The sequence below is a fragment of the Acerihabitans arboris genome, from assembly GCF_010131535.1.
Taxonomy (GTDB): Bacteria; Pseudomonadota; Gammaproteobacteria; order Enterobacterales; family Enterobacteriaceae; genus Acerihabitans; species Acerihabitans arboris.
The window spans coordinates 112,879-169,518 of the sequence record NZ_WUBS01000015.1 but is presented as its reverse complement, the minus strand read 5'-3'; the positions used below and the strand labels follow the sequence as shown (position 1 = coordinate 169,518).

The 56,640-nt window shown below is 58.3% G+C and carries 53 protein-coding genes and 1 other RNA gene (2 of these 54 cut by a window edge); 23 read left to right on the top strand and 31 right to left on the bottom strand.

Annotated elements, in window-relative coordinates; translation table 11 throughout:
• The 3 genes from GRH90_RS20185 to ybbA form a co-directional block, all read right to left on the bottom strand.
• Positions 1 to 245 carry the 5' portion of an NADP-dependent isocitrate dehydrogenase gene (locus tag GRH90_RS20185; protein ID WP_162367757.1) on the bottom strand. It extends 1,987 nt beyond the left edge of the window, so 245 of the gene's 2,232 nt are visible here — the first part of the coding sequence; it begins with the start codon at positions 243 to 245; the stop codon falls past the left edge of the window.
• 286 nt (positions 246 to 531) lie between these two features.
• Entirely contained in the window at positions 532 to 2,964 is a 2,433-nt protein-coding gene (gene ybbP / locus GRH90_RS20180) for a putative ABC transporter permease subunit YbbP (RefSeq protein WP_162367756.1), read from the bottom strand.
• Positions 2,961 to 3,647, bottom strand: a complete 687-nt coding sequence (gene ybbA / locus GRH90_RS20175; protein ID WP_162367755.1) for a putative ABC transporter ATP-binding protein YbbA — start codon at positions 3,645 to 3,647, stop codon at positions 2,961 to 2,963. The genes ybbP and ybbA overlap by 4 nt, the downstream gene beginning before the upstream one ends.
• On the opposite strand from ybbA, the gene tesA reads away from it, so the two are divergent.
• From tesA to GRH90_RS20150, 5 genes are all read left to right on the top strand, one after another.
• Positions 3,615 to 4,277 carry a multifunctional acyl-CoA thioesterase I/protease I/lysophospholipase L1 gene (tesA, locus tag GRH90_RS20170; protein ID WP_162367754.1) on the top strand — a complete coding sequence of 221 codons (663 nt, stop codon included), beginning with the start codon at positions 3,615 to 3,617 and terminating at the stop codon, positions 4,275 to 4,277. The two genes, ybbA and tesA, sit on opposite strands and share 33 nt — an antisense overlap.
• Before the next feature lie 4 nt (positions 4,278 to 4,281).
• Positions 4,282 to 5,058 carry an SDR family oxidoreductase gene (locus GRH90_RS20165; RefSeq protein ID WP_162367753.1) on the top strand — a complete coding sequence of 259 codons (777 nt, stop codon included), beginning with the start codon at positions 4,282 to 4,284 and terminating at the stop codon, positions 5,056 to 5,058.
• 51 nt (positions 5,059 to 5,109) lie between these two features.
• Positions 5,110 to 5,967 carry a thioredoxin family protein gene (locus GRH90_RS20160; RefSeq protein WP_162367752.1) on the top strand — a complete coding sequence of 286 codons (858 nt, stop codon included), beginning with the start codon at positions 5,110 to 5,112 and terminating at the stop codon, positions 5,965 to 5,967.
• Positions 5,968 to 6,255: 288 nt separating this feature from the next.
• A complete protein-coding gene (locus GRH90_RS20155; protein WP_162367776.1) occupies positions 6,256 to 7,170 on the top strand; it encodes an SPFH domain-containing protein in 915 nt (304 codons plus the stop codon).
• Positions 7,171 to 7,172: 2 nt separating this feature from the next.
• A complete protein-coding gene (locus GRH90_RS20150) occupies positions 7,173 to 7,631 on the top strand; it encodes an NfeD family protein (protein ID WP_162367751.1) in 459 nt (152 codons plus the stop codon).
• Between the two features lie 122 nt (positions 7,632 to 7,753).
• Here the strand turns inward: GRH90_RS20150 and cueR are convergent, their stop codons facing one another.
• Positions 7,754 to 8,167: a Cu(I)-responsive transcriptional regulator gene (cueR, locus tag GRH90_RS20145; protein ID WP_162367750.1), complete on the bottom strand. Its 414-nt coding sequence runs from the start codon at positions 8,165 to 8,167 to the stop codon at positions 7,754 to 7,756.
• A 132-nt stretch (positions 8,168 to 8,299) separates the two neighbouring features.
• Between cueR and copA the strand changes: the two genes are divergently transcribed.
• The 5 genes from copA (at position 8,300) to ybaL (ending at position 15,372) form a co-directional block, all read left to right on the top strand.
• Complete coding sequence (gene copA / locus GRH90_RS20140) at positions 8,300 to 10,810, top strand: copper-exporting P-type ATPase CopA (protein WP_162367749.1); 2,511 nt, start codon at positions 8,300 to 8,302, stop codon at positions 10,808 to 10,810.
• Between the two features lie 59 nt (positions 10,811 to 10,869).
• Entirely contained in the window at positions 10,870 to 11,670 is an 801-nt protein-coding gene (locus GRH90_RS20135) for a TraB/GumN family protein (RefSeq protein WP_162367748.1), read from the top strand.
• Positions 11,671 to 11,770: 100 nt separating this feature from the next.
• On the top strand, positions 11,771 to 12,277 hold the full coding sequence (ybaK, locus tag GRH90_RS20130; protein WP_162367747.1) for a Cys-tRNA(Pro)/Cys-tRNA(Cys) deacylase YbaK: 507 nt from the start codon (positions 11,771 to 11,773) through the stop codon (positions 12,275 to 12,277).
• A complete protein-coding gene (locus tag GRH90_RS20125) occupies positions 12,274 to 13,476 on the top strand; it encodes an MFS transporter (protein WP_162367746.1) in 1,203 nt (400 codons plus the stop codon). The genes ybaK and GRH90_RS20125 overlap by 4 nt, the downstream gene beginning before the upstream one ends.
• A 225-nt stretch (positions 13,477 to 13,701) precedes the next feature.
• Positions 13,702 to 15,372, top strand: a complete 1,671-nt coding sequence (gene ybaL, locus GRH90_RS20120) for a YbaL family putative K(+) efflux transporter (protein WP_162367745.1) — start codon at positions 13,702 to 13,704, stop codon at positions 15,370 to 15,372.
• Between the two features lie 93 nt (positions 15,373 to 15,465).
• Here ybaL and hemH read toward each other — a convergent pair whose 3' ends face one another.
• The 7 genes from hemH to apt form a co-directional block, all read right to left on the bottom strand.
• Positions 15,466 to 16,431: a ferrochelatase gene (hemH, locus tag GRH90_RS20115; protein ID WP_162367744.1), complete on the bottom strand. Its 966-nt coding sequence runs from the start codon at positions 16,429 to 16,431 to the stop codon at positions 15,466 to 15,468.
• A gap of 352 nt (positions 16,432 to 16,783) precedes the next feature.
• Positions 16,784 to 17,428, bottom strand: a complete 645-nt coding sequence (gene adk, locus GRH90_RS20110; RefSeq protein ID WP_162367743.1) for an adenylate kinase — start codon at positions 17,426 to 17,428, stop codon at positions 16,784 to 16,786.
• A 359-nt stretch (positions 17,429 to 17,787) separates the two neighbouring features.
• Entirely contained in the window at positions 17,788 to 19,713 is a 1,926-nt protein-coding gene (gene htpG, locus GRH90_RS20105) for a molecular chaperone HtpG (protein WP_162367742.1), read from the bottom strand.
• Between the two features lie 145 nt (positions 19,714 to 19,858).
• On the bottom strand, positions 19,859 to 20,464 hold the full coding sequence (gene recR / locus GRH90_RS20100; protein ID WP_162367741.1) for a recombination mediator RecR: 606 nt from the start codon (positions 20,462 to 20,464) through the stop codon (positions 19,859 to 19,861).
• Positions 20,464 to 20,793 (bottom strand): YbaB/EbfC family nucleoid-associated protein, encoded by a 330-nt coding sequence (locus tag GRH90_RS20095; protein ID WP_162367740.1) that lies wholly within the window; start codon positions 20,791 to 20,793, stop codon positions 20,464 to 20,466. Before GRH90_RS20095 ends, recR begins: the two co-directional genes overlap by 1 nt.
• A 60-nt stretch (positions 20,794 to 20,853) precedes the next feature.
• Positions 20,854 to 23,169, bottom strand: coding sequence for a DNA polymerase III subunit gamma/tau (gene dnaX, locus GRH90_RS20090; RefSeq protein WP_162367739.1), 2,316 nt, complete (start codon positions 23,167 to 23,169; stop codon positions 20,854 to 20,856).
• Between the two features lie 74 nt (positions 23,170 to 23,243).
• A complete protein-coding gene (gene apt, locus GRH90_RS20085) occupies positions 23,244 to 23,795 on the bottom strand; it encodes an adenine phosphoribosyltransferase (RefSeq protein ID WP_162367738.1) in 552 nt (183 codons plus the stop codon).
• Between the two features lie 480 nt (positions 23,796 to 24,275).
• Between apt and priC the strand changes: the two genes are divergently transcribed.
• Positions 24,276 to 24,821, top strand: coding sequence for a primosomal replication protein PriC (gene priC / locus GRH90_RS20080; RefSeq protein WP_162367737.1), 546 nt, complete (start codon positions 24,276 to 24,278; stop codon positions 24,819 to 24,821).
• A 123-nt stretch (positions 24,822 to 24,944) separates the two neighbouring features.
• The gene (locus GRH90_RS20075; protein WP_162367736.1) at positions 24,945 to 25,097 is read left to right on the top strand and encodes a DUF2496 domain-containing protein; all 153 of its coding nucleotides are present in this window, start codon (positions 24,945 to 24,947) and stop codon (positions 25,095 to 25,097) included.
• Between the two features lie 16 nt (positions 25,098 to 25,113).
• On the opposite strand, the gene acrR is transcribed toward GRH90_RS20075, so the two are convergent.
• Complete coding sequence (gene acrR, locus GRH90_RS20070; protein WP_162367735.1) at positions 25,114 to 25,770, bottom strand: multidrug efflux transporter transcriptional repressor AcrR; 657 nt, start codon at positions 25,768 to 25,770, stop codon at positions 25,114 to 25,116.
• Between the two features lie 144 nt (positions 25,771 to 25,914).
• Between acrR and GRH90_RS20065 the strand changes: the two genes are divergently transcribed.
• The 4 genes from GRH90_RS20065 (at position 25,915) to ykgO (ending at position 30,929) form a co-directional block, all read left to right on the top strand.
• Complete coding sequence (locus tag GRH90_RS20065) at positions 25,915 to 27,111, top strand: efflux RND transporter periplasmic adaptor subunit (protein WP_162367734.1); 1,197 nt, start codon at positions 25,915 to 25,917, stop codon at positions 27,109 to 27,111.
• Between the two features lie 18 nt (positions 27,112 to 27,129).
• Positions 27,130 to 30,300: an efflux RND transporter permease subunit gene (locus tag GRH90_RS20060; protein WP_162367733.1), complete on the top strand. Its 3,171-nt coding sequence runs from the start codon at positions 27,130 to 27,132 to the stop codon at positions 30,298 to 30,300.
• Positions 30,301 to 30,512: 212 nt separating this feature from the next.
• Positions 30,513 to 30,764: a type B 50S ribosomal protein L31 gene (locus tag GRH90_RS20055; RefSeq protein WP_162367732.1), complete on the top strand. Its 252-nt coding sequence runs from the start codon at positions 30,513 to 30,515 to the stop codon at positions 30,762 to 30,764.
• 24 nt (positions 30,765 to 30,788) lie between these two features.
• Positions 30,789 to 30,929: a type B 50S ribosomal protein L36 gene (gene ykgO / locus GRH90_RS20050; protein WP_162367731.1), complete on the top strand. Its 141-nt coding sequence runs from the start codon at positions 30,789 to 30,791 to the stop codon at positions 30,927 to 30,929.
• Positions 30,930 to 31,069: 140 nt separating this feature from the next.
• Here ykgO and GRH90_RS20045 read toward each other — a convergent pair whose 3' ends face one another.
• The 3 genes from GRH90_RS20045 to GRH90_RS20035 are packed head-to-tail and all read right to left on the bottom strand — an operon-like array spanning position 31,070 to position 33,542.
• Positions 31,070 to 31,948, bottom strand: coding sequence for a metal ABC transporter substrate-binding protein (locus tag GRH90_RS20045; RefSeq protein WP_162367730.1), 879 nt, complete (start codon positions 31,946 to 31,948; stop codon positions 31,070 to 31,072).
• Entirely contained in the window at positions 31,945 to 32,829 is an 885-nt protein-coding gene (locus GRH90_RS20040) for a metal ABC transporter permease (protein WP_162367729.1), read from the bottom strand. Before GRH90_RS20040 ends, GRH90_RS20045 begins: the two co-directional genes overlap by 4 nt.
• On the bottom strand, positions 32,826 to 33,542 hold the full coding sequence (locus GRH90_RS20035) for a metal ABC transporter ATP-binding protein (protein WP_162367728.1): 717 nt from the start codon (positions 33,540 to 33,542) through the stop codon (positions 32,826 to 32,828). Before GRH90_RS20035 ends, GRH90_RS20040 begins: the two co-directional genes overlap by 4 nt.
• A 21-nt stretch (positions 33,543 to 33,563) precedes the next feature.
• Here GRH90_RS20035 and GRH90_RS20030 point away from each other — a divergent pair, with 21 nt between their 5' ends.
• The 3 genes from GRH90_RS20030 to GRH90_RS20020 all read left to right on the top strand — a co-directional run bounded on the left by GRH90_RS20030 (position 33,564) and on the right by GRH90_RS20020 (position 34,775).
• Positions 33,564 to 33,854 carry a hypothetical protein gene (locus GRH90_RS20030; protein WP_162367727.1) on the top strand — a complete coding sequence of 97 codons (291 nt, stop codon included), beginning with the start codon at positions 33,564 to 33,566 and terminating at the stop codon, positions 33,852 to 33,854.
• Between the two features lie 311 nt (positions 33,855 to 34,165).
• Positions 34,166 to 34,525, top strand: coding sequence for an Hha toxicity modulator TomB (gene tomB, locus GRH90_RS20025; protein WP_162367726.1), 360 nt, complete (start codon positions 34,166 to 34,168; stop codon positions 34,523 to 34,525).
• Positions 34,526 to 34,571: 46 nt separating this feature from the next.
• Positions 34,572 to 34,775 (top strand): HHA domain-containing protein, encoded by a 204-nt coding sequence (locus GRH90_RS20020; RefSeq protein ID WP_162367725.1) that lies wholly within the window; start codon positions 34,572 to 34,574, stop codon positions 34,773 to 34,775.
• Positions 34,776 to 35,235: 460 nt separating this feature from the next.
• Here the strand turns inward: GRH90_RS20020 and ffs are convergent.
• Positions 35,236 to 35,332: signal recognition particle sRNA small type (ffs, locus tag GRH90_RS20015), an RNA gene on the bottom strand.
• A gap of 204 nt (positions 35,333 to 35,536) precedes the next feature.
• Between ffs and GRH90_RS20010 the strand changes: the two genes are divergently transcribed.
• On the top strand, positions 35,537 to 35,851 hold the full coding sequence (locus tag GRH90_RS20010) for an MGMT family protein (protein ID WP_162367724.1): 315 nt from the start codon (positions 35,537 to 35,539) through the stop codon (positions 35,849 to 35,851).
• A gap of 87 nt (positions 35,852 to 35,938) precedes the next feature.
• On the opposite strand, the gene GRH90_RS20005 is transcribed toward GRH90_RS20010, so the two are convergent.
• Positions 35,939 to 36,499: a YbaY family lipoprotein gene (locus tag GRH90_RS20005; protein ID WP_162367723.1), complete on the bottom strand. Its 561-nt coding sequence runs from the start codon at positions 36,497 to 36,499 to the stop codon at positions 35,939 to 35,941.
• Between the two features lie 266 nt (positions 36,500 to 36,765).
• Here GRH90_RS20005 and tesB point away from each other — a divergent pair, with 266 nt between their 5' ends.
• A complete protein-coding gene (tesB, locus tag GRH90_RS20000) occupies positions 36,766 to 37,632 on the top strand; it encodes an acyl-CoA thioesterase II (protein WP_162367722.1) in 867 nt (288 codons plus the stop codon).
• Between the two features lie 130 nt (positions 37,633 to 37,762).
• On the opposite strand, the gene amtB is transcribed toward tesB, so the two are convergent.
• The 5 genes from amtB to GRH90_RS19975 all read right to left on the bottom strand — a co-directional run bounded on the left by amtB (position 37,763) and on the right by GRH90_RS19975 (position 43,784).
• Entirely contained in the window at positions 37,763 to 39,049 is a 1,287-nt protein-coding gene (gene amtB, locus GRH90_RS19995) for an ammonium transporter AmtB (protein ID WP_162367721.1), read from the bottom strand.
• A gap of 45 nt (positions 39,050 to 39,094) precedes the next feature.
• Complete coding sequence (gene glnK, locus GRH90_RS19990) at positions 39,095 to 39,433, bottom strand: P-II family nitrogen regulator (protein ID WP_009639071.1); 339 nt, start codon at positions 39,431 to 39,433, stop codon at positions 39,095 to 39,097.
• A gap of 312 nt (positions 39,434 to 39,745) precedes the next feature.
• A complete protein-coding gene (locus GRH90_RS19985) occupies positions 39,746 to 41,515 on the bottom strand; it encodes a SmdB family multidrug efflux ABC transporter permease/ATP-binding protein (protein WP_162367720.1) in 1,770 nt (589 codons plus the stop codon).
• Complete coding sequence (locus GRH90_RS19980; protein ID WP_162367719.1) at positions 41,508 to 43,277, bottom strand: SmdA family multidrug ABC transporter permease/ATP-binding protein; 1,770 nt, start codon at positions 43,275 to 43,277, stop codon at positions 41,508 to 41,510. Before GRH90_RS19980 ends, GRH90_RS19985 begins: the two co-directional genes overlap by 8 nt.
• A 51-nt stretch (positions 43,278 to 43,328) precedes the next feature.
• Positions 43,329 to 43,784, bottom strand: a complete 456-nt coding sequence (locus GRH90_RS19975) for an Lrp/AsnC family transcriptional regulator (RefSeq protein ID WP_162367718.1) — start codon at positions 43,782 to 43,784, stop codon at positions 43,329 to 43,331.
• A 114-nt stretch (positions 43,785 to 43,898) separates the two neighbouring features.
• On the opposite strand from GRH90_RS19975, the gene GRH90_RS19970 reads away from it, so the two are divergent.
• Both GRH90_RS19970 and queC read left to right on the top strand, forming a co-directional pair.
• Positions 43,899 to 44,939, top strand: coding sequence for a PLP-dependent cysteine synthase family protein (locus tag GRH90_RS19970; RefSeq protein ID WP_162367717.1), 1,041 nt, complete (start codon positions 43,899 to 43,901; stop codon positions 44,937 to 44,939).
• Positions 44,940 to 45,010: 71 nt separating this feature from the next.
• A complete protein-coding gene (queC, locus tag GRH90_RS19965; RefSeq protein ID WP_162367716.1) occupies positions 45,011 to 45,706 on the top strand; it encodes a 7-cyano-7-deazaguanine synthase QueC in 696 nt (231 codons plus the stop codon).
• Between the two features lie 186 nt (positions 45,707 to 45,892).
• On the opposite strand, the gene GRH90_RS19960 is transcribed toward queC, so the two are convergent.
• The 9 genes from GRH90_RS19960 to bolA all read right to left on the bottom strand — a co-directional run.
• Positions 45,893 to 46,222 (bottom strand): Arc family DNA-binding protein, encoded by a 330-nt coding sequence (locus tag GRH90_RS19960; RefSeq protein ID WP_162367715.1) that lies wholly within the window; start codon positions 46,220 to 46,222, stop codon positions 45,893 to 45,895.
• A gap of 168 nt (positions 46,223 to 46,390) precedes the next feature.
• On the bottom strand, positions 46,391 to 46,921 hold the full coding sequence (locus GRH90_RS26620) for a ComEA family DNA-binding protein (protein ID WP_312857205.1): 531 nt from the start codon (positions 46,919 to 46,921) through the stop codon (positions 46,391 to 46,393).
• Positions 46,922 to 47,156: 235 nt separating this feature from the next.
• Positions 47,157 to 49,037, bottom strand: coding sequence for a peptidylprolyl isomerase (gene ppiD, locus GRH90_RS19950; protein ID WP_162367714.1), 1,881 nt, complete (start codon positions 49,035 to 49,037; stop codon positions 47,157 to 47,159).
• 241 nt (positions 49,038 to 49,278) lie between these two features.
• A complete protein-coding gene (gene hupB, locus GRH90_RS19945; RefSeq protein WP_162367713.1) occupies positions 49,279 to 49,551 on the bottom strand; it encodes a nucleoid-associated protein HU-beta in 273 nt (90 codons plus the stop codon).
• Positions 49,552 to 49,763: 212 nt separating this feature from the next.
• Positions 49,764 to 52,124, bottom strand: a complete 2,361-nt coding sequence (gene lon / locus GRH90_RS19940) for an endopeptidase La (protein ID WP_178113259.1) — start codon at positions 52,122 to 52,124, stop codon at positions 49,764 to 49,766.
• A 199-nt stretch (positions 52,125 to 52,323) separates the two neighbouring features.
• On the bottom strand, positions 52,324 to 53,598 hold the full coding sequence (gene clpX, locus GRH90_RS19935) for an ATP-dependent protease ATP-binding subunit ClpX (protein WP_162367712.1): 1,275 nt from the start codon (positions 53,596 to 53,598) through the stop codon (positions 52,324 to 52,326).
• A 150-nt stretch (positions 53,599 to 53,748) separates the two neighbouring features.
• Positions 53,749 to 54,372 (bottom strand): ATP-dependent Clp endopeptidase proteolytic subunit ClpP, encoded by a 624-nt coding sequence (gene clpP, locus GRH90_RS19930; protein ID WP_162367711.1) that lies wholly within the window; start codon positions 54,370 to 54,372, stop codon positions 53,749 to 53,751.
• A gap of 417 nt (positions 54,373 to 54,789) precedes the next feature.
• Positions 54,790 to 56,094 carry a trigger factor gene (tig, locus tag GRH90_RS19925; RefSeq protein WP_162367710.1) on the bottom strand — a complete coding sequence of 435 codons (1,305 nt, stop codon included), beginning with the start codon at positions 56,092 to 56,094 and terminating at the stop codon, positions 54,790 to 54,792.
• Positions 56,095 to 56,421: 327 nt separating this feature from the next.
• Positions 56,422 to 56,640: the 3' portion of a transcriptional regulator BolA gene (bolA, locus tag GRH90_RS19920; protein ID WP_162367709.1), read on the bottom strand. It continues 96 nt past the right edge of the window; only the last 219 of its 315 coding nucleotides appear in the window; its start codon lies beyond the right edge, outside the window — the gene reads right to left on this strand; it ends in the stop codon at positions 56,422 to 56,424.

Sequence of the window (56,640 nt, the reverse complement as noted above, 5' to 3'; positions counted from 1 at the left end):
ATAATATTGGCTTCGGGAGTGACGGCCAGTTGACCCAGTTCGGCCAGGTGATCGGCTATTTTCTGTTTTTCGTTAAGGTATTCGGGGAAGTTGGCGATGATACGGCCGGCCAGCGAGATATCGCGGGTTTCCACGGCGATACCCAGGGATTGGGTAAACGCCCTGATAATCGGCAGCAGGGAATAGGTGGCCAGGGCCGGTGCTTCATCAGTAAGCGTATAGACGATCTTCGACGTTGTGGACATTTATTACGTTAACTCCTCTATGTCATAGCGATTGCAACTATCTTGAAGAGGCGGGACCGTTGCGTTCACCGTCGGCACCATCCGGGAGCATAAGCGGAAAAGGGCAATTTCCGGGAAACACTTCCAGGTGCTTCAGTTGGGCAGAGTGGGTCTGCGAAATGATGGTGTACCAGGCCGTTACTGTGCAGTAGACGGCCGGTAACTGTCAACCGGGTTGTCACTTCGCTGAACGCTAATTGTTGCATTAATGTTCGTTTTTTGTAAAATGCCGTTTTTTTATAAAAGATCAGCCCTGGTATTGCCGGTGCGCGCCTTTTTTCCCCAGCAGCCGCCGTCCGAGCATCGTGCCGCAGGCGGATAGCAGCAGCGCGCCGCACACCGGCACCATCCACCACAAACGGTAATCCGGTTCCCAGGGAAAATCGAATACTTTGCGTTGCAACAAGCCAAGGGCGACTTCCGCGCCCGCCGCCGCCGCCACGCCCGACACCAGTCCCAGCAGCGCAAACTCATACCACAACGTAGCGCGCAGCAGCCTTTTGCTGGCGCCCAGCGTACGGTATACCACCAGTTCCTGCTGGCGCTGGCGCATGCCGACCTGTACCTGGGCCAGCAGCAGCAGCCCGCCGCACATCAACACCAGTATGACCATGATTTCCAGCGCCCGGCTGACCTGCCGCAGGACCTGGCCGATTTGCCCCAGTATCGCGCCGATATCCAGCAGGCTGAGCGTCGGGAACTGGCGATTGAGCTGCGCCGGAAATGTCGCGTCCCCCCGGTAGCGGAAGCTGGTCAGCCAGGTCTGGGGTTGGCCGTCCAGCGCGCCCGGCGGGAAAATAAAGAAAAAATTCGGCCGCAGGCTCTCCCAATCCACTTTGCGCAGGCTGGTGATCCTGGCGCCGAAGGCTTGGGTATCGCCGGTAAAGGTCAGCGTATCGCCGAGTTTGAGCTTCAACTGCTCGGCCACCTGTTGCTCCATCGAAACCTCGCCCGCCTTTGGCGGCCAGTAGCCTGACACCAGCAGGTTGTGATCGGGCTTTTGATCCAGCCAGGTCAGGTTAAGCTCGCGGTTAACCGTTCGGCCGCCCGCGTCGTCCTCATGGATCAGATCGGTGGCCTTTTGCTGGTTAATTTCCGTCAGCCGGGCGCGGATAATCGGATAAAACGTCCCCGGGGCCACCCCGTTGCGCCGCAGGAAATCCCTGACCTGCGGCACCTGGTCGCCGGTCATGTTCAGCAGAAAGTAATTCGGGCTTTCGGGCGGCAACTGTTGCTGCCAGCGGTCGAGCAGATCCCCGCGCATCACCAGCAGCAGCGCCAGCAGCATAAACGACAGCGAGAAGGCCGCCAGCTGGGTCAGGGTTATCCAGGGCTGGCGCAGCAGGCGGTTCAGCGCCAGGCGCAGGGCCAGACGGCGGATTACCAGGCGGCGCAGCAGCCAAAGCGCGCCCCAGCCCACCGCCGCCAGCAGCAGGGACAATACGCCCATACCGCCGGCCAGCGACCAAAACAAGCCGTTGGCGCCGACGATCGGCATCAGCAGCGCCAGCACAATGATCAGCATGACCGGCAGATAGACGCGCAACGGCCAGACGGTTTGGGCATTGTCGCGCCTGAGCACCCGCAGCGGGCGGGTTGCCAGCAGCTGGCGGTAGGGGCGCAGCCCCACCAGCAGCGAAATCGCCACCAGCGCGCCGAGGGACCATACCCACGGCCACACGCCCGCGGGCGGCAGTTCGGCGGGCAGGACCGGCGCCAGCATGCGCATCAGGATTGCCTCGAACAGCAGGCCGATTGCGCTACCGCAAACGCCGGCGAACACCAGTAGCGACAGCCATTGGCCGACGATCAGCTTCATCAGCGCGCGCCTGCCGGCGCCCAGCGTCTTCAGCACCGCCACCAGGTCGCCGCGGCTGCGGCAGTAATGCCCCATGGCCACCGCCACCGCCGCTACCGACAGCAACAGCGTCAGCAGCGCCGACAGCGCCAGGAAGGAGCGCGACCGTTCCATGGAGGAGTTCAGCGCGCCGCTGGAATCATCCATGCCGTACCAACGCTGGGAGGCGTCGAGCTGCGGGGTCAGGTAGCGCTCGAAGCGCTCGAGCGCAGCCGGGTCGCCGGCAAACAGATAGCGCCAGGTTACCCTGCCGCCGGGCTGCACCGCACCGGTGGCGGCCACATCGGCCAGGTTGATCACGATGCCCGGCGCGGTCTGGAATGGATTAAAGCCGCTATCCGGCTGCTGGATCAGTTCGCCGGCGATACGAAGCCGCGCGTCGCCCACATCGAGCGGGTCGCCGATTTTCAGGCCCAGCAACGCCAGCAGCCGTGGCGCCACCAGTACGGTGCCGGGCTGGGAACGCAGGCCGGCCGGCCGGGTCACCAGCGTGCCGTACATCGGATAACGATCGTCGGTGGCCTTCACGTCCGCCAGTTGCGCATTGTCGCCGGCGAAGGTCATGGTCATAAAACGGATTTGCCGGCTCAGGGTCAGGCCGTCGGCCGCGGCCTGCCGCAGCCAGCCGTCATCCACCGGACGCGCCGCGCGCAATACCCGATCTGCGGCCAGGAACTCGCGGCTTTGCTCGCCCAACCCCTTTTGCATCCGATCGCTGATATTCCCGAGGGCCAGCACGCAGGCGACGGATAACGTCAGGGCCAGCCAGACAATCAGCAATGACGGTGAACGCCATTCACGCCAGAACCATCGACCGATCATGCCACCTCCAGCAGTTGACCGTCCTGCAGGCGCAGGCGCCGTTCACAGCGCGCCGCCAGCTGCGTGTCGTGGGTGACCAGGATAAGCGTGGTGGCGTAATCCCGGTTGAGCGAAAACAGCAGATCGGCGATACGATCGCCGGTTTTACGATCCAGGTTACCGGTGGGCTCGTCGGCAAACAGGACCTGCGGCCGGCCGCTGAAGGCGCGGGCCAGCGCCACGCGCTGCTGCTCGCCGCCGGAAAGCTGGGCGGGCAGATGCCCCAGCCGCCGCGCCAGCCCGATTTTATCCAGCAGCTCCAGCGCCTGATCCCGGCTCTCGCGTTCGCTTTCACCGCGCAGCAGGGCGGGCAGTTGCACATTTTCCAGCGCGGTCAGGGTCGGCACCAGCATAAACGACTGGAACACAAAACCAATGCTTTTGGCGCGCAGCCGGGCGCGCGCTTCTTCGTTCAGTGAAGCCAACGAGTGTCCCAATAAACGGACTTCCCCTTCGCTGCCGTCGTCCAGCCCGGCGAGGATGCCAAGCAGCGTGGATTTGCCGGAGCCCGACTCGCCGATCAGGGCAATCGTCTGCGCGGGTTTGACAAGCAGCTCAACTCCGGTAAGGATGGAGATATGGTTTTCTCCCTGACCGACGTGTTTATTAAGATGATGAACTTCAAGAACGTTTTCCGCGGGCATTTTCTCTTCCTTTTGCTGTTGGCAGTATTCAGTGTACGTGCGTTCGCCGCGGACACCTTACTGATTTTGGGCGATAGTCTTAGCGCCGGTTACCGGATGCCGGCGGCGCAGGCCTGGCCGTCCCTGCTTAACGACCGCTGGCGCCGGGAGTCGGACCCTATCAACGTCGTCAACGGCAGCATCAGCGGCGATACCGCCACGCAGGGGCTGGCGCGCCTGCCGGGCCTGCTGCAGTTGCATAAGCCGCGCTGGGTGGTGATTGAGCTGGGCGGTAACGACGGTCTGCGCGGCTTCCCGCCGCCGTCCATCGCCGGCGATCTCGCCAAGGCCATATCACAGGTTAAATCGACAGGCGCGCAGCCCCTGCTGATGCAAATCCGGCTGCCGTCCAACTACGGCCGGCGCTATACCGAGTCGTTCAGCGCCATCTACCCGGCGCTGGCGCAGCAATATGGCGTGCCGTTATTGCCGTTTTTTATGGAACAGGTGTACCTGAAGCCGCAGTGGATGCAGGATGACGCCATCCACCCCAACGCGGATGCGCAGCCTTTTATCGCCGAATGGATGTCCACCAGGCTGCTGCCCTTACTTAAACATGATTCCGCCTCCGGCGGGGCGGCCAATGGGTAAAGTTATGCAAAAAACGGTCGTAATCACCGGCTGTTCCAGCGGCATCGGGTGGGTGGCGGCGCAGGATCTGCGCCGACGCGGCTATCGTGTGCTGGCGACCTGCCGTAAACCGGCGGACGTGGCCCGCCTGGCCGCCGCCGGTTTTGAAACGCTGGCGCTGGATCTGGACGATGAACACAGCGTCGACACGGCCGCGGCAAAAATTATCACCCTGACCGGCAACCGGCTGTACGGTTTATTCAACAATGCCGGCTTCGGCGTATACGGCCCGCTGTCCACCCTTTCCCGCCGGCAATTGGAACAACAGTTCGCCAGCAACCTGTTCGGCACCCACCAGTTGACGCGGCTGTTGCTGCCCGCCATGCTGCCCCACGGCGAGGGGCGCATTATCCAGACCAGTTCCATTATGGGGCTGGTGTGCACGCCGGGACGGGGCGCCTACGCCGCGAGTAAATATGCGCTGGAAGCCTGGTCGGATACGCTGCGCATGGAACTGCACGGCACCGGCCTGCGCGTCAGCCTGATTGAACCGGGGCCGATCGGCACCGCCTTTGCCAGCAACGTGACCCAGTCGCGGGCGGATAAACCGGTGACCAATCCCGGCATCGCCTCACGATTTACATTGCCTCCGGAAGCTATACTACCCAAACTACGCCATGCTTTAGAGCATCCACGACCCCGATTACGTTATCCGGTTACCCTGGTCGCCAGCCTTTTATCCCTGCTGCGCCGTTGGTTGCCGGACCGTTGCCTGGATATGATTTTACGCGGCAGCCATTGAGGCGGGGAAAGATGCCCCAATATATTGCTAAAACGAATGAGAGAGAATTTCATGTTAGCTCAAGCCACCATTATTGATATAAACGAAGCAAACCTGCAGCAAACGCTCGAACTTTCCATGTCGCAGCCGGTGCTGTTCTATTTCTGGTCGGAGCACAGTCCGCATTGCCAGCAGATGACGCCGGTTATCGATAAACTGGCGCAGGAGTTCGCCGGCCAGTTCGCGCTGGCTAAAGTGGATTGCGATGCCCAGCAGGCCCTGGCCGCCCAGTTTGGCCTGCGCGCCATCCCCACCCTCTATTTATTCAAGGACGGGCAGCCGCTGGACGGTTTCCAGGGTCCGCAGCCCGAAGCAGCGATTCGGGAGCTGCTGCTGCGCGCCCTGCCCGATCCGGCGCAGCTGAAAATGATCGAAGCCGGCGATTTGATGCAGCAGGGACAGTATGCCGAAGCGTTACCCCTGCTCAAGGAGGCCTGGCAACCGAGTGAAAAATCCAGCGAGGCGGGTTTGCTGCTGGCGGAAACCTATATCCAGCTCAAGCGCACCGAAGATGCCGAAGCGGTGCTGGCGGTCTTTCCGCTGCAGGATAAGGATACCCGCTACCAGGGATTGATGGCGCAAATCGAGCTGCTGAAGCAGGCCGCGAATACGCCGGAAATGCAGCTGTTGCAGCAGCAGGTGCAAAACGCCCCCGCGGATGCGGGACTGGCGATACAGCTGGCGCTGCAATTGCACCAGGTCGGCCGTAATGAAGAAGCGCTGAAATTGCTGATCGGCCATTTGCGTAAAGATCTCGGCGCCGCCAACGGCGACGTGCGCAAGACCCTGCTGGATATCCTGTCCGCGCTCGGCACCGGCGACGCGCTGGCCGCGAAATATCGCCGTCAGCTTTATTCCCTGCTCTACTGACGATACCGGGCCGATGCTGCCCGGCGTGCGCCGCAGGCCGCACTCCGCCCTGCCGATTGAGGGTACGGGCGGGCATTTATCCTGCCCGACGCGCATTAAATACGTGTCTGCGTCACTGATTCCCCTCGACTTGCGCGTCATTGCCCCGGCAAAAGCGTACTATTAAGTTAGCGTTGAAAATGTTATGTCATGCTATATGCGATGTGAATATGATTTCGCACCGGCCGCGGTAATTTGTGTTAATGCTTTCTTTCATGAAATGGAGATTTCACCATGGAGATTTCACCAATGATGACGGTTATTCCCATTATTATTGTCCTGGCCCTGATCATTGTCTGGGCGGGGATAAAAATCGTCCCCCAGGGTTACCAATGGACGGTCGAGCGTTTCGGCCGCTATACCCTCACGCTAAAGCCGGGGCTAAACCTGGTGGTGCCGTTTATGGACCGGGTGGGCCGCAAAATCAACATGATGGAGCAGGTGCTGGATATCCCCTCCCAGGAGATCATTTCCAAGGATAACGCCAACGTGACCATCGACGCCGTGTGTTTTATCCAGGTAGTCGACCCGGCGCGCGCGGCCTATGAGGTGAGCAACCTGCAGCAGGCCATACTTAACCTGACCATGACCAACATCCGTACGGTGCTCGGATCCATGGAGCTGGACGAAATGCTGTCGCAGCGCGACGGCATCAATACCCGCCTGCTGCATATTGTCGACGAGGCCACCAGCCCCTGGGGCATCAAGGTTACCCGTATCGAAATCCGCGACGTGCGTCCTCCCGTCGAGATGATTGCCGCGATGAACGCGCAGATGAGGGCCGAACGAACCAAACGCGCCAATATCCTGGAAGCGGAAGGCGTGCGCCAGGCGGCCATTTTACGCGCCGAAGGCGAAAAACAGTCCCAGATCCTTAACGCCGAAGGCGAACGGCAGGCGGCATTCCTGCAGGCGGAAGCCCGCGAGCGCGCCGCCGAGGCGGAAGCCAGGGCCACCAAGATGGTGTCCGAGGCCATTGCGGCGGGCAATATACAGGCTATTAACTACTTCGTGGCGCAAAAATATACCGATGCCCTGAAGCATATCGGCTCCGCCAACAACAGTAAGGTCATCATGATGCCGCTGGAAGCCAGCAACCTGATGGGCGCCATCGGCGGCATCGCCGAGCTGCTCGGTGAAAGTAAAACCGGCCGGGGTAAATAAACATGCTGGCCGCGCTGCTGTATAATCCGCACTGGTTTTGGATTTCGCTTGGCGGCCTGCTGTTGGCGGCGGAAATGCTGGGCGCCAGCGGATATATGCTATGGAGCGGCATTGCCGCGGTGCTGGTCGGGCTGGCGGTCTGGGTGGTGCCGTTGGACTGGGAATGGCAGGGCGCGATGTTTGCGCTGCTGACCATCTGCGCGGCGCTGGGCTGGTGGTACTGGCTGCGCACGCGCAGCAAGACTTATCCGGCGTCGCTGCTGAACCGGCGCGGCGACCAGCTTATCGGCGTCAAGACCGTCCTGTCGGAACCCCTGGTCAACGGCGTGGGCCGGGTGCGCATCGGCGACAGTACCTGGCGCGCGCGCTGCGATACGGATCTGGCCATGGGCACCCAGGTGGAGGTGATCGCGGTGGACGGCATTACGCTGCGGGTGCGCCCGCGCGACGAAAATAGCTGATATTGCCCGCGGCTGGGCCGCTACCCCGGATCGCCCACCGCAAGACGATAGAGGCCGATATTGCCGGCGCAAGCTGGCGTTCGCCCTGGATGGGCACGCGCCCTGGCAAGGCGGTCCGGCATTCAGCCCGGCTGGGTATCGGCGGCGCAGCATCCCGACAGGTTATTGATAATCGGGCAATCGGCGCTGTCGTCGCCGGGGCAGCTTGCCGCCAGGGCCAATAAGTGCCGGCGCATGGCGTTAAGTTCTTCGATATGGCGCTCGATGTCCTTAACCTTGCTCAGGGTACGCGCCTTGACATCGGCGCTGTGGCGCAGCGGATCGTTGAACAGCGCCACCAGCTCGCGGCATTCGTCCAGGTTAAACCCCACCAGCCGCGCCTGGCGCAATAACGTTAACTCCTCCACATGGCGGGCGTTGTAGCTGCGATAACCGTTATCCCGCCGAACCGGCGGCGTTACCAGCGCTTTCTCTTCATAAAAACGAATCGCCTTGCTGGTTAAACCGGTTTTTTTCGCCACGTCGCTGATATTCATCTTTCCCCCTTGACCTTCCCCTTGCGGTAAGGTTTAAGCTCTATTACAACGACTTTTCCATCAGTTCGTCAACCTGTTCGTCACCTCTGCGTCAACGGGAGCGGCGGACCGCTTTTCATTAAGGAGTCCTCAATGTCACAGACCACTGTACTCGCCCTACGGGGCCTATCCTGCGAACACTGTATTAAACGAGTCAGGGAAACCCTCGAGTCCCGCGCCGATGTGCAGAGCGCTCAGGTGGCGCTGGATCATGCCACGGTCACCGGCAGCGCGGCCGCCCCGGATCTGATCCAGGCGGTAGAGCAGGCAGGCTACCATGCCAGCCTGGACGGGAGCGCCGTCCACCCAAAAACTGAGCCGCTGACAGGCAACACTGCAGCGCCGGACTCTCTGGCAGCGGCGACCTTACCTCCGGCAAATATGGATTCCGATGACAGCGTGCATCTGCTGATCGGCGGCATGAGCTGCGCCAGCTGCGTTTCGCGCGTCGAGCGGGCGTTGCAGCAGGTGCCGGGCGTCGGGCAGGCGCGGGTTAATCTGGCGGAGCGCAGCGCCCTGGTGCTGGGCGCGCCGGACGGCGCGGCGCTGATTGCCGCCGTGGAGCACGCCGGCTACAGCGCGGAAATCATCCAGGATGACATCCTGCGGCGCGAGCGCCAGCAGCAAACCGCACGGCAGGCAACGCGGCGTTTTTGCTGGCAATCGGCGCTGGCCCTGTCGCTTGGGGCGCCGCTGATGGCCTGGGGACTGTTCGGCGGCGGCATGACCCTGACGCCCGACAGCCGCCCGCCGTGGCTGGCGATCGGTGTTATTACGCTGGCGGTGATGGTGATCGCCGGCGGCCATTTTTACCGCAGCGCCTGGAAGAGCCTGCGCACCGGCAGCGCCACCATGGATACCCTGGTGGCGTTGGGCACCGGCGCCGCCTGGCTCTATTCCATCAGCGTCGCGCTGTGGCCGGATATTTTTCCGATGATGGCGCGTCACCTCTATTTCGAGGCCAGCGCGATGATCATCGGCCTGATCAACCTGGGCCACGCCTTGGAGCAACGCGCGCGCCAGCGTTCGTCCCAGGCGCTGGAACGCCTGCTGGATCTGACCCCGCCCATGGCCAGGGTGGTCGATGCCAATGGCGAACGCACCCTGCCGCTGGCCGAGGTGCGTTTGGGCATGACCCTGAGGCTGACCACCGGCGATCGGGTGCCGGTGGACGGTGAAATTACCCAGGGCGAAATCTGGCTGGATGAATCCATGCTGACCGGCGAGCCGGCGGCGCGGCATAAATCCACCGGCGAAAAAATCCACGCCGGCACCGTGGCGCAGGACGGCAGCGTACTGTTCCGGGCCGACGCTATCGGCAGCCAGACCACGCTGGCGCGCATCATTCGCCTGGTACGCCAGGCGCAGAGCAGCAAACCGGCCATCGGCCGGCTGGCGGATCGCATCTCGGCGGTGTTTGTGCCCGCCGTGGTGGCGATAGCCGTTATCAGCGCGGCCATCTGGTTTCTGGTCGGCCCGCAGCCGCACATCGTCTACACCCTGGTGATCGCCACCACGGTGCTGATTATCGCCTGCCCCTGCGCCCTGGGGCTCGCCACGCCCATGTCCATTATCGCGGGCATCGGGCGCGCGGCGGAGTTCGGCGTGCTGGTGCGCGATGCCGACGCGCTGCAACATGCCACCACGCTTGATACCCTGGTGTTCGACAAAACAGGTACGCTGACGGAAGGACGTCCCAGGGTGGTGGCGGTTGAACCGGCGGCCGGTGTTGCCACAGATGAGATGGTGGCCATCGCCGCCGCGCTGGAACAAGGCTCCAACCATCCCCTGGCCCATGCCCTGGTGGAGCATGCCGGACCGCGGGCGCTGGCCGGGGTGGGCGGCTTCCGCACCCTGCGCGGGCTGGGCGTCAGCGGCGACGTCGCGGGTCGCCAGGCTTTGCTCGGCAACAGCGCGCTGCTGGCGCAACAGCAGGTCAATATCGCCGATCTTGAGCCCCGTATCGCTTTCTGGTCGGCGCAGGGCGCCACCCCGGTGCTGCTGGCCCTGGACGGCAAGGCCGCGGCGCTGTTCGCCATCCGCGACCCGCTGCGCGACGACAGCGCGGCGGCGCTGCGCCGGCTGCACGCCCAGGGCTATACCCTGGTGATGCTGACCGGCGACAATCCTGCCACCGCCGGCGTGGTCGCGAAAGAAGCCGGTATCGACCGGGTGATCGCGGGCGTCCTGCCGGACGGTAAGGCGGCGGCGATTAAAATGCTGCAACGGCAGGGGCACCGGGTGGCCATGATTGGCGACGGCATTAACGATGCGCCGGCGCTGGCGCAGGCGGAGGTCGGCATTGCCATGGGCGGCGGCAGCGATGTGGCCATCGAAACCGCCGCCATCACCCTGATGCGCCAGAGCCTGCACGGGGTGGCCGACGCGCTGGCGATAGCCAAAGCCACGCTGCGCAATATGAAGCAAAACCTGCTCGGCGCGTTTATCTATAATGTCCTGGGCATCCCCATCGCCGCCGGGATCCTCTACCCCTTCACCGGCACGCTGCTCAGCCCGGTGGTGGCGGGGGCGGCGATGGCGTTGTCGTCCATTACCGTGGTCAGCAATGCCAACCGGCTGATCCGCTTTAAGCCTAAAGCATAACGTCATACACTGACGGTAATATCATCAAAACACTTAGCACGCGACGGGAGCGGTATGCAATGAGGACCTTATTACGGCGCATGGCCACTTTGCTGGGCTTTGCCCCGCCGCCCCTGTATGCCTGGCCGGGCATGGACGTCAGCCTCGCCGATCATCGCCGGCTGCATATGGTGGGCAGCATCCATATGGGCACCAAGGATATGGCGCCGCTGCCCGCGCGCCTGTTATTCCTCCTGCGGCAGGCCACGGCCCTGGTGGTGGAAGCGGATATCACCATCGGTTCGCCGCTGGCCAATATCCCGCCGGTTGACACGCCGCTCAGCGCACGTCTTTCGCCCGGGCACTATGGCATCCTCAGCGGCCTGTGTAAGGAATACGATCTGGATGAAGAGGCCATGTCGACGCTGCCCGCCTGGCGGGTAGCGCTGATGCTGCAGGCCCGCCAGGCCGAGCGGCTGGGACTGCGCGCCGCCTACGGCATCGATTATCAGCTGATCCAGGCGGCCAGGGACATGGACAAGCCGGTGATTGAGCTCGAAGGACCGGAAGAGCAGCTGGACCTGCTGCTGCAGTTGCCGGATCAGGGCGCCGCCCTGCTGCAGGATACCCTGCGCCACTGGCATACCAACGCGCGCCTGCTGCAAACCATGATCGGCTGGTGGCTGAACAGCCGGCCGGTAAACCTGGCAAAAGCCTTTCCCTCCACCTTTAGCGCCGACCTTTATCATTACCTGATGACCGAGCGCAACCTGCGCTGGAAACAACGGCTGGAAGACCTGCCCGCCGGGGGATATGTCGTGGCGGTGGGCGCCCTGCACCTGTACGGCGCGGAAAGTTTGCCATCGTTGCTGCAACGCTGAGTCCTTTTTCTCCACCGGGGCATTTACCCACCGCCCCGGCTGCGTTAACCTGAATTATTATTTATGCAAGAAGTATCAATTCAGTGTTCGGGACGATGTCATGACGCCTGCGGTTAATTTATTAGAAAAAAACCATATCGCCTTTACCCTTCATCCTTACCAGCATGACAGCGATGAAATCCACTTCGGCGAGGAAGCGGTCAGCAAACTGGGCCTGGACGCCGCCCAGGTCTATAAAACCCTGCTGGTGGCGTTGAACGGAGAGGCCAGGCAACTGGCGGTGGCGATCACGCCGGTGGCGCTGCAACTGGATCTAAAAAAAGTCGCCAAAGCGCTGGGCGCCAAAAAAGCCGAAATGGCCGATCCCATGCTGGCGCAAAAAACCACCGGCTACCTGGTCGGCGGCATCAGCCCGCTGGGGCAGAAAAAACGGCTGCCGACGGTGATTGACGCGCCGGCGCGGGCATTCGCCACAATCTTTGTCTCTGGCGGTAAACGCGGGCTGGATATCGAGCTCAGCCCGGCTGATTTGGGCCATCTGCTGTCGGCGACCTTTGCCGATATCGCTAAACGCGACGGCCAGGATAAGGTTACCACCCCAGCATGACCCTTCGCGCCGCCGAACCGCTGAAACCGATCGCTACCGGGCAGCGCACGCTGTTTCCGGTCCTGGCCGCCATTAGCGTCGCCCATCTGCTGAACGACATGATTCAAGCGCTGATCCTGGCGATTTACCCGTTGCTGCAGGCGTCGTTTTCGCTGAGCTTTACCCAGGTCGGGATGATTACCCTCACCTACCAGATTACCGCCTCGTTGCTGCAACCGCTGATTGGCAGCTTTACCGATAAGTATCCGCAGCCCTACTCGCTGCCTGTCGGCATGGGCTTTACCCTGTGCGGCATCTTGCTGATGGCGGCGGCGACCAGCTTTCCGATGGTATTGCTGGCGTCGGCGCTGGTGGGCACCGGCTCGTCGGTGTTTCATCCCGAATCGTCAAGGGTGGCGCGGATGGCCTCCGGCGGCCGGCACGGCCTGGCCCAGTCGCTGTTCCAGGTCGGCGGCAATTTCGGCGCCTCGCTTGGGCCGCTGCTGGCGGCGCTGTTGATTGCTCCCTACGGCAAAGGGCATATTGCCTGGTTTGCGCTGGCGGCGCTGCTGGCTACCGTGATTTTGCTGCAGGTGGGTAAATGGTATCGCGGCGCCATCAAGGCGCCGGCGGCCAGGCGCGTCCAACACCCAAACGTATCGCGGCTGCCTGCCCGGCGGGTGGCCTGGGCCATTACCGTGCTGCTGGTGTTGATTTTCTCCAAATACTTTTATCTCACCAGCATCAGCAGTTATTACACCTTTTACCTGATGCACAAATTCGGCCTGTCGGTGCAGGCGGCGCAGATGCACCTGTTTGCGTTTCTGTTCGCGGTGGCGGTGGGTACCGTGATCGGCGGGCCGGTCGGCGATCGTATAGGACGTAAATACGTGATCTGGGGATCGATTCTTGGCGTGACGCCCTTTACCCTGATGTTGCCCTATGCGTCCCTGGCCGTCACCGGCGTGCTTACCCTGTTTATCGGCGTGATTATCGCATCGGCATTTTCCGCCATCCTGGTGTATGCCCAAGAGCTGCTGCCCGGCAGGATCGGCATGGTCTCGGGGCTGTTTTTCGGCTTTGCCTTCGGCATGGGCGGATTGGGAGCGGCGGTGCTGGGCCATATTGCCGATATCACCAGTATCGAATACGTATACCAAATCTGCTCATTCCTGCCTTTACTGGGTATTCTCACCGCTTTTCTGCCCGATAGTAGCTAGAAGGCCCTTTTGTTTCCCACTGAAACTGTTTCGGTGGGAAACTCCAGGCCATGCCCCGCTGGAAATAACGCCGAAAGAGTGACGAAACCCTCGTCTTGGCCATTTTTTTGTCACAAAACCCTTTTTTTACCCTATTTACCATAAATTCCTACACAAAAGCCCATCGAATGCCATAAACTCAATATGTAAATCTTTGTTTCTAACACCCCTGTTCAAGGAGTCGGGATGCATCATGCCACACCGCTCATCAATACCATTGTCGGAGGCCTGGTCCTGGCTTTCCTGCTAGGCATCCTGGCTAACCGCTTTCGCATTTCCCCTCTGGTGGGTTACCTGGTGGCCGGCGTACTGGTCGGTCCCCATACCCCCGGTTTTGTCGCCGATACCTCGCTGGCTCCCGAGCTGGCCGAGCTGGGGGTGATTTTGCTGATGTTCGGCGTGGGACTGCATTTTTCCCTGAAAGACCTGATGGCGGTAAAATCCATCGCCATTCCCGGCGCCATAGCCCAAATCGCGGTGGCGACCCTGCTGGGCATCACCTTTTCCACGGTCATGCACTGGACTCTGGTCAATGGGCTGGTATTCGGGCTTTGCCTGTCTACCGCCAGCACCGTGGTGCTGCTGCGCGCGCTGGAGGAACGGCAGTTAATCGACAGCCGGCGCGGCCAAATCGCCATCGGCTGGTTGATTGTCGAAGATCTGGTGATGGTGCTGACGCTGGTCCTGCTGCCGGCCTACGGCAAGCTGCTCGGCGGCGAAAGCGAGACGATGCGGCAAGTGTGGCTGGATCTCGCGCTTACCCTGGGCAAGGTAGCGGCCTTTATTACGCTGATGATCGTGGTGGGGCGGCGGGTGGTGCCCTGGGTGCTGGCCAAAAGCGCCAGTACCGGATCCCGTGAACTGTTTACCTTGTCGGTGCTGGCCATGGCGCTGGGCATCGCCTTTGGCGCGGTCGAGCTGTTCGGCGTTTCTTTTGCCCTGGGCGCGTTTTTCGCCGGCGTGGTACTGAACGAATCGGAGCTGAGCCATCGCGCCGCCCACGATACGCTGCCGCTGAGGGACGCGTTCGCGGTGCTGTTTTTTGTCTCGGTGGGCATGCTGTTCGACCCGCTGATCGTCATCCACGAACCGCTGGCGGTATTGGCCACCCTGGCCATTATCCTGGTCGGCAAGTCGGCGGCGGCCTTTGCGCTGGTAAAATTATTCGGCCATTCCCGCCGCACCGCCCTGACCATTTCGGTAAGCCTGGCGCAAATCGGTGAATTCGCCTTTATTCTTGCCGGGCTGGGGATCTCGTTGGGCATGCTGTCGCCGCAGGGGCAGAACCTGGTGCTGGCGGGGGCAATCCTGTCGATTATGGTCAACCCGCTGATGTTTGCCCTGCTGGAGCGCTACCTGGCGCGGCATGACCCCGGGGACGAGGAAACCACCGACCGGCAGCCGGGTGAGGAAACCCAGCTGCCCCTGGAGGTTTGCCACCATGCGCTGCTGGTCGGTTACGGGCGGGTCGGCAGCCTGATAGGCGCCAGGCTGGCCGAGGCGGGCATGCCGATGGTGGTGATTGAAAACACCCGGGCGCGGGTGGATATGCTGCGCAACCAGGGCATAAACGTGGTGCTGGGCAATGCCGCCAAGCCGGAAATCCTGTCCCTGGCGCGCCTGGACTGCGCCCGCTGGCTGCTACTGACCATTCCCAATGGGTTCGAGGCCGGGGAAATCGTGGCCCTGGCGCGGGAAAAACGTCCGGACCTGAGTATTATCGTGCGCGCGCATTATGACGACGAGGTGGCTTATATTACCGAACGCGGCGCCACCCAGGTGGTCATGGGCGAGCGGGAAATTGCCACCAGCATGATTGCGCTGCTCCAGCTTGACGCCGCCAAACTCCCCTACTGAACCCGCTGCGGCCCGCAGCCTCCCCGCCAGCTGTCGCGGGCGAGGCCCGGTTCTCGTCCTGCGACGTGGAATACAATCGCCCGCGGATAACCGCTAGCGCAGTTGCTCGCTAACCAGTTGACGAAACAGGTCTATATGGACGGGCTCGTCATTCAGCGCCGGGATATAGTGAAAGGTTTCGCCGCCGGCATGGGTGAAGATTTCGCGGTTCTGTTGCTTGATTTCTTCCAGCGTCTCCAGGCAGTCCGAGGAAAAACCCGGACAGATCAGCTGGATATGTTTGATTCCCTGCGCCGGCAAACCCTTGAGCGTCAGGTCGGTAGCCGGCGAAAGCCAGGGATCGCGGCCAAAACGCGACTGGAAGGTCATCATCACTTTTTCCGGCGGCAAATCGAGCGCGGCGACCAGCGCGCTGCGGGTGTCCTCGCAGCGCAGCGGATAGTCGTCCCCCTCGCGGGCGTAGCGCACCGGAATGCCATGGAACGAGATCACCAGCCGATCCGGCTCGCCGTGCTCGGCAAAAGAGCGCCTGACGCTTTGCGCCAGCGCCGCGATGTAGGCCGGATGCTCGGCGTAGTCGCGGATAAAACTGATGGACGGCAGTGAACGATAGCCGGCCAGGATGCGGGCCACCGCGTCCCAAATGGACGCGCTGGTGGAGCTGGAGTACTGGGGGTAGAGCGGCAGGATCACCAGTTTGGTAATACCGGCGCCCAGCAGGCGCTCCAGCGCCGCCGGCAGGGACGGCGAACCGTAGCTCATCGCCAATTCCACCTGCGCGTCGGGCAATACGGCGGCCAGGGCGGCCTGCTGGCGCCGGCAAAACACCATCAGCGGCGACCCCTGCTCCATCCAGATGCTTTTATACAGTTTGGCCACCCTGGGTGAACGCAGCGGCAGGATCACGCCGCGCAGCAGAGGCCACCACAGGATGCGCGGGGTATCCACCACGCGCCGGTCGCTGAGAAATTCGGCCAGGTAACGTTTTACAGCCTGGGATGTCGGCGCCTCGGGCGTGCCCAGGTTTACCATCAGCACGCCATATCTTTCCTGTCTCATTCCTGCCCTTCCTTATTTATACCCTAAGCCAATTCCCTGTATTTTAAAGGGATTAACCAGCGGTCATCGATAGGATATTGTAGCGCAAAAGCGGCAGGCAAGAATTGTTATCACCCATGGGGATACAAATCATTACGATAGGCGTTGGGGCACCAGCCCGGGCGACCCGTAGCCCGGGGCGTTGCCATAAGACGCGGCCGAGCGCGCCGATTGGGCACGGCGGCCAGGTTGATTGGCAGCGTTATTAACGGCATGGGAAGCGTACGGCCGCGGGAAGGTAATAACGGGCAGCGTGGCGTGACGCGCCGAAGACGCCAGGCGTGGAGAATGCCTGGCGGGGAATGCGGTTGGATCAGCCGAGGATCGAGGCCAGCTCTTTGCTGACGGCGGCGACCTGTTGGGTGCCGTCAATCTTGCGGTATTGGGTGTTGCCGGCGTCGGCTTCCTGCTGGTAGTAACCAATCAGCGGCGCGGTCTGCTGATGGTATTCCACCAGGCGTTTGCGCACGGTTTCTTCCTGATCGTCTTTGCGGGTGGTCAGCGGCTCGCCGGTGACGTCATCCTTGCCTTCGTGTTCCGGCGGATTGAACTTGACGTGGTATACGCGCCCTGACGGGGCATGTACGCGGCGGCCGACGATACGGTCGATAATCAGTTCATCCGGCACCGCGAATTCCAGCACGTAGTCGACGTTGATGCCCGCGTCCTTCATGGCGTCCGCCTGCGGGATGGTGCGCGGGAAGCCGTCAAGCAGGAAGCCGTTACGGCAATCGTCTTGTTTGATGCGTTCCTTGACCAGCGCAATAACCAGTTCGTCGGTGACCAGTTTACCGGCGTCCATGATTGCCTTGGCTTTTTTACCCAGTTCGGATTGCGCTTTTACCGCGGCGCGCAGCATATCGCCGGTGGAAATCTGCGGTATACCGTACTTTTCCATAATGAATTGTGCTTGAGTGCCCTTACCAGCGCCCGGAGCGCCCAGCAGAATGATACGCATTGCGTAAATCCCCTTGCTAATATCAAATGTAAAAAAATAAGAAAACGCTAAACCTTACCACTAGTGGGTATCCTTCCTCAAGGAAAGGGCGCAGGGAGTGGCGGTTTAGCGAAGCTTTCAGAATCAGCCCCATTGGCATGCGCTTTTCAACAGGCCGGAGTTTAAGCGCGGTGGTAGCGGCGGGCCTATCGCGCCATGGGGTGCGCCGGCGGCCAGAAAAACCATGGCCGTTTCGACCCCATCGCCACGCTTTCCCTTAACACGTCCGGGTTTAAGCGCGCTGTGGGTATGGCTGGCCCATAATATCAGGGCCAGGTAAACCTGGCCCTTCGTTCGGTGGTCAACGCGCCCGCGCGGCGTTATGCGCTCAGCAGTTGGTTCATGCGTCGAATAAACTGGTTCGGGTCGTCCAGGGTGCCGCGTTCGGCCAGCAGCGCCTGGTCAAGCAACAGTTCGATCCACTCGTTGAAGCGGCTCTCTTCATTGATGTCGGCGGCGCGTTTGACCAGAGCGTGATCCGGGTTGAGCTCGAAGATGTATTTGATCTCGGGCGCGGCCTGGCCGGCGGAGGCAAACAGCTTCGCCATCTGGGTGGTCATATCGTTGGCGTCGGTGGTGACGATGGCCGGGGTGTCGGTCAGGCGGTGCGTCAGGCGCGCGTCCTTGATGCGATCGCCAAGGAAGGCCTTGACGCGCGCGACAAACGGCTCGAGCGCCTTTTCCGCGTCCTTTTGTTCTTCAGCGGTTTCTTCGTCGGCCAACTTGTCGAGCGTGGCATCGGTTTTACTGACCGACTGGAACGACTTGCCTTCAAATTCGGTCAGGTAGCTCATCATCCATTCGTCGATACGCTCGGAAAGCAGCAGGACCTCGATGCCCTTTTTACGCAGCAATTCCAGATGCGGGCTGCTCTTGGCCGCCGCGTAGCTGTCGGCGGTGATGTAATAAATCTTTTCCTGGCCTTCGGCCATGCGGCCCAGGTAATCCTGCAGCGAAACGGTTTGCGCCGAACTGTCGGTGTGGGTCGAGGCAAAACGCAGCAGCCTGGCGATGCTTTCGCCGTTGGCGGTATCCTCGCCCGGACCTTCCTTCAGCACCAGGCCGAACTGTTGCCAGAATTTCTGGTAGCTTTCGGCATCGTCCTTGGACAGCTTATCCAGCATCTGCAGCACGCGTTTGGTCAGCGCGCTCTTCAGGTTTTGCGTGACGCGGTTATCCTGCAGGATTTCACGGGAGACATTGAGCGGCAGATCGTTGGAGTCGATCAGCCCCTTGACGAAACGCAGGTAGTTAGGCATGAACTGTTCAGCGTCGTCCATGATGAAGACGCGCTGTACATACAGCTTCAGGCCATGTTTATGATCGCGGTTCCACATATCCCACGGCGCCTGGCCCGGGATATAAAGCAGGCTGGTATATTCCTGCTTGCCCTCGACGCGGTTATGGCTCCAGATCAGGGGATCGCTGAAGTCATGGGAGAGATGTTTGTAGAACTCTTTGTATTCCTCGTCGGTGATTTCACCTTTGCTGCGCGTCCACAGCGCCTGGGCTTTATTGATTTTTTCCCAGGTGACGGTTTCGGTGACGTCTTTTTCTTTATCGGTTTCAGCGTCGGTGCTTTCGTCGTCGCCGGCATCCGCCTGGCTGCGCGTTTCAATCTCGACAGGCAGGGCGATATGATCCGAATACTTACTGATGACGCTGCGCAAACGCCAGTCATCGAGGAATTCATCTTCGCCTTCGCGCAGGTGCAGGGTGATTTCGGTGCCGCGTTCGGGTTTGGTGATATCGGCAATGGTGTAATCCCCTTCCCCGGCGGATTCCCAGAATACCCCTTCATCGGTGGCGGCGCCGGCGGCGCGGGTGCGTACCGTGACTTTATCGGCCACGATAAACGCGGAATAGAAGCCTACGCCGAACTGGCCGATCAGTTGGCTATCCTTGACCTGATCCGATCCCATGGATTCAAGAAAGGCCTTGGTGCCCGATTTGGCGATGGTGCCCAGGTTGTCGATAACCTCTTCGCGATTCATACCGATGCCGTTGTCGCTCAGGGTCAGGGTGCGATTTTTTTTATCGCTCGACAGACGTACCCGTAACTCACCGTCCCCCTCATAGAGATCCGGCTGGGATAAGGCGCGAAAGCGCAGTTTATCCGCCGCATCCGAGGCGTTGGAAATCAGTTCGCGTATAAAGATTTCTTTATTGGAATAAAGTGAGTGGATCATCAGCTGAAGCAATTGTTTTACTTCAGATTGGAAGCCGCGAGTTTCTTGTCCTTTCATACTTATACTTACCTCAGTCCAAATAGCTATCAATCAGGCGGGTTTAGATACTGCAATGATGAACAGATGGGGATCGCGGGGGAGGAATTCAAGCACAAAAGGTAAAAAAGGTGACCGAAAAAGACGGCGCGGACGCGCCGCCGGTTTAGAATTTGATCGGGTGGCGCCCCGCCAGCGAATGGGACAGCGTGGTGCCGTCGACCATTTCCAGTTCCCCGCCCACCGGCACGCCGTGGGCGATACGGGTGGCCAGGACCTCGAAATGGGCGCACATCTCGGCGATGTAGTTGGCGGTGGCGTCGCCTTCCACCGTGGGGTTGGTGGCCAGGATCACTTCAGCGATGTCCTCGCCTTCCAGGCGCTCCTGCAGGCGGTCCAGGCCGATATCGTCCGGACCGATGCCGTCCAGCGGGGAAAGATGCCCCATCAGCACAAAGTAGCGGCCGGCGAACTGCCCGGTCTGCTCGATGGCGTGGATATCCGCCGGGCTTTCCACCACGCAGATCTGCCGGGTTTGCCTGCGCCGCGGATTGGCGCAGATGGTACAGATGTCCTGCTCGGTAAACGTCCGGCAATCGGCGCAGTGGCCGATTTCCGACATGGCGCGGGTCAGCGCCTGCGCCAGGCGCATACCGCCGCTGCGATCCCGCTGCAGCAGTTGGAATACCATGCGTTGGGCTGATTTTGGCCCCACGCCGGGCAAACAACGCAGCGCTTCGGTTAGCGCCTCAAGCAATGGACTGGTTTGCATCAGAAGGGCATTTTGAAACCAGGAGGAAGCTGCATGCCGCTGGAGACAGAGGCCATTTTTTCCTTCTGGGTTTCGGCGATACGACGCGCCGCGTCGTTAAAAGCCGCCGCAATCAGGTCTTCAAGCATGTCCTTGTCATCGTCCAGCAGGCTGGGATCGACTTCGACACGACGGCAATTGTGCGCGCCGTTGATGGTGACCTTGACCAGGCCCGCCCCGGACTCGCCGGTCACTTCCAGTTGGGCGATCTCTTCCTGCATCTGCTGCATTTTTTCCTGCATCTGCTGGGCCTGCTTCATCAGGTTGCCCATACCGCCTTTACCAAACATAGTCTTCTCTCTCTCGTAGCGTCGAACCGCAGGCTGGCATAACTGCCCGCCGTGCGGCGGTTAAACAGGACGGATGCTATCTTCATCCAATTCGGCGTCAAAAAAACGCTGGAGCGTCTGGATATTATTATCGGCAATAATCGCCTGGCGCGCCTGCATCAATTTTTCTTCATAAATGGCCTGTCGCCATTCCAGCGGCGTACGTATCGCCGGATTATCATCCGTCACCACGGTTAATTCAACCGGGGCGCCGAGTTCGCCGCTTAGCGCCTCGGCAAGCGTCGCCTGGGAAACCGGGGAATTCAGGTGCTGCTGCGCGGATCGCAGGTGCAGGCAGACCTTGCCCGGCGCCAGATCTTCCCTGAAGGCGTTTAACGCCAGCTGCTGCACCAGCTTGGGGATCTTTAACTTATCCACCAGCGCCGCCCAGGGATCGCGCACGATGGACTCCTCGGCCAGGCGGGCCGCCAATTCCGGCGTTTTTTCGTGCTCCAGCGCCGTGCGCAGGGCCTTGGGAGTCGCCACCGGCTCGATGGCCTGCGTGGGCTGGATACTGGCCTTCCAGCGATAAGCCTCAGGCTTAACGGTTTTAGCGCCCGCAGGCACTTTACCGCCGGCGGCCTGCCGCTGCTGGGCCTGCTCGCTCACCGTGGCCAGGCGCTCCAGGGCGCTGTTCGCGGGCCGCGGGCGCGCCGGCGATGAGGCCTGATCGCTTTTTTTTGCGCTTTGGTTTCCGTGGCGTTGCATTAAGGCGGTGCGCGCCTGCAGCAGCTGCGCGGTACTGTCCGGCAAGGCCGCCGACGGCGCGGGATCTTCGCCGGCGGAAAAGCCGGCGCCGCCTGGCGCCGGAATATGCCCCGCCGCCTCATCGGCCTGGTAAGCATAGATGCTGTCGGCGATATCGTCCGCCGCCGGGTCGCCGGCCGAATTCGCGTACTGCTCGGCGCTTTCCCAATCATCAGGTGGTTCGTCTGGCATCGGCGCCCGCTCCTGCCCGGCGGCGTCCTGAGGCCCCGGGGCGGAAACCGCCGGTTTGCCCGCCTGCCGGCCCTGGTCCGATGGAAGCACAGCATTTCCAGCGGGCATCTGCCGGCCCTGGTCCGCTGGAAGCACAGCATTTCCAGCGGGCATCTGCCGGCCCTGGCCCGCCGGCGGGGCGGCGTTTTCAGGCGCCACCCGCCGGTTATTTATACGATTCGGGGTTAAAGCGGCGGATTCAGCCGTTTTTTTTTCCGTACTCGCCGCCGCCTGCGCCGGTGAGGCCGGCGCAGGCGCGGCCTCGATAATGCGCGGATGGAAGGCCAGCGCGCGCAGCAGGGTCATTTCTACCCCCAGGCGGCGATCGGGGGCAAACGGCAGCTCTTTGCGTCCCACCAGCAGGGTTTGGTAATAAAGCTGTAAATCGGTCGGCGGGATAAGCCGCGCCAGCTCCCGCAGCCGCGGCGCGACGGCGGCGTCCTCCTCGTCTTCCAGCGCATCCGGCAGCAGTTGTCCCATGGCGACGCGGTGCAGTTGCGTAAGCATCTCCACCAGCAGGGTTTCCCAATCAACCCCGCGGGAGGCGCACTGGGCCAGCTGCGCCATCATGGCATTGCCGTCCGCCGCCACCAGCGCCTCTATCAGCGCCAGGGGTTGTTCGGTGTTAAGCGTGCCCAGCATGTCGCCGACGGTTTGGGTGGTGACCTGCCCCATCCCCATGGCGATAGCCTGATCGGTCAGGCTCAGCGCATCGCGCAGGCTGCCGTCGGCGGCGCGGGCCAGCAGTCGCAGGGCGCGCGGCTCGCTGTCGATATTCTCCGCCTGGAGAATATGTTCGAGCTGGGCGCGGATCTGGCCGACATCCAGCGCCTTAAGATGAAATTGCAGGCAGCGGGATAAAATGGTTACCGGAAGCTTTTGCGGATCGGTGGTCGCCAGCAGGAACTTCACATGGGACGGCGGCTCTTCCAGCGTTTTCAGCAGCGCGTTGAAACTGTGGCGGGACAGCATATGCACTTCATCGATCAAATAGACCTTGAAGCGGCCGCGCGCCGGCGCATATTGGACATTGTCCAGCAGATCCCGGGTATCTTCCACCTTGGTGCGGGAGGCGGCGTCAATTTCAATCAGGTCGACAAACCTGCCCTGTTCTATCTCGCGACAATTGGCGCAGTGGCCGCAGGGACTGGAGGTGATGCCGGTTTCGCAATTCAGGCCCTTGGCCAGCAGGCGGGCGATCGTGGTCTTGCCGACGCCGCGGGTGCCGGAGAACAAATAGGCGTGATGGATCCTGCCCAGTGAAAGGCCATTGGTCAACGCCGTCAGAACATGTTCCTGACCTACTACATCTGAAAACGTCTGCGGACGCCATTTACGGGCAAGAACCTGATAGCTCATGGGTCGCGAAATAAGTCGGTGGACAGGGAAGTCATGCTAACACAGCCCCGCACCGGAGCGCGAGGCTGATATGATCAGTGGCCGGGGAAACAAACCAGGCTGAAGCTGCCGACGGCCAGGCGCTTAAGACGTTCCTCGCCGCCGAGATCGGCAAGATTGATGACAAACGCCGCATCCTTTACTTCTCCGCCCAGGCGGCGTACCAGGCTTACCGTCGCCTCGATGGTACCGCCGGTGGCCAGCAAATCATCAACCACCAGCACCCGGTCCCCCGGCTTGATGGCGTCCTGGTGGATTTCCAGCTTATCGACGCCGTACTCCAGCTCGTAGCTTTCGCTCAGCACCGCCCGCGGCAGCTTGCCCGGCTTGCGCACCGGGATAAATCCCAGCCCCAATGCCAGCGCCACCGGCGCGCCGAACAGGAAACCGCGCGCCTCGGTGCCGACCACCTTGGTCAGTCCATGGTTGCGGTAGTGATTCACCAGCAGTTCGATACTGGCGGCATAAGCCTTGGGATCTTCCAGTAAACTGGTAATATCCCGGAAAAAAATACCCGGTTTAGGGTAATCGGGAATCGTCTTGATGCTGTTTTTGATCAATGCTAGCTGTTCGGCCATCGCGGTCATAGTGTATGCGCCTGAAACTGAGGAAATCATAATCCGCGCGGACGCGTTATCCTGGGCGACGACAGTAAACCTCGCTCTATCATGGACCGGCAGGACCGACCGCGCACGAAAGCGCTCAAATCTATGCAAACTGGCGGAAAAATGCAACCACCGCGGGAGACTCATTTACCCTTTTGTTGCGTAATGTCAACCGTGGGCGGATGACGCGTTTTACGGCAGGTTCCGCGCCAGTCTCGGCATCATTGCTAAAATAACCCGGACCCGGATTATTTTCATCCCCCTTCTCTCACCGGCAAACGCCGTCCGGATCGCCAACACCCTTTTCTTTTGCCCTCCCGTTAGCGCGCGCGGGCAAAACAGGCTACATTTGCCTGTGGCCGCTGCCCGGTCGGCGGCCTGTTCAGGGCGTGGGCTAACGGGGTATCATGGCGCCAACGGGTTAATGTGTTTTTTACTTAGGTTTTTACTCAGGGGAATGGCGTGCATTCATCCAAGCTCCTCACCGCCTTAAGCGATCGGTTCGACGCGTTGGCCGGCCGCGTCGACGCGGCCGGACACGAGCGCGTGGCGCAGTCCCGTTTCGACCACCAGTTATTCCAAACCCGGGGCACGCGGCTTGATGACTATCTGGCCGAAAGCCGCCAGACCTTGCAACGCCTGACGCTGACCGTCGAGCAAGGCCACACCGAGCGGGTGGCATGGCTGGCGCAGCGGCTTATCGATCAAATGACCGCCCTGGCGCGCGAACTGGCCACCCTGGATTTACGCCGCGGCCAGCCGGCCAAGGCCGCGCCGGTGGATTATTATGCCAGGCTGAATGAACATCAGGACTACGAGCGCCGCCTGGTGACCATGATCCGCGATCGGGACAGCCTGCGGCAAAGCACCGGCGATAGCGCCAGGCAGCAGCAGTTGCAACAGGAAATCGCCGCGCTCGAAGGCCGCCTTGCCCGTTGCCGGCAGGCGCTGGCGCGCATCGAACGCCTGATTGAGCGGCGGGAAAACGGACTGGATGCGGGATGGTAGCGCTTAAGCACATGATGATAGCGTTTAGACACATTATGTTAAGACGCCCCCGCTAAAGTTGATTAATGTTCTCAGCCGAACCCGCGCTGTTCTTACACCAGGCATAGCATTCAGGAGAGATCCGTGACGCTGGAAGATGAATCCCCCGAGATTAAGCTGGCGGTCGATTTGATTATGCTGCTGGAGAGTAATGCGATGGAACCGGAACTGGTGCTGGCGGCCCTGGAAATCGTGAAAAACGACTATATAATAAAGCTACGCCAGCGGGAAGAATAAACGGCCGGCGGCGCGGCTAAGGATTGAGCCGCGCCGCCGGTTCATGGCGCAGGCTCGGGCTGAGGCGCAGCGTATCGATAAAGGCGGCAATCAGGATGCGCGATCCCCCCGCCAGATCGAAGGTGCCGGGGATGAACAGCCAGTTTTCCATCAGCCCGGTCATATAGGCGCGCAGCAGGATGGCGGCGCGCCGGCAATGCAGATCCGCCGGCAGTTGCCCGCACTGAATGCAGCGATTAAGCGTCTCTTCTATACGCTCATAGCATTCGGCGTACAATCCTTTGCGCACTTCCTGGAACAGTTCCATTTCACCAACAAACTCGCATTTATGAAAAACGATTTCCATCAGTGCGCGCCATTCGGTATTCGATACCGTCGACTGAAGAATGTAAATCAATGTCTCAGTTAATACATGTAGTGGATCGTCGGGATATTTTGCCTGATACTCTAGCTCTAATGCCTGGATTCTTGCTTCAGCGGCATGCCAGATCTCATTAAATAACTCGACTTTATTCTTGAAATGCCAATAAATAGCACCACGGGTCACACCCGCCACCGTTGCGATATCGGTGAGCGAGGTCGCGGAAACGCCGTGCATTGAAAATTCCTGAACCGCTGCGTCCAGAATATGTTGGCGGGTTTCCTGGGCCTGTTGTTTGGTTTTTCGTGCCATAGCGCTTTTTTTGGGTGTCTTTAGATTTACATACATTCGCGAATGTATGTAACATAGCATAAGGCTAATTGTTACGCAGCAATGGGTTTGTAGGCTTGTGATCAATTGATCAATTTTTTCAAATCGGAATCTTGAGGTTTATCTATGAACAAAAACAGAGGGATTTTGCCTCTGGCAGCCGTTCTGATGCTTTCAGGCAGCTTTATTCTCGTTGGATGTGACAATAAAGACGCTAAACAGGCAGGAAATCAGCAACAGGCCCCGGAAGTTAGTGTAGTGACGGTAAAAAAACAATCACTGAATGTCACAACTGATCTACCTGGTCGTACCGCCGCTTTCCGTGTTGCCGAAGTCCGGCCCCAGGTCAATGGCATTATCTTAAAGCGTAACTTTGTCGAAGGCAGCGACGTGGAGGCCGGCGTTTCCCTCTATCAAATCGATCCGGCAACCTATAAAGCGGCGTATGACAGCGCCAACGGCGACTTAGCCCAGGCGCAGGCGAATGCCAATATCGCCCGCGTCACCGTTAATCGTTATAAAAAACTGATTTCCACCAACTTTGTCAGCCGGCAGGATTACGATACGGCGGTCGCCACCATGCAGCAGAACGACGCCGCCGTGCTTGCCGCCAAAGCGGCCCTGGAATCAGCGCGCATCAACCTGGCCTATACCCGGGTCACCTCGCCTATCAGCGGCCGCATCGGCAAATCCGCCTATACCGAAGGCGCGCTGGTCACCAGCGGCCAGACCACCGCCATGGCCACCGTACAGCAACTCGACCCGCTGTATGTGGATGTGACCCAGTCCAGCAATGATTTCCTGCGCTTGAAGCAGGAACTGGACAACGGCACCATGAAACAAAAAGACGGCAAGGCGTCGGTGCGCCTGCTGATGGAAGACGGCAAGGAATACGAACAGGCCGGCACCCTGGAATTTTCCGATGTCAGCGTCGATGAAACCACCGGCTCCATTACCCTGCGCGCTATTTTCCCCAATCCGCAGCATAGCCTGCTGCCAGGCATGTTTGTCCGCGCCCGTCTGGAAGAAGGGACCAACGACAGCGCGTTACTGGTGCCGCAGCAGGGCATTACCCGCAATCCCCGAGGCGAAGCTACCGCAATGGTGGTCGGTCCGGACAACAAGGTTGCCGTACGTCAACTCACCGCCCAGCAGGCGATCGGCGATAAATGGCTGGTTACCGCAGGTTTACAGGAAGGCGATCGCGTAATTGTCAGCGGCCTGCAGAAGGTCAAGCCGGGAGCGCAGGTCACGGCCAAGGAAATGACCGATGAACCGGCACAACCGGCACAACCGCAGCCTGACGCCGCCAAAAAGTCTTAATAGAAACGGGTAAACGATATGGCCAAGTTTTTTATCGATCGCCCCATTTTTGCATGGGTGATTGCCATTATTATTATGCTCGGCGGGGCGCTGTCAATTCTGCAGCTGCCTATCGAGCAGTATCCGGCCATTGCGCCGCCGACCATCAGGGTCACCGCTACCTATCCGGGCGCCGATGCGACGACCCTGCAGGATAGCGTGACCCAGATTATCGAACAAAACATGAACGGCATCGATAAGCTGCTGTACATGTCGTCCAATAGTGATTCGTCCGGTACCGCCACCATCTCGCTGACGTTTGATTCCAGCGCCGACCCGGATATCGCCCAGGTGCAGGTGCAGAACAAACTGCAGTTGGCGATGCCGCTACTGCCGCAGGCGGTGCAGAACCAAGGGGTGCAGGTGCAGAAGTCAAGCGCCAGCTTCCTGATGGTGGCCGGGTTTATTAGCGATGATAAAAACATGACCCAGCAGGACATCGGCGACTATGTCGGGTCGAAAATCAAGGATCCTATCAGCCGTACGGGAGGGGTGGGCGAAGTCCAGCTGTTCGGCGCCCAATATGCCATGCGCGTTTGGATGGACCCCAATAAACTGAATAACTTCCAGCTTACCCCGGTGGACGTGGTCAGCGCGCTGACGGTACAGAACAACCAGATCGCCGCCGGGCAACTGGGCGGCGCGCCGGCTGTCAAAGGCCAGCAGCTGAACGCCTCGATCATCGTGCAAAGCAGGCTGACCAACGCGGAGGAATTCGGCAAGATCCTGCTTAAGGTTAATGCCGACGGCTCCCAGGTGCGCCTGAAAGACGTGGCCAATGTGGAGCTGGCCGGGGAAAGCTACGACGTTATCGCGCGCTATAACGGCCAACCGGCGGCCGGGCTTGGGGTTAAGCTGGCCACCGGCGCCAACGCCCTTGACACCGCCGACGCGGTGAAAGCGGAACTGGTGCGGCTGCAAGCGGATTTCCCCACGGGATTGAAAGTCGTTTACCCATACGATACCACTCCATTCGTGAAAATCTCCATCCAGGAAGTGGTGAAAACCCTGGTGGAAGCGATAATACTGGTGTTCCTGGTGATGTATCTGTTTTTACAGAACTTCCGCGCCACGCTTATCCCGACCATTGCGGTGCCGGTGGTGTTGATGGGTACCTTCGCCATACTCAGCGCCTTCGGCTACACCATTAATACCCTGACCATGTTCGCCATGGTGCTGGCGATTGGGCTATTGGTGGATGACGCCATCGTGGTGGTGGAAAACGTCGAGCGCGTCATGGCGGAAGAGGGACTCAATCCCAAGGAAGCGACGCGCAAATCCATGGGCCAGATCCAGGGGGCGTTGGTGGGCATCGCGCTGGTGCTGTCGGCGGTATTCGTGCCGATGGCCTTCTTCGGCGGGTCAACCGGCGCCATTTACCGCCAGTTCTCCATCACCATCGTGTCGGCCATGGTGCTGTCGGTGCTGGTGGCCATGATCCTGACCCCGGCGTTGTGCGCGACTATCTTAAAACCGGTCAAGAAGGGCGACCACGGCGCCACCACCGGTTTCTTCGGCTGGTTTAATAAAAAGTTCGATCAAAGCACCAATCACTATACCGACAGTATCGGCCATATCCTTAACAGCACCGGACGCTACCTGATCATCTACCTGCTGATTGTGGTCGGCATGGCGCTGCTGTTTATTCGCCTGCCCTCTTCCTTCCTGCCGTCGGAGGATCAGGGGGTATTCCTGAATATGGCGCAGCTGCCGGCCGGGGCCACCCAGGAGCGGACCCAGAAAGTGCTGGATCAGATGACCCATTATTATCTGAATAATGAAAAGGACAACGTCAACTCGGTCTTTACCGTTAACGGCTTTGGTTTTGCCGGACGCGGCCAGAACTCCGGCATCGCGTTTGTCAGCCTGAAAAGCTGGGATGAGCGCTCGGGATCTGAAAATAAGGTTCCGGCGATAATTGCCAGGGCCAACGCGAATTTCGCGCAGATAAAGGACGGGATCGCGCTGGCCTTTAACCTGCCGGCCATCGTCGAGTTGGGTAATGCCACCGGGTTTGACTTCGAATTAATCGATGAGAACAACCTTGGGCACGCCAAGCTCACCGAGGCGCGTAATATGCTGTTCGGCATGATTGCCCAGCATCCCGACACGCTGGTGGGCGTGCGGCCGAACGGCCTGGAGGATACGCCGCAGTTCAAGCTGGATGTGGATCAGGAGAAGGCCTCGGCCCTGGGGGTTTCGCTGGATGATATCAATACCACCCTGAGCGCGGCCCTGGGCAGTAGTTATGTCAATGACTTTACCGATCGCGGCCGTACCAAAAAGGTTTATGTGCAGGGCGAGGCGCAATATCGCATGTTGCCGCAGGATATAGCCAACTGGTATGTGCGCGGAACCAATGGGCAAATGGTGCCGTTGTCCGCGATATCAACCTCTCACTGGCAGTATGGCTCACCGCGTCTGGAACGTTATAACGGCCTGCCTTCCATGGAAATCCAGGGCGAGGCCGCGCCGGGCAAGAGTACCGGTGAAGCCATGGCGCTGATGGAAGAGCTGGTGGCCAAGCTGCCGGCCGGTGTCGGTTACGACTGGACCGGGATGTCCTACCAGGAACGTTTGTCCGGCAATCAGGCGCCGGCGCTGTATGCCATTTCGCTGATTGTGGTGTTCCTGTGCCTGGCCGCATTGTATGAGAGCTGGTCCATCCCCTTCGCGGTCATGCTGGTGGTGCCGCTGGGTGTGGTCGGGGCGCTTTTGGCGGCCACGTTCCGCAGCATGAATAACGATGTGTATTTTGTAGTGGGGCTGTTGACCACCATCGGACTGTCGGCAAAGAACGCCATCCTGATCGTGGAATTCGCCAAGGACCTCATGGACAAGGAAGGCAAGGGACTGGTCGAGGCCACGCTGGATGCGGTGCGTATGCGTTTGCGTCCGATCCTGATGACCTCTCTGGCCTTTATCCTCGGCGTATTGCCGCTGGCTATCAGCACCGGCGCGGGTTCGGGTTCGCAGAACGCCGTCGGCACCGGGGTAATCGGCGGTATGATTACCGCCACCCTGCTGGCCATATTCTTTGTACCGGTGTTTTTTGTGGTGGTCCGGCGTCGTTTCGGTAATAAAAACGATGAAGAACTGGAGCAGGGACACCCGGTGGATAATCCGCAGTTGGATAATCCACACCCTTAATCATCGTCTGTCATTCAGGCCGCTTACGCGGCCTGAATTTTATGACCGCCTGGTGTTCGCGGGCATGATGGGCAAGATTATAACGACGCCGCGCAAGCGGCTTTTTTTATGCCTGGCGTTTGCCGGCATGGCTGGCAATAGTGGCGGGACTTGACCTGGCGGCAAAAAAGGGGATAATAGTTATGATATAACATAACTAAATAAGGTGATGTATGAAACCTGGAATTCATCCCGACTACCGTACCGTGGTGTTTCACGACACCAGCGCCGACGCGTATTTTAAAGTGGGTTCGACCATTAAAACCGACCGTACCGTTGAACTGGACGGTAAAACCTTCCCTTATATTACGGTGGAAGTCTCGTCCGAATCCCATCCCTATTACACCGGCAAGCAAAGGGTGGTGGATAAAGAAGGCAGCACCGCCCGCTTTAACCAGCGCTTTGGCCGTTTTTTCACTAAATAGTCAGCATAAAGAGGCTTCACCGTCATGCAGGTATTAAGCTCATTACGTTCCGCCAAGACGCGTCATCCTGATTGTAAAGTGGTTCGCCGTCGCGGCCGTATTTACGTGATCTGCAAATCCAATCCCCGCTTCAAGGCCGTCCAGGGCGGGACCAAGAAACGATAACCCCCCGCCCGCGGCCATCCCTTGCACAGGTTTGCCGGCAGCCCGAGGCCTCGGTTCGAGGCCTTTTTTTTCGCCATTAGCCCGGCCGCGGGATAAAAAAACCGGCTGGTATCAGCCGGGAGGACGGGGACGATCCGCGCTTATTTCATACTGGCCGCGATGGTTTCGACGTTGTGCTTAAACGCGTCGACGTAGGTACTTGCCGGGCCGCCGGCCTTGGTCAGTGCTTCGGGATAAAGTTCCCCGCCGGCCTTGGCGCCGCTGGCGGCGGCGATTTGCTTAACCAGCCTCGGGTCGGTTTGGTTTTCGATAAAATAGGTCTTGATATGTTCCTGCCGGATCTGCTTAATCAGGCCGGCCACGTCGCCGGCGCTGGCTTCCGCCTCGGTGGAAAAGCCTACCGGCGCCAGGAAGGTCACGCCATACTCGGCGCCAAAATAACCAAAGGCGTCATGGCTGGTGACCACCTTACGCTTTTCCGGCGCTATGCCGCTGAACGCCTTCTTGGCCCAGAGGTCAAGCTGTTCCAAACGCTGGACGTAGGCGCCGCCGCGCTGGCGGAAATAGGCCTGATCCTCAGGGTCGGCGGCAATCAGGGCGTTCATGACGTTGCGCGCATAGATTGCCCCGTTTTTAGCGCTGTTCCAGGCATGGGGATCGGTAACCTCCTTCCCTTCTTCTTCCATCTTCAGGGAATTAACGCCCTCGGACGCGGTGATCACCTTTCCTTTGTAGCCGGAAGCGGTGATTAAACGTCCCATCCACCCTTCCAGGCCCAGGCCGCTGACAAAAACCACATCGGCCTTGGCCAACGCCTGGCTGTCCCTGGGCGAAGGCTCGAAGCTATGCGGATCGCCGTCCGGCCCCACCAGGGTGGCAACGGTCACGTGCTCGCCGCCCACCTGCTTGACGATATCGGCCAATACCGAGAAGCTGGCCATCGTATGGACGGTCCCCGCCGATGCGGCCGGGCTGAGCACGGCGACGGCGGCGGCCAGTGATACTGATAAGCGATTCATTCTTTCTCCTTGCTGATAGCTAATCTACGCCGGCGCCATATCATGGTGAAACTGCCGCGCGGCCCTACTAAAACCGAAATAAAAAATATCAGGCTGGCGGTAAGCACAATGGCCGGGCCAGCCGGAAGCGAAGCGTAAAACGACCACAGCAGGCCGATACCCGCGCTGAACAGGCCGATCAGCACGGCTATCAGCAACGTGCCCGGCAGATGCCCGGACCAGCAGCGGGCGGCCACCGCCGGCAGCATCATCAGCCCGACCGACATCAGGGTGCCGAGGATCTGAAAGCCCGCCACCAGGTTAAGCACCACCAGCGCCAGGAATAACGCATGGATCAGGCGGGGATAACCACGATCGTTAATGCGCAGGAACGCCGCGTCAAAGGCCTCGATAACCAGCGCGCGATAAATCAGCGCCAGACAGAGCACCGTAAAGGTGGCGATCAGGCCGACAAAAAGGATGGCCCGCTTATCTACCGCCAGCACGGCGCCAAACAAAAGATGCAGCAGATCGACGCTAGAACCGCGCAGGGAAACCAGCGTCACGCCCAGGGCCAGCGACCCCAGGTAAAAGCCGGCAAAGCTGGCGTCCTCCTTCAGCACGGTAAGCGACGTCACCCAGCCGGACAGCACGGCGACCAGCAATCCGGCGATAAACCCGCCGATGCCCATGGCCATCAGCGACATACCGGACAACAGGTAGCCGATGGCGACGCCGGGCAATATCGCATGTGACAACGCATCGCCCACCAGGCTCATCCTGCGTAATGACAGGAAAACCCCCAGCGGCGTGGAACTGAGCGACAGGGCAAAACAGGCCACCAGCGCGCGCCGCATAAACCCCAGCGAGACAAAGGGATCGAATAATAAATGAAAGATCATGACGAGGCCTGGGCTAAGGAAAGGTATTCGGGCCAGGCGGGTTGCCGCCCTTCCCGCTCTTCCAGTACCGCCGCCGTCGCGCCCCAGCGCGCGCGGCGGCGCGATAAGAGCAGGGTTTGCGGAAAGCGACGGATAACCAGGGCGTCGTCATGCAGTACCACCAGAATGGTATGGCCTGACTTATGCAGTTGGTCGATAACATCCATCAGGAGCGCACCGGTGGGGATATCGATGCCGGCAAAAGGTTCATCGAGCAAAATCAAGGGCGCCTGCTGCACCAGCAGACGGGCAAACAGCATACGCTGGAACTGCCCGCCCGAGAGCGTTTCGATGGAGCGCGCCGCCATCGACTCCAGGCCGACGCGGTCCAGGGCGCCGTTAATGCGCGCCCTGGCCGGTTTATCGAGACGACGCAGCAATCCGGTCGCCGGCCAACAGCCCATGGCGACCACCTCAAACACTTTAAGCGGAAACTGATGGTCCAGTTCCGCCTGCTGCGGCAGGTAGGCCACGCGGGGTTTCCGCCCAGCAGCAAACGAAAGGGTGCCGCCGACCGCCGGCAGCAGCCCGGCGATGGTTTTCAGCAAGGTGGATTTTCCAGTGCCATTGGCGCCGATAACCGCGGTCAGGCTGCCGGCTTCGAACGTACCGTTCAGGGCGTCGATAACGGCATGTCCCTGATAACCGATACTCAGTTGCGTAAGCGTAATCATGGTAATAAGGATGCCCAAAAAATGCCAAGCCAGAGCAGGCATAGCAGCAACAGGCCATACCTGAAGCGCGCAAGCCCGGAAGCGCAGATCAGGCTTTTCGGGATGGGAAAAAACCTTTTGGCGATATTGGATCGCAGCATGGGAGTAGACCATCGTGTTTTATGTTATACTATAACATATCATGATGGTAAAAGATTGCCAACGCTATTCTGGGGCAAATCTGTTAAGGATTCGCGCGGTTTTGTCGATTCAGCAATGGATTGTCATAATTTTATGGCAATAAAGGATGAGTATTGCGGCAAGAAATGGTAAAAATAAATATAATAAAGCTTGAAGCAGCGTAAATGAGTGTTTACCCGCTCGCTGCCGTGTGGAAATAGCTGCTTTCTAACAACCGCTTTGACCGACCGTACCGATAGCGCTCAACTCATCTTCGTCGTTTTTGCAATTAGTGTTAATGAAATTGCAATAGGATAAGACAGTAAGTTAATGTAAGCTGATAGTGCCAAACTGCATAAAATCTTCTATCTTTAAATAGGGCACAGGAACGACATGGATACATGGTCCTGACGCAGTCCCGTGTTAAAGACGATGGTAATTTGTTTAGCGTTAGGAGGGCTGATATGGATGAGTATTCACCCAAACGACATGATATCGCACAGCTAAAATACCTTTGCGGTAATCTCTATGACGAGGGCATTGCCAGTTTGGGCGATAGTTACCATGGGTGGGTTAATGACCCGGCGTCGGCGATAAATTTACAGATGAATGAATTAATCGACCATATTGCATCCTATGTGGTAATTTTCAAGCTTAAACATCATAATGAAAGCGATCTGGTCGATCATGTAGAAACCTTCCTTGACGATACCTTCACTCTATTTAGCAGCTACGGTATCAATAATCTGGATGTGCAGCGGTGGCGGAAAAGTCGCTCACGGCTATTCGGAACTTTCTCAGAGACTGAGCTGTGTATTTCCTGAAATAGTAAATGATATTTTAACATATGACAGAACCTAAAAGGCCATCATGAACAAGATTGATTATTTAATGCGGTTACGTAAATGCAGAACCCTGGAGACGCTGGAGCGGGTGATAGAGAAAAACAAATATGAACTGTCCGACGACGAACTAGAAATATTCAACTCCGCGGCCGACCACCGTCTGGCGGAACTTACCATGGACAAACTCTATGATAAAGTCCCGGTGTCGGTCTGGAAGTATGTTCGTTAAACAGCCATTAAGTGATACTTAATATGAACATTAATAAAAGTTTATGTTCATATAGCATATTCAGCACTCCTTTTTTACCACCGTCTATTCCGCGTTTTGCCGTGGGTTATCGCGCTTTCCTGGTGTGAACTCGCACTCCATACGTGCCGGCGCCTACGGAATGAAACACGAAAAAATATGCCATAGCAGCTATCGCGGTGTAATGCCGGATAGCCAGTGGTTTATTTTAATAGACGCTATTACACAAGCAATCCCATCCTTTGAATTTTCTTGAGTGAATATATTAATGGATGTTATTTCGTCACTAATAGGGACTTAGAACGATAGAACATCCTTATGGCCTGCGTGACCGGATAATAAATAACGGCGGCCGGGGAGTAAAAACGGCGGGCCTTGTCATATTAAAGGATGATTTATGAAACCAGGATGTTAAAATGATTATTTGTTGATTGGGTGGAGTCCCCGCCAGCAACATCCCGGCACACACGTCGCCTGCTACGGCTGCTTCCTTCCGGACCTGACCGAGTTCACAAGTTAGTGTTGCGGGAGCACCAACGGGGCCTCCATTGACGGCTCGTTTTTCACGAGCGCGGGGCATTATCAATGATGCCCCCGCCAATTGCAAGCCGATACGAAACAAGCGCTGTTTTCTTGGGCAATATGCGCCGGCGCGGCGGCGAAGCGTCCTTTTTATCCTTTTGGGACGCGCCGTGATATGCCAATATGCCGCCATATTCTTAATCATTTCCCTGTGTAACGCTATGAATGAACCTATCGATACGTTTCGTCAGCGGGTGTTTCAAATCGTCGACGCCATTCCCCGCGGCCGGATAGCGACCTATGGCGATGTGGCGCGACTTGCCGGATCTCCCCGGGCCGCCAGGCAGGTGGGCGGCATCCTGAGCAGGTTGCCGGCGGGCAGCCGGCTGCCGTGGCATCGGGTGGTAAACCGGCTCGGTGGGATTTCACTGCCGGGAGAAGATTTTATACGGCAGAAAACCGCGCTGGAAGCGGAAGGCGTCGAGTTCGGCCCAGAAGGCAAGATCGATTTATCCCGTTACCGCTGGGTATGGTAATCCGCCCATTTGCCGGGCGTAAAAAAACGCCCCTGAATCGGGGCGCCCAAACGGTCTTTTTTCGCGCCAATAACGCGGAACGGGGGGTTATAGCTGGTTAGGCGCGGGCACGCTGCTGGCGGGCGCAACCTGGGTCGGCGACGACAGCGGTACGGTAGACGCGGCCGCGGCGCGTGTCGGCATGGCGACCGCCTCCACCGGCACCAGCGTCAGATCCTGTTTGGTGCCGCCGCTGGTGATCACCGACTTCACCTGCTCGGTGATAAACATCAAACGGCCATCCACGGTAATCGCCGCGCTCAGCAGGATGCGCGCATTGGGCTGGATTTGCGCCGGGTTGAACGGCAGCACGAAACTAAACGGCGCCTGTTTGCCCTCGGTACGCACCACGCGCTGCGCAATCACGGTTGACGGCGTGTCGCTTATCGAGGCATCGGACAGCGTCACGGTCAATACGGCGTCAGGCGGCAGTGCGATGCGTTGCCTGATCCATACGGTACCGGATACCGACGGTTGCCTGAGCGCCTCGGCCTGTTCCGCCGTGCCCGGGGTTTTAAACGCGGGGGTATTGACCTGATGCCCTTTATCAGCGCAGCCCGCCAATGTAACCGATAACGCAACGCCACCTACAATTTGCCAAAGTTTCATGATTAACCTCTCCTTCTTATTATTAGCTCATCATTTCACCGATTCTTAGCGGCGGTGAAGTTATAGTGGTAAACCACCTGATAATTTAATCATGGCACAGGATCCTGATATTTTCCTGTCGGTTGCATTCGCGCGCGGTAAGTTTCCGGTTACGAACGCCGCAGTGCTGCTATCATTACCGACTTGACCGGCTTATTGCCGAACGACGTGCCGGTGTCTTCCGCCTATGGCCAGGCAGGGGGCAACCCTGTTACAGGAGCGTATTTATGACCCGGAAACTTGATCTTCTGTTAAACCTGATAACACTGGAAAGGCTGGAGGAAGGCCTTTTCCGCGGTCAAAGCGAGGATTTAGGCCTGCCGAGGGTGTTCGGCGGCCAGGTGGTGGCCCAGGCGCTGTATGCAGCCAGGCAGACCGTGCCGCAGACGCGGCATGTCCACTCGTTCCACAGCTACTTTTTGCGCCCCGGCGACGTCAGCCTGCCCATTATCTACCAGGTGGCCGTACTGCGCGACGGCAACAGTTTCAGCGCCCGCCACGTCAGCGCCATCCAGCAGGGCCAGCCGATATTTTACCTTACCGCGTCCTTTCAGTCGGCAGAAACGGGGTTTGAACATCAAAGCCTGATGCCGCAGGTGCCGGCGCCGGAAGGACTGCCCGCGGAGCGGGAAATCGCGTTGCAGCTGGCCGCCGGGCTGCCCGCTCCGCTGCGGGAAAAGCTTACCGGTGAAAAACCGGTGGAGATGCGGCCGGTGGTTTTCCATAATCCCTTCAAAGGCTGCGTGGAAAAGCCCGAACGCTACGTCTGGCTGCGCGCCGCGGGCACGCTGCCGGATGACCAGGAGTGCCATCAATTCCTGTTGGGCTACGCGTCCGACTTCAATTTTTTGCCGACGGCGCTCCAGCCCCATGGCGTGGGTTTTATGGAGCCAGGTATGCAAATCGCCACCATCGATCACGCCATGTGGTTCCACCGGCCTTTCCGTTTCGACGATTGGCTGTTATACGCGATAGAAAGCCCTTCAGCTTCCGGGGCGCGGGGATTTGTGCGCGGACAGATATTCCGCCGCGATGGGGTACTGGTCGCCTCGACGGCGCAGGAAGGGGTGATACGCCACCGCGCGGCGGTTTGAACCGCCACAGGAGTTTGAAGCGGGTATGGCGGGCAAGCGCAGATTGGTGTGTAAACGCAAGCGGGGGCGATAAATCGCCCCCGCTTATTTTCCCGTTGCCGGCTATGGCGCCCCGGCGGTGCCGGGATAATTATTCGTTATAGGCGTTTTCGCCATGGCTGTTGACGTCCAGGCCTTCGCGTTCCTGTTCTTCGGACACCCGCAGACCCACTACCATATCGGCAACCTTGAAGCCGATAAAGGCCACCACGCCGGACCATACCAGACAAACGATCACGCTGAACAGCTGGACCCAGAGCTGATGCCCCATGGTAACGCCCTGTGCGTAACCCACGCCGCCCAGCGAGGCGGAAGTGAAGACACCGGTCAGCAGGCAGCCGACGATACCGCAGACGCCGTGCACGCCGAATACGTCGCACACATCATCCACCCGCAGCCATTTCTTCAGGGCAACAACGCCCCACAGGCCGGCTACGCCACCGACCAGGCCAATCACCAGCGCGCCACCGACGCCGACGGTGCCGGCAGCGGGAGTGATGGCAACCAGGCCGGCGATACAACCGGAACAGGCGCCCAGCAAGGAAGGCTTGCCACGCAGCATCCACTCAACAAACACCCAGGACAGGATGGCGCCGGCGGTTGCCATGACGGTGTTGAGGAAAGCCAATGCGGCAATTTCGTTAGCGGCGCTGGCGGAGCCGGCGTTGAAGCCGAACCAGCCGACATACAGGATGGCGGTACCGGTAAAGACCATCGGCAGGTTATGCGGTTTAAACGCTTCCTTGCCGAAGCCGGAGCGTTTGCCCAGCATATAGGCGCCCACCAAACCGGCGCTGGCCGCATTGATATGTACCACCGTGCCGCCGGCGAAATCCAGCGCGCCCTGCGCCGCGAGATAACCGCCCGCCCAGACCATGTGCGCCATCGGCAGGTAAGAGAAGGTCAGCCAGATCAGCACAAAAATCAGCACCGCGGAGAAACGGATACGTTCCGCCAGCGCGCCGACAATCAGGCCGACGGTGATGCAGGCAAACGAACATTGGAACGCGACGTGGATCAGTTGATAGAACGTACCGGTTAGCGCGGTAAGCTCAATATTCTTCAGCATGGTCCAACCGAAGCCGCCGAAGAAGGGGTTGCCCTCGCTGAACGCCAGGGAATAGCCGTAAATCAGCCACAGCACGCACACCATGGCGAAGGTGACCGCAACCTGGGTCAACATCGACAGAACGTTCTTGGCGCGCAGCAGGCCGCCGTAAAATAAGGCAATCCCCGGTAAGGTCATAAAGAGCACCAAGGCGGTGCTTATCATCATAAAAGCGTTGTCGGCCTTATCAGCAACGGGCGCTGCGGCCATGGCCCATGTCGGCAACAATGCTACTGCGCCGAGGCCGGTTAATGAGACAAGTTTCTTCATTTTCATTCATCCCTATCCACAAAATTCGCGCGTGTGTCGTTGTCGTTAAAGTGCTGCTTCGTCGGTTTCGCCGGTACGAATCCGGATGACCCGTTGTAACTCCGCAACAAAAATCTTGCCATCGCCGATTTTACCGGTGTAAGCCGCTTTACTGATGACATCGATAACTTCATCAAGCTGATCGTCGGCAATGGCGATATCAATTTTTACCTTCGGCAGGAAGTTAACGCTGTATTCAGCCCCGCGATACAGCTCGGCATGGCCTTTTTGCCGCCCGAAACCTTTGACCTCGGTGACCGTCAGCCCTTGTATGCCCACAGCAGAAAGTGCTTCACGCACATCTTCTAATTTAAATGGTTTAATCACCACGGTTACCAGCTTCATATGTTCCCCCTCAAGAATTTGGATCCGAACTCGCGATCGCTACGCCTGAGTAAAGCAAAGCATGTGCCACAAATGTTTTGTAATAGAAATTTACCGTTCGACGCCTGCCGATAGAGCAAACACAGCCATTTGCGTAAAACTGCCGCCGCCGACGCGCAAAAATATGTCAGCGGGTCGCACCATTATAGTGCGCATCGCCAGTTTAGGGTGCAGAAAGGGAAATTATGGCGCCGGAGTGCTCAATCCCGGTGCGAGCCAACGGTAAACACGAACGGGGGGTCGTCCAATGACACGTGAAAGCCAGCCGTGCCGCTAGCCGGCCGCCCTGGCATCGGCATCAAGCGCCCGGCCGGCCTGTTGCAGCTGGTACATCTGGAAATATCGCCCCTGCTGCGTCAATAACCCTTCATGGGAGCCCCGCTCCACCGCTTCGCCACGATGCAGCACCAGGATTTCATCCGCATCGGCGATGGTCGACAGGCGGTGCGCGATCACCACCAGCGTCGTCTGCTGGCGGATGGCCGCCAGCGCCCGTTGGATCGCCTGCTCGGTGCCGGAATCGATATTAGCCGTGGCCTCGTCCAGGATCAGGATTTCCGGGGTCAGCACCAATACCCGGGCCATGGCCAGCAGCTGTTTTTGCCCCACCGACAGGGTATTGCCCTGTTCGCCGAGTTCCGCGTGGATGCCGCCCGGCATGGACCTGACCAGTTCCGCCAGCTGCACCTGTTCCAGGGCGGCCCAGGCCTGGGATTCGCTGATATCCCGCCCCAGGGTAATATTGGTGAACACTGAATCCGCCATCACCACCGGATCCTGCTGGACGATGGCCACCCCCTGCCTGAGCACCCGGTGCGACAGGCTGGCGATCGGCCGGCCGTCGAGCAACAGCTGGCCATGGCGCAGGGGGTAATATCCCATCATCAGGTTGGCCAGCGTGCTTTTGCCGCTGCCGGTATGCCCCACCAGCGCGATAAAGCTGCGGGAAGGCACCGACAGGGAGATATGCCTTAGCACCGGCGTATCGTAGCGATAGGAAAAGCTCAGATCGCGGATATCGATGCGCCCGCTGCTTAACGGCCGGTCGTCATCGCCATATTGCTGCCGGTCGCCGTCCATCAGTTCAAAGATGCGTTCACCCGCCACCACCGCCTGCTGCAGCATCGATTGCTGGGTGGTGAGTTCAATCAACGGCTCATTTAACCGGCCGAGGTAGTTGATAAAGGCATACAGTACCCCGACCCCGATGGTGCCCGCCGGACTGAAGCCGAACAACATCATCAGCCCGCATAATACCAGCGCCGACAGCAGGCTCAGCAGCGGACGGAGTAAAAAGCCCTCCAGCCGCAGGGTTTGCATGCGCGCCAGGTAATGGGCGTGGCTGGCCTCCGCCAGCCGTTGGCCGAAACGCTCCTGCTGGCGGAACTGCTGGATAACGCTCATGCCGCCGATCGCTTCATTAAAGCCATTGTTGATATCGGCCAGGTATGAACGCAGGCGACGCACGACCGGCGTGCTGTAGTGTTGGTAGACCGTCATCACGATGGCCACCACCGGGAAAATCACCATCGAAATGGCGGCCATCCGCCAGTCCAGCATAAACATCGCGATAAGCATGGCGCCCACCAGGGCAATACAGCGCAGTACCGTCGCCATCACCGTGACATACAGGTCCTTCACTACTTCGGTATCGTTGGTGACCCGGGAAATAAGCTGTCCCACCGGCTGGGAATCAAACGCGCTCAGCGGCTGGCGCAGCGAGGCGTCCATCACTTCGGTGCGCAGTTGCTGCACCACGTCGAGCGCCGTGCGGTTGAACAACAGCGCCTGGAAATAGCGCAGCGAGGCGGACACCATTTGCAGGACGATATAGGCCGACACCAGACCGGTCACCAGCAGAGGCGGAAAGGTTTTCATCGGCACGACACGGTCGATAAAATAACCGATCACCACCGGACCGGCCACTTCCGCGCCCGCCGCCAGCCAGAGCATGGCCACCGCCATCGTCAGGGGTCGGCGGTAAGGCCGGCTGTAGGCCAACAGTCTTTTCAGGGTCGGCCACAGGGTTTGCCATTTACGCACCGGCCGCCTCCTGCTCGTCCGGATCGGCGCTGAGCGCCGCCTCGAGCTGTTGATAACGGAACATATCCCGATACCAGCCTTCCTGTTGCAGCAACTGCTGATGTTCACCCCGCTGGGTGATGGTGCCATGACGCAACACCACGATTTCGTCGGCGGCATTGAGCGCCGACAGCCGGTGGGCGGTAATAATCAGGGTACGGCCTTCCCCCCACTGCCGGAGATTGTGCAGGATAGTATGTTCGGTACGCCCGTCCACCGCGGACAACGCGTCGTCAAGTATCAGGATTTCCGCCTCCAGCAGCAGGGCGCGGGCAATGGACAGCCGCTGCTTTTGTCCGCCGGAAAGCATCACCCCCCGTTCACCCACTTCGGTTTCGTAACCCTGCGGCAGTTGCAGGATATCCTGATGCACGCAGGCAAGCGTCGCCGCCCGTTCGATTTGCTCCCGGGTGGCGTCGGGCCGGCCGAGGGCGATATTGCGCGCCACGGTATCGGAAAACAGGAACGGCGTCTGGCTAACCACCGCCAGGCGGCCGCGCCATTGATCGGGGGAGACGTCGGCAAGCGACATCCCCTGGAAGCGGATCTCGCCTTGGGCGACATCAAAATGGCGTTGTAGCAGCGATAACAAGGTGCTTTTTCCGGCGCCGGTCGGGCCGCAGATGCCCAGCACCCGCCCCGGCGCCAGCCGCAGGTGAATATTATTCAGCGTCGGCTGCGGCGTGAGCGGATAGCTGAAGCTGTCGACGTCAACCTCAAGGACGCCGCGTCCGGCGGTAAGCGCGCCGCCGCCGTCCTTCACCTGCGGAGCCTCGTCCAGGGTTTGCCTGATCCGGCCATAGGCGGCGCTGCCGCGCTCGACAATATTAAACATCCAGGCCAGCGCCAGCATCGGCCAAATCATCAGCCCCAGATACATAATAAAGCTGGTGAGTTGCCCAAGCGTCAGCAGGTCATGCATCACCATCCAGCTGCCGCCGCCGATGGCCAGTAAATTGGAAAAGCCGACGGTAAGGTAAATCGTGGGATCAAAACGCGCGTCAATGCGCGCCACCCGCATATTTTTCGCGCCCGCGTCGGCCGCCACCTGCACAAACCGGTCCGATTGATAATCCTCCAGGCCAAAGGCCTTGATCATGCGGATGCCGGTCAGGCTTTCCTGCGTTTGGTTATTAAGCGATGAAAATGCCGCCTGGGCGGTTTTAAAACGCTGGTGCAGCTCATCGCCGTTATGTTTGATAAGCAACGCCATGACCGGCATCGGCAGCAGCGACAGCAGGGTAAGCTGCCAGCTGATCTGGACGCTCATCACCACCAGCACCGACAGGCCCATCACCAGCGAGTCGACCAGGGTCAACACGCCTTCCCCGGCGGCGAACACCACCCGGTCAACGTCGTTCGTGGCGCGCGCCATCAGATCGCCGGTGCGGTGGCGCAGGTAAAATCCCGGCAGTTGATGGCTAAGCAAATGATAAAAGCGCGCGCGCAGCTCGACCGCCAGCTTATAGGCGGCGCCAAACAGCAGCACGCGCCAGACGTAGCGCAGCAGGTATACCAGCACGGCGGTAAGCGCCATGACTCCCAGCCACATCATGATCATGCGCGGGGACGCCCGGTGTTCCGTCACGCCGTCCACGATGACCCCGACCAGCTTGGGTGGGATCAGTTGCAGTATGGCGATAATGATCAAAAGAAAGACCGAACCCAGATAACGTCGCCATTCGCGGCGAAAATACCAGCTTAGTTGTGCAAATAATCTCACGCAGTATTATTCCAAACTTATTAAAGGATACCCGCCGCGGCGAAAGATAAATTATAACGGCAATACGGTGGTATTTTTGATTTGTTCCATCGCAAAACTGGAGGTCACGTCGATAAGCCCGGGCACGCCGTTCACCAGGCGCTTATAAAAGTTGTCGTAACTCTTCATATCGCTCACCACCACCTGCATCAGGTAATCATACTCACCGGCCATGCGATAAAAGGCCAGCACTTCCGGCATGCCTGTGACCTGCGCCACGAAGGCATGATACCAGTCGCTATTATGCTGCTGCGTTTTGATCAGCACAAAGGCGGTTAATGCCAATCCCAACTTTTCATTATCCAGCAGCGCCACCTTGGCGCGTACGATACCGGCTTCCTCCAGGCGTTTGAGTCTCTTCCAGCAGGGCGTCGAGGTCAGGTTGACCGCATCCGCCAGCGCCTGGAGGGGCAAGGTACAGTCTTGCTGTAGCAATGAGAGCAATTTGCGGTCAGTTTTATCTAGCATATCGTCATTTTGGAGAAAATATTTCTCTTATAACACGTTAATCCAATGAAAATGGCAATCTTTTTTTCCTCTATCCTCGTTATGCTGTGGTCTCCATCGATAAGGATAATAATTATGACAGCGCCGTGGGTGAAACAGGCAATCAGCGAGATCCAGTCGGATTTCCAGCGCTCCGCCGATACGCATTTAATCCGTTTTCAACTGCCGGCGTTTCCGGACATTTTTTTCTATCTCAAAGATGAGAGTACGCATCCGTCCGGCAGCCTGAAGCATCGGCTTGCGCGCTCATTGTTTTTGTATGGCCTGTGCAACGGCTGGATCAAACAGGGTACGCCGATCATAGAGGCGTCTTCGGGCAGCACGGCGGTATCGGAAGCCTATTTTGCCCGGCTGCTCGGCCTGCCGTTTATCGCCGTAATGCCGGAATGCACGGCAAAGCGGAAAATAGAGCAGATTACTTTTTACGGCGGCCGCTGCCATTTTGTCGGGCACAGCGCCATGATCTATCACGAGGCGAAAGCCCTGGCCCGGGAGTTGAGCGGCCATTACATGGATCAGTTTACCTATGCCGAGCGGGCCACCGACTGGCGCGGCAACAACAATATCGCCGAAAGCATTTTCCGCCAGATGGCGCGGGAACCCTGCGCCGAACCCGATTATATCGTCATGAGCGCCGGTACCGGCGGCACGTCGGCCACGCTCGGACGTTATATCCGTTACCAGGGCCATGATACCCGCCTGGTGGTGGTCGACCCTGAGAACTCGGTGTTCAGCGATTATTTTCATCATCGGGATGCCTCCCTTACCGCCGCCTTGGCCAGCCGGATAGAAGGCATCGGCCGCCCGCGCGTGGAGCCGTCGTTTATCGCCGATGTGATTGACGAAATGATCCAGGTGCCGGACGCGGCCAGCATCGCCACGCTCTACTGGCTCGAGCCGATCCTCGGCCGCAGGGTGGGCGCGTCCACCGGCACCAATATGTGGGGCGCGCTGCAGCTGGCAAACAGGATGCGGGCCGAGGGGCGGCAAGGGTCCATCGTCACGTTGTTGTGCGACGGAGGGGAACGCTACCAGGATACCTATTACCGGCCGGAGTGGGTACACGAGCATATCGGCGATCTCGCCCCCTGGAGTGAAATACTCGAAACGCTCTAGCGCGTGAAAGATGCCAAATGGCCAAGGAGGCGTTACCATACAGGCCGTGGCTTCTTAAGTTGAGTAATGATATGAAACGAGCGGTGGTAGTGTTTAGCGGCGGGCAGGATTCAACAACCTGCCTGATACAGGCGTTAACGCAGTATGACGACGTACACTGCGTGACCTTTGATTACGGCCAGCGGCACCGGGCCGAAATCGAGATTGCCCGCGCGCTGGCGGCCAGGCTGGGGGCCCGCGCCCATAAAGTTATTGACGCCCGTTTGCTTAACGATTTGGCGGTCAGCAGCCTGACCCGGGATAACATTCCGGTGCCCCATTTTGACAACGGCGCCGGCGGCGCGTTGCCCAATACCTTTGTGCCGGGACGTAACATCCTGTTCCTGACGCTGGCGTCGATTTACGCCTATCAGGTAGGCGCCCAGACGGTGATTACCGGCGTGTGCGAAACGGATTTTTCCGGTTATCCCGATTGCCGCGATGAGTTCGTCAAGGCCTTGAACCAGGCGGTCATCCTGGGCATGGCCCGCGATATCCGGTTTGCCACGCCGCTGATGTGGCTGAACAAAGCGCAGACCTGGGCATTGGCCGATTATTATCAGCATCTCGATCTGGTGCGCGATGAAACCCTGACCTGCTATAACGGCATCAAGGGCGACGGCTGCGGCACCTGCGCGGCATGTCACCTGCGCGCCAAGGGTCTGGCGGATTATCTGGAGCAACCGACGGTGGTGATGGCGCAGATGAAAGCAAAAGCGGCGCTCTGATAAGCATTCTTTTACCCGTCGCACAGGCGGGCTGTTCACCGGTAAATAGCTTGGCCGATTAGCAATAGCGGGTTGATGATAAATTTGCGGCGTCGGGTCAGAGGGTTATAATTTTCCCCTCCGATCCGCAAATATTTCACGATATGACTATCGGTTAGAATGGAGACTCAGTTAACTTCCGCCCGATTATTTTTTCTTTGATTTTTTTTTCGTATTGGCATTGAGCAAGGCGCGGAGTTTTTTGACTTCGCCGGTGGTAAAAGGCTGCTCGGTAATTTCTACGGTATGTTGATTATCCACATCGGCGGCAACGTGATCTTTTTGCGCTGGTTTTTTAGCGTGTCCCTTTGCCTCAACCTCGCCTTCAGCCTCGCTCTCAGCCACGCCATTCAGGCTGCGTTCGAGCCTTGCGCTGATTTCCGCACTCATGGAAACGCTATTGCTCGCGGCTAAGGATTTAATTCTTTCCTTTAGCTCGAGAGGTAATTTAATCGTTAAATTAGCTGTCTCACTCATAGTGCTTTCCTATTGATAGAAGAGCCACTAACTTAGGAAAGTTATTACGGGAAGTCCACACTGTCACAAAAATTTAATATTTGCCGCCGTCGATGCCGGGTTTCAGGAGGAGGCGAAAATTTCCCCACTCGCTGGAACCCGATCGTGTCGCAGGTTTAACGCCGCGGTTTATTCAAGGGTGACCAGCTCTTTGATATTCGATAGGGTGGAAGGCCCGATGCCTTTGACTTCCTTGAGCTGTTCGACCTGGGTAAAAGGCCCTTTGGCCTCGCGGTAGTCGATAATGGCCTGCGCCTTTTTAGGCCCGATGCCTTTCAACGCATCCACCAATTCCTCCGCCGTGGCGGTATTGATATTCACTTTTTCAGCGCCGAAGTCATCGGTCTGGGTACTTTTGTCCTGGGTTTCAACCGCGGGTTTTATCGACTGGGCCACGGGCTTGCCGCCGGTGTCGCCGCCTTTATCACCACCGCTCTTATCAGCGCCGTCACCGGCGGCGGTGATATCCCGACCGATGCCGATGGCGCCGCCGCCGTCCGCAGGTACCTTGATGGCTTTATTATTGCCGGTGTCGAGGCTGATGACTATGGGTTCTTCGACGTGGACTTCTTTATCGTCAGAACACCAGGCCATGTCCGACAGCGCCAGCAGGCCTGTCATTAACACCAGGTTTAGCGTGCGTTTCATCGCGATTTTCATAAGGTGACTTCCTTGTGGTTGCTTGTGGTTGCTTGTGGTTGCTTGTGGTTGCTAATAATTGCTTGTGGTTGCCTGTCGCATAAGGCTGATAACCACGCGTGGCGCCCATGAGGTAACGGCACGGCAGGCAGATTGCCCTAGTGACGCCAAGCCGGCAATGCAGGAAGTTTAACAATGCAAAAGGCCGCGAAAGCGGCCTTTGATGATTACATATTGTTCAGTATTTTTATGAGCGTTATTGCATTTGCGCGCCGGTGCCCATTTTGATCTTGGCTTCGGTGCGCAGGTTATTAAGCAGCGCGTCAAAGGTCACGCCGGTCATGCCCTGGCTAAGCTGGCTCACTACCTGGGCGCGCTGCTGGTCGTCAAGTTTACGCGGCGCGACCTTATCCAGGGCCACCAGGACGATATTGCCCTGGGCATCCTCGGAGATGCCGTAGGAAGCGGTATTCGGCTGGGGCTGCGGTAATGTGAAGATGGACTGGGTCAAACGATCGTTTTGACGCGTCGAGTCAAAGGTTTTCCGATCGCCGAATGACAAGTTCGCGGCTTTCATGGCCTCATCGCCCTTGCCCTGCTTAAGCGCCACCAGGAGCTTCTCGGCGTCGACCCGGGCCTGTTGCATCGCCTTCTGGCGTTTGACCTGCTGCTCGACCTGCGCGCGCACCGCATCCAGCGGTTTGGTGCTTTCCGGCTTATGTTCGGCCAGGCGTACGATAAAGGCCCGATCGCCATCGACGGTAATCACATCGGAGTTATTACCGGGTGCGCCGTTGACACCCAGCAGGGAGCCGCCGAACAGAGCCTGTTTCACGGCATCGAAGTCCAGCGCCGCCGGCACGCTGTCGCGGCTGAACCAATCGGTCTGCACCGCTTTGGTGCCCGCGGCCGTTTCGGCCGACGCCAGGGATTCGTTGTCATTGCTGGCCGCGTCGCTGACCTTTTGCTGTAAGGCATAATAGGCATCGATGGCCTTTTCCTGCTTCACTTTCATCGCCACGCCGTCATGCACGTCGGCCAGCGGTTTAACCTGCTCCGGCTGGATGTCGGTCAGCCTGGCCACCAGGAAACCCACCGAGGAGGTAATCACGCCGGACAACTGCCCTTTGTCGTTCAGGTTGGCCTGCTTGAGCTCGTCAACCGTCGCGTCAGCGTCCATCCAGCCGATATCGCCGCCGTTTTTGGCGGAGATAATGTCGGTTGAACGTTGTTTGGCCAGGATGGCGAAATCAGCGCCTTTTTGCAGTTCCGCCAGGATAGCCTTGGCGTCGGCTTCGGTTTTGCTCTGGATAATGGCATAACGTTTACGCGCCGGCTGCGAGAACTGATCTTTATGCTGGTCGTAATAAGCCTGGATTTCCTGTTCGCTCACCGTGGTTTTCGCCTGCATCGAGGCGGCATCCAGGGCGATGTAGGACACTTTGAACGCCTCGGGCTGGACATAACTGTTTTTGTTCTGGTTATAGGTATTTTGGATTTCTTCGTCCGAGGCGGTCTGCCCGGCAAGCAGCGCGTTGATATCCAGCGTGGCCAGGCGCGCCTGGCGCTCCTGGATGGCCAGCGCCATCAGCCGGTTGGTTTCGTCCGGCAGCAGGAAGCCGGTGCCGCCCAACCCCTGGATCAGCTGCTGCGTCAGCAGTTGTTTACGCATCAGCTGCGCATACTGGTCCGGCGTCAATCCCATGCTGGTGATGATTGAGCGGTATTTTTCATTGTCGAAATTGTTGTTGGTCCTGAACGCCGGGATGGCAAAAATCGCGTCTTTGATCTGCCGATCGCTGACCGCCAGTCCCAGGGTCTGCGCGTACTGATCCAGCAAGGTCTCATCAATCAACTGCGACAGTACCTGACGGCGCATCTGCAGCATGTAGCCTTCGTTGGCGGCCAGGGCCGAGAAGCTGTCGCCCAGGGACTCCTGCTGGCGGTTGCGTTCGTTTTGCACCGCCTGCTCCAGTTGGGCGCGGCTGATTTGCTGTCCGTTCACCTTCGCGGCATAATCCCCGCCGCCGCCAATCAGATAGTTGCCTACCCCGGTCAGCACGAATGAAATGGCGACAATTGCCAGAATAATTTTGAGCACGACGTGATTGGCGGCCGCGCGTAAATTGTCCATCATAGTGTGACAACACTCCGCTGTAATATGAATGAAACCTTTGCGCCGGCAGTAAGATCCGCCTTCATGCCGTAGCTCCGAGAGCTGCTGCGCGCTAAAGCTATTCCTCTGACAACCGAAATGCGCAACTGTCAGGGAAAAATAAAAACAAAAAAGGCACATCAAAAAGATGCGCCTTGTATTCTACCCTACCCGTTCTCCTGCGTCAGGTAATAGTTTGACGCGAAAAACAGCGGTGCAACAATCAGTTGACAGCGTCTTTCAGACCTTTGCCCGCACGAAAACCGGGCACTTTGGCGGCCGGAATACTGATTTCTTTACCGGTTTGAGGATTACGGCCGGTACGGGCTGCTCGCGCACGCACCGTAAAGGTGCCAAAACCTACCAGTGCAACATCATCTCCCTGCTGCAGCGTTTCGGTTACGGAACCAATAATGGCATCCAATGCACGTCCGGCAGCCGCTTTGGAAATATCAGCACCTGCGGCAATTTTGTCGATCAGTTGTGACTTATTCACTCTTTCATCCCCTCTAGAATTCTCTCGTCGCGGCGGAATTTTCCTTAAACGCGACAGCGCAGCTGTTATATCAAGCCTGTTATGTCATGGCAAGGCAAAGCCGGAAACCGACCAAGCCTGCCAGCTACCTAACTTAACGGTACAAAAAAAGGCTGGCAAGTGGGATTTCACCTGCCAGCCGGTTTTTTAGCGGTATATGTTACTTTAAGCGGTTATTTTGCCGCCGCGGTAGCTATTTCCATGCCAAAAGGCGCGTTCTGCAAGGCCAGGGTCAATACCTCGTCGATGCGCTGCACGGGATGGATATCCATATCGTTAATCACATTCGCCGGCATATCTTCCAGATCGCGTTTATTCTCATAAGGGATTAACACGGTCTTGATGCCGCCGCGATGCGCCGCCAACAGTTTTTCCTTCAGGCCGCCGATCGGCAATACCAGACCACGCAAGGTGATCTCGCCGGTCATGGCGACATTGGCTTTCACCGGATTGCCGGTCAGGCATGATACCAGGGCGGTGCACATGGCGATGCCGGCGCTCGGTCCGTCTTTCGGCGTTGCGCCTTCCGGCACATGGACATGAATATCGCGTTTCTCGTAGAAATCGTTATTGATGCCCAGCTTATCCGCCCTGGAGCGCACCACGGTCAGCGCCGCCTGGATGGACTCCTGCATCACCTCGCCCAGCGAGCCGGTATAGGTCAGTTTACCTTTGCCCGGCACGCACGCGGTTTCGATGGTCAGCAGTTCCCCGCCCACTTCGGTCCAGGCCAGGCCGGTAACCTGCCCCACACGGTTCTCGCCCTCGGCGCGGCCGTAGTCGAAGCGCTGGACGCCCAGGTAATCCTTGAGGTTGTCGCCGTCAATATGGATATGCTTGACGGTTTTATCCATCAACAGGGTCTTGACCGCTTTACGGCATAACTTGGAAATTTCCCGTTCCAGGTTACGCACGCCCGCCTCGCGGGTGTAATAGCGGATGATCCCGACCAGCGCGCTGTCGTCGATGGTTAATTCGCCGCTCTTCAATGCGTTGCGATCCAGCTGTTTTTGCAGCAGATGCTCGCGGGCGATATTGAGCTTTTCATCCTCGGTATAACCGGACAGGCGAATCACTTCCATACGATCGAGCAACGGCGCGGGAATGTTCATCGAGTTGGAGGTCGCCACGAACATCACGTCGGAAAGATCGTAATCCACCTCCAGATAGTGATCGTTAAACGCCACGTTTTGCTCGGGATCCAGCACTTCCAGCAGGGCGGAAGCCGGATCGCCACGCATATCCGACGACATTTTATCGATCTCGTCGAGCAGGAACAGCGGGTTTTTCACCCCGACCTTGGACATTTTCTGGATAAGCTTGCCCGGCATGGAACCGATATAGGTCCGGCGGTGACCACGGATTTCCGCTTCATCGCGCACCCCGCCCAACGCCATGCGCACGTACTCGCGTCCGGTGGCCCTGGCGATGGACTGGCCCAGCGAGGTTTTACCCACCCCCGGCGGGCCCACCAGGCACAGGATCGGCCCTTTTATCTTGCTGACCCGGCTTTGCACCGCCAGATATTCAAGAATGCGATCCTTGACCCGTTCGAGGCCGTAATGGTCCTTGTCCAGCACTTCCTGCGCCTTCACCAGGTCTTTCTTGACCTTGGTGCGCGCGTGCCAGGGCACGGACAGCATCCAGTCGATATAACCGCGCACCACCGTGGCCTCGGCGGACATCGGCGACATCATTTTCAGCTTCTGCAATTCGGCTTCGGTTTTTTCCCGCGCCTCTTTCGGCATTTTGGCCGCTTCAATCTTGCGCTTCAGCGCTTCGTTTTCGTCCGGCGCGTCATCCATCTCGCCCAGCTCTTTCTGGATGGCCTTCATCTGCTCATTCAGATAGTACTCGCGCTGGCTTTTTTCCATCTGTTTCTTGACGCGATTGCGGATACGTTTTTCGACCTGCAGCAGATCGATCTCCGATTCCATCATCGCCATCAGATATTCCAGGCGCTCGGTAACGTCGGCCATTTCCAGCACCGATTGCTTGTCGCTCAATTTAAGCGGCATATGGGCGGCGATGGTATCTGCCAGGCGCGCGGCATCGTCAATGCTGTTCAAGGACGTCAGCACCTCGGGAGGAATTTTTTTATTCAGTTTGATATAGCCTTCAAACTGATTGATCGCAGTGCGCACCAGGACTTCCTGTTCGCGCTCATCGATTTCGGGCGTGGCCAAATATTCAGCCTGGGCGGCAAAATGCTCACCGCTATCGGACAAAGTGGTAATGCGGGCGCGCTGCAATCCCTCGACCAGTACTTTTACCGTACCGTCGGGCAATTTCAGCATCTGGAGAATCGAAGAGACGGTCCCGACAGAAAAGAGATCGTTAATACCCGGTTCATCCGTAGAGGCTTCTTTCTGCGCCACCAGCATGATTTTTTTGTCGCTATCCATGGCTGCTTCAAGGCACCGAATCGATTTCTCCCGCCCAACAAACAGCGGAATGACCATATGCGGATAGACCACCACATCGCGCAGAGGCAACACGGGGATTTCTATGCGTTCGGAACGCTCAGCATTCATAGAGCTCTCTCTTAGTTTAGCTTCCGCCAGGTTTAGGGGATTCGCAAAACTCGGCCGTTGCCAGTTTCAACAAATAGGTAATTGAGTATATGGGGGCGAATCTTTTACATTCAATAACCGGGATAACGGAAAAACAAATGGGGGACGGAATCCCCCACTTTATTACTTTTCGCCGGAATTTCATCAGTCAACCGATGAATTATTCGCCGGAAGCCTGCTGGGTTTCATGTTTGCCATAAATCAGCAAGGGTTCCGACTGGCCTTCAATCACCGCTTCGTCGATCACCACTTTTTCGACGCTGTCCTGCGAAGGCAGTTCATACATCGTTTCCAGCAGCGCCCCTTCCACTATGGAGCGCAGGCCGCGCGCGCCGGTTTTGCGCGCCATGGCTTTCCTGGCGATGGCCGTCAGGGCCTCGTCGCGGAACTCAAGCTCGACGCCTTCAAGATTGAACAACGCCTGGTACTGCTTGGTCAGGGCGTTCTTCGGCTCTTTAAGGATTTGGATCAGCGCGTCCTCGCTCAGTTCATTGAGCGTGGCGAGCACCGGCAGACGACCGATAAACTCAGGGATCAAGCCGAATTTAATCAGGTCCTCCGGCTCGACCCTGGCCAACAGCTGGCCTTCGCTTACCTTCTCGGCGCTGCCTTTGACCGTCGCGCTAAACCCAATGCCGCGACCGGTATCCACACGCTGCTCGATCACCTTATCCAGGCCGGCAAACGCGCCGCCGCAGATAAACAGGATCTTGGAGGTGTCCACCTGCAGGAATTCCTGCTGCGGATGCTTACGCCCGCCCTGGGGCGGAACGGCGGCGATGGTGCCTTCAATCAATTTCAGCAGCGCCTGCTGCACGCCTTCACCGGAGACGTCGCGCGTGATCGACGGATTGTCCGATTTGCGGGAAATCTTATCGATTTCGTCGATATACACAATGCCACGCTGCGCTTTCTGCACGTCGTAATCACATTTTTGCAGCAGTTTCTGGATGATGTTTTCCACGTCCTCGCCAACGTAACCGGCCTCGGTCAGGGTGGTGGCGTCCGCCATGGTAAAGGGAACATCCAGGAAACGCGCCAGCGTTTCGGCCAGCAGCGTTTTACCGCTGCCGGTGGGACCTATCAGCAGGATATTGCTCTTGCCAAGCTCAATCCCGTTAGTGGTATCGCCGTTACGCAGGCGCTTGTAGTGGTTATACACCGCTACCGCCAGCACTTTTTTGGCTTTTTCCTGGCCGATGACATAATCGTCCAGGTGATGGCGAATTTCATGGGGCGTCGGCAGCGCGCTGCGTTCACGATGCGGGGCCACTTCCTTGATCTCTTCGCGAATAATGTCATTGCATAAATCGACACATTCGTCGCAGATATACACTGACGGCCCTGCGATCAGCTTACGCACCTCATGCTGGCTTTTACCGCAGAAAGAGCAATACAGCAGCTTTCCTGAACCGTCTTTGCGCTTATCTGTCATCAGTAAACCTCTTTCTCTAGTCTTTGTCCCGCAGGCCAACCACGGCGGCAACGCGACTGCTTAACGTAAAACCGGCGCTTTGAGTGGTGTTAGTCTACTCGAATGACTCATTACTGTAACTATAGTCTATCGGTAATCAGATTTACGCCGTCAATCACGCTTGCTTAATATGGAATCCACTAAACCGTAGTCTACCGCCTCTTCGGCGGAGAGGAAACGGTCGCGTTCCGTATCTTTTTCTATCGATTCCAGCGTGCGGCCAGTATGTTTGGCCATCAGTTCGTTCATGCGCGCCTTAACCTTCAGAATCTCTTTGGCATGAATCTCAATATCCGTCGCCTGGCCCTGGAACCCGCCCAACGGCTGATGAATCATCACCCGCGAGTTCGGCATGCAAAAGCGCTTGCCCTTGGCGCCGGCGGTCAGCAAAAACGCGCCCATAGAGGCGGCCTGGCCCATACAGAAGGTGCTGACATCAGGTTTGATAAACTGCATGGTGTCGTAAATCGACATACCGGCGGTAATTACGCCGCCGGGTGAATTTATATACAGATAAATGTCTTTTTCCGGGTTTTCCGCTTCCAGGAACAGCATCTGCGCCACGATCAGGTTGGCCATATAATCTTCAACCTGGCCGGTCATGAAAATGATTCGCTCTTTCAGCAGGCGCGAAAAGATATCGTAAGAACGCTCTCCGCGGGAAGTCTGCTCAACCACCATCGGCACCAGGGCCATATGGGGTGCTTGTTGTCCTGTTTCGCCACTGTATGACATTATCGTCTCCTAGATAAAATTCGCTCGGCGCCTTTATATTTGCCGATTCTACTTGAGATGAGGATCGATCGCCATGCTCAAGCTGTCGGGTCGCCTTGTTGTTCGGACGGATGTAATCAGCCAGGGACGTATTGTTGTCTGGGCTTTATAATCCCATCTATATGACTAGTTGGGGGGTCTGACGTCCCTTTTCAAGCGTCCGTCGCATTTTCTTTAACGGGTTTTCATAATAACCCTGCCGACGCCGCGCTGGTTCCGCCCCACTTTTAGCATCGAGTTCCCTTTAAATATAGCGTTAATTAGTGAAATTTATTGCAAGGAAGCACGAACAAACAAAAAGCCCGCCATCGCATGATGTCGGGCTTTTAATGATAAACACACCGCTTAGCCAGGGGGCAAGCCCGGCCGGCAGATTTATCAGGCCGCGGTCGGCTGGTTCATCAATTCGGTGAACGTGGTGGGTTTTTCAACCACCTTGGCATTGGCCAGCAGGGCCTCAACCGCCTGTTCTTCCAAAGCGACATTACGCATATTATTCATCATTTCCTGATTTTTGGCGTAGAACTCAATCACTTCACGCGGGTCTTCGTAAGCCGAGGCCATTTCTTCGATCAGGGTTTTCACCCGAGAGTCGTCTGCCTTCAGCTCATTGACCTGGATAACCTCACCCAGCAGCAGACCTACGCGCACGCGGCGCTTAGCCTGTTCCTCGAATAGCTCGCGCGGCAGTTCAAGCGCTTGCTTTTCATTGCCGCCGAAACGCTGTGCCGCCTGGCGACGCAGCACGTCGATTTCGCCGTCGATAAGCTTGGCCGGGACATCGATTTCGTTAGCGTTGATCAGGCCGTCGATAACCTGGTTTTTCACCCGGTTGCGCACGGCGTTTTTCAGTTCGCGTTCCATATTCTTGCGCACTTCCGCGCGCAGGCCCTCAATGGAGCCGTCGGCCACGCCGAAACGTTTTATAAACTCTTCGGTCAGTTCCGGCAGTTCGCGTACTTCAACTTTTTTCAGGACGATAGCGAATTTAGCCGCTTTGCCTTTCAGATTTTCCGCGTGATAATCTTCCGGGAAATTGACATCGATATCGAATGAATCGCCGGCTTTATGGCCGATCACGCCCTCTTCGAAGCCGGGGATCATTCTGCCTTGGCCCATCGCCAGTACGAAATCGGTGGCCTTGCCGCCGTCGAATTCTTCACCGTCGATGGTGCCGGAGAAATCAACGGTGACACGATCTTCCGCCGTGGCGGCGGCGTCGCTTTCTTTCCAGTCCGCCTGCTGTTTACGCAGGGTTTCCAGCATCTGGTCGACATCGGCGTCGTTGACTTCAACGATCGGCTTTTCGACTTCGATGGCGTCCAGGCCCTTCAGTTCCACTTCCGGGTAGACTTCAAATTCTACGTGGTAGGTGAAATCCCCGCCGTCCTTGTACTCACCGGGCACATAGCTGGGCGCGCCAACCGGATTGATCTTTTCCTGGATAATGGCATCAACGAAGTTGCGCTGCATGACATCGCCCAGTACGTCCTGACGTACCGACATGCCATAACGCTGCGCAACGATGTTCATGGGGACTTTCCCTTTACGGAAGCCGTCGATGCGAACTTTCTTGGCAACATTCACCAATTCGCTTTTTACCGCTTGCTCTATGCTATCGGCGGCAACGGTAATAGTTACACGGCGCCCCAGGCCTTCAGTGGTCTCAACAGAAACTTGCATCTTGTTACCTCAAAAAATCACAGTGCTCGGTCAACGCCAGAAGCCGTTTTCAAAGAAGCGGTCATCCAGGTCCACTGACGTGAAAATGGCCTCTGAGAACCGGGAGGTCTGAGTGAACAGATACCTGTTCCCCGTCGTCGTCAGAAGCATCCCGAATACATTTCGGAAATATAAGACGCGGCATTATAGCGGCATAGAGTTTATGAGTCGAGAACAGCGCGTAAATTGCCGCGCGCGGAGCGCCATGGCGCACAAAAAACAAAAAAAACGGCGCAAAGGCCGTTGTGTTTATTGCGGATAGGCTCGAGGCATGAAGAGATAATCAGTTCAGGCGATAAGCCTGGCGCCGCGGCACGGCGGCGATGCGGGCACCGCATTTTGCAGGCTGGTCCACTCTTTCAGGGTATAGGCGTGCAGCGCCAACGCGTGCACCGGCCCGGCCAGTTCTTCCGACAGCACGGCATAAAGGGAACGGTGCCGGGATAAAATGCGCTCGCCGGTAAAGCTTTCGCTCACCACGATCACCTTAAAATGACTTTCCGATCC

What these genes read in the sequence shown, in the direction of transcription:
- ybbP (WP_162367756.1), bottom strand. Translation starts at nt 2,964, where the DNA reads ATGATCGGTCGATGGTTCTGGCGTGAATGGCGTTCACCGTCATTGCTG.
- tesA (WP_162367754.1), top strand. Translation starts at nt 3,615, where the DNA reads ATGATGAACTTCAAGAACGTTTTCCGCGGGCATTTTCTCTTCCTTTTG.
- ybbA (WP_162367755.1), bottom strand. Translation starts at nt 3,647, where the DNA reads ATGCCCGCGGAAAACGTTCTTGAAGTTCATCATCTTAATAAACACGTC.
- GRH90_RS20165 (WP_162367753.1), top strand. Translation starts at nt 4,282, where the DNA reads ATGCAAAAAACGGTCGTAATCACCGGCTGTTCCAGCGGCATCGGGTGG.
- GRH90_RS20160 (WP_162367752.1), top strand. Translation starts at nt 5,110, where the DNA reads ATGTTAGCTCAAGCCACCATTATTGATATAAACGAAGCAAACCTGCAG.
- GRH90_RS20155 (WP_162367776.1), top strand. Translation starts at nt 6,256, where the DNA reads ATGATGACGGTTATTCCCATTATTATTGTCCTGGCCCTGATCATTGTC.
- GRH90_RS20150 (WP_162367751.1), top strand. Translation starts at nt 7,173, where the DNA reads ATGCTGGCCGCGCTGCTGTATAATCCGCACTGGTTTTGGATTTCGCTT.
- cueR (WP_162367750.1), bottom strand. Translation starts at nt 8,167, where the DNA reads ATGAATATCAGCGACGTGGCGAAAAAAACCGGTTTAACCAGCAAGGCG.
- copA (WP_162367749.1), top strand. Translation starts at nt 8,300, where the DNA reads ATGTCACAGACCACTGTACTCGCCCTACGGGGCCTATCCTGCGAACAC.
- GRH90_RS20135 (WP_162367748.1), top strand. Translation starts at nt 10,870, where the DNA reads ATGAGGACCTTATTACGGCGCATGGCCACTTTGCTGGGCTTTGCCCCG.
- ybaK (WP_162367747.1), top strand. Translation starts at nt 11,771, where the DNA reads ATGACGCCTGCGGTTAATTTATTAGAAAAAAACCATATCGCCTTTACC.
- GRH90_RS20125 (WP_162367746.1), top strand. Translation starts at nt 12,274, where the DNA reads ATGACCCTTCGCGCCGCCGAACCGCTGAAACCGATCGCTACCGGGCAG.
- ybaL (WP_162367745.1), top strand. Translation starts at nt 13,702, where the DNA reads ATGCATCATGCCACACCGCTCATCAATACCATTGTCGGAGGCCTGGTC.
- hemH (WP_162367744.1), bottom strand. Translation starts at nt 16,431, where the DNA reads ATGAGACAGGAAAGATATGGCGTGCTGATGGTAAACCTGGGCACGCCC.
- adk (WP_162367743.1), bottom strand. Translation starts at nt 17,428, where the DNA reads ATGCGTATCATTCTGCTGGGCGCTCCGGGCGCTGGTAAGGGCACTCAA.
- htpG (WP_162367742.1), bottom strand. Translation starts at nt 19,713, where the DNA reads ATGAAAGGACAAGAAACTCGCGGCTTCCAATCTGAAGTAAAACAATTG.
- recR (WP_162367741.1), bottom strand. Translation starts at nt 20,464, where the DNA reads ATGCAAACCAGTCCATTGCTTGAGGCGCTAACCGAAGCGCTGCGTTGT.
- GRH90_RS20095 (WP_162367740.1), bottom strand. Translation starts at nt 20,793, where the DNA reads ATGTTTGGTAAAGGCGGTATGGGCAACCTGATGAAGCAGGCCCAGCAG.
- dnaX (WP_162367739.1), bottom strand. Translation starts at nt 23,169, where the DNA reads ATGAGCTATCAGGTTCTTGCCCGTAAATGGCGTCCGCAGACGTTTTCA.
- apt (WP_162367738.1), bottom strand. Translation starts at nt 23,795, where the DNA reads ATGACCGCGATGGCCGAACAGCTAGCATTGATCAAAAACAGCATCAAG.
- acrR (WP_162367735.1), bottom strand. Translation starts at nt 25,770, where the DNA reads ATGGCACGAAAAACCAAACAACAGGCCCAGGAAACCCGCCAACATATT.
- GRH90_RS20065 (WP_162367734.1), top strand. Translation starts at nt 25,915, where the DNA reads ATGAACAAAAACAGAGGGATTTTGCCTCTGGCAGCCGTTCTGATGCTT.
- GRH90_RS20060 (WP_162367733.1), top strand. Translation starts at nt 27,130, where the DNA reads ATGGCCAAGTTTTTTATCGATCGCCCCATTTTTGCATGGGTGATTGCC.
- GRH90_RS20055 (WP_162367732.1), top strand. Translation starts at nt 30,513, where the DNA reads ATGAAACCTGGAATTCATCCCGACTACCGTACCGTGGTGTTTCACGAC.
- ykgO (WP_162367731.1), top strand. Translation starts at nt 30,789, where the DNA reads ATGCAGGTATTAAGCTCATTACGTTCCGCCAAGACGCGTCATCCTGAT.
- GRH90_RS20045 (WP_162367730.1), bottom strand. Translation starts at nt 31,948, where the DNA reads ATGAATCGCTTATCAGTATCACTGGCCGCCGCCGTCGCCGTGCTCAGC.
- GRH90_RS20040 (WP_162367729.1), bottom strand. Translation starts at nt 32,829, where the DNA reads ATGATCTTTCATTTATTATTCGATCCCTTTGTCTCGCTGGGGTTTATG.
- GRH90_RS20035 (WP_162367728.1), bottom strand. Translation starts at nt 33,542, where the DNA reads ATGATTACGCTTACGCAACTGAGTATCGGTTATCAGGGACATGCCGTT.
- GRH90_RS20030 (WP_162367727.1), top strand. Translation starts at nt 33,564, where the DNA reads ATGCCAAGCCAGAGCAGGCATAGCAGCAACAGGCCATACCTGAAGCGC.
- tomB (WP_162367726.1), top strand. Translation starts at nt 34,166, where the DNA reads ATGGATGAGTATTCACCCAAACGACATGATATCGCACAGCTAAAATAC.
- GRH90_RS20020 (WP_162367725.1), top strand. Translation starts at nt 34,572, where the DNA reads ATGAACAAGATTGATTATTTAATGCGGTTACGTAAATGCAGAACCCTG.
- GRH90_RS20010 (WP_162367724.1), top strand. Translation starts at nt 35,537, where the DNA reads ATGAATGAACCTATCGATACGTTTCGTCAGCGGGTGTTTCAAATCGTC.
- GRH90_RS20005 (WP_162367723.1), bottom strand. Translation starts at nt 36,499, where the DNA reads ATGAAACTTTGGCAAATTGTAGGTGGCGTTGCGTTATCGGTTACATTG.
- tesB (WP_162367722.1), top strand. Translation starts at nt 36,766, where the DNA reads ATGACCCGGAAACTTGATCTTCTGTTAAACCTGATAACACTGGAAAGG.
- amtB (WP_162367721.1), bottom strand. Translation starts at nt 39,049, where the DNA reads ATGAAGAAACTTGTCTCATTAACCGGCCTCGGCGCAGTAGCATTGTTG.
- glnK (WP_009639071.1), bottom strand. Translation starts at nt 39,433, where the DNA reads ATGAAGCTGGTAACCGTGGTGATTAAACCATTTAAATTAGAAGATGTG.
- GRH90_RS19975 (WP_162367718.1), bottom strand. Translation starts at nt 43,784, where the DNA reads ATGCTAGATAAAACTGACCGCAAATTGCTCTCATTGCTACAGCAAGAC.
- GRH90_RS19970 (WP_162367717.1), top strand. Translation starts at nt 43,899, where the DNA reads ATGACAGCGCCGTGGGTGAAACAGGCAATCAGCGAGATCCAGTCGGAT.
- queC (WP_162367716.1), top strand. Translation starts at nt 45,011, where the DNA reads ATGAAACGAGCGGTGGTAGTGTTTAGCGGCGGGCAGGATTCAACAACC.
- GRH90_RS19960 (WP_162367715.1), bottom strand. Translation starts at nt 46,222, where the DNA reads ATGAGTGAGACAGCTAATTTAACGATTAAATTACCTCTCGAGCTAAAG.
- GRH90_RS26620 (WP_312857205.1), bottom strand. Translation starts at nt 46,921, where the DNA reads ATGAAAATCGCGATGAAACGCACGCTAAACCTGGTGTTAATGACAGGC.
- ppiD (WP_162367714.1), bottom strand. Translation starts at nt 49,037, where the DNA reads ATGATGGACAATTTACGCGCGGCCGCCAATCACGTCGTGCTCAAAATT.
- lon (WP_178113259.1), bottom strand. Translation starts at nt 52,124, where the DNA reads ATGAATGCTGAGCGTTCCGAACGCATAGAAATCCCCGTGTTGCCTCTG.
- clpX (WP_162367712.1), bottom strand. Translation starts at nt 53,598, where the DNA reads ATGACAGATAAGCGCAAAGACGGTTCAGGAAAGCTGCTGTATTGCTCT.
- clpP (WP_162367711.1), bottom strand. Translation starts at nt 54,372, where the DNA reads ATGTCATACAGTGGCGAAACAGGACAACAAGCACCCCATATGGCCCTG.
- tig (WP_162367710.1), bottom strand. Translation starts at nt 56,094, where the DNA reads ATGCAAGTTTCTGTTGAGACCACTGAAGGCCTGGGGCGCCGTGTAACT.